Genomic DNA, 57,671 nt, shown 5'->3' on the forward strand with positions numbered 1-57,671 from the left:
TGCGCGTGCGGTCTCTACCTCAACGACCCCACCGCATGGATACGACCCCCGACGAATTAACGGCGCGGGGTACTTAGTCATCCGCGGCGAGGCCGGGATCGGCAAGTCGGCGCTCCTTGACCGGATCGCCGCGTCGGCGAGGGACATGTCGGTGCTACGCGGTGTGGGCATCGAGTCGGAGATCGAGGTGCCGTTCGCGGGTCTGCACCTGTTGTTCCACCCGTACCTGGACCGCGTCGAGGCGCTTCCCGGGCCGCAGGCGGCGGCGCTGCGGACCGCTTTCGGCCTGACCGCGGCCGGTGCCGGCGAGCGGTTCCTGGTCGGTGCGGCCACGCTGTCACTGCTGTCCGAGCTGGCCGGGGATCGGCCGCTGGTGTGCATCGTCGACGACGCGCAGTGGTTCGATCGGGCGTCCGCGGACGCGTTGCTGTTCGCGGCCCGGCGGCTGCGGCGCGAGCCCGTGGCCATGTTCTTCGCGGTACGCGACGAGGCCGGGCGCTTCACGGCCCCGAGTCTCGAGGTGCTGGCCTTGTCGGCGCTGGACCGGGCCAGCGCCGGTTCGCTTCTCGACCAGCAGGCGAACGTTCTGGCCCCGGCGACGCGGGCCCGCATCGTGGCCGAGGCGGGCGGCAACCCGCTGGCGATCCTCGAGTTCGCGGCCGCCCTCACTGACCGGAACGCCAGCGGGCGTCCGTGGTCGACGCCGGTCGAGCCGTTGCCGGTGACCGAACAGGTGCAGGAGGCGTTCCGGTCCCGCATCGGCGATCTCCCGGAGGCGACGCAGCGGCTGCTGGTGCTGGCGGCCGCGGACGACACGGCCGAGCTCGCCGTGGTGGCGCGGGCGGGCGAACGGCTCGGCCTGTCCGCGGCCGACCTGGAGCCGGCCGAGTGGGCCCGGCTGGTCCAGTTGACCGCTGAGTCGATCAGCTTCCGGCATCCGCTCATCCGGTCCGCGGCCTACCGGGGCGCGGCCCGCGGCTGGCTCGTCGCCGCGCACCGGGCGCTGGCCGAGACGCTGGACGGTGACGCGTCCGCCGACCGCCGCGCCTGGCACCGGGCCGCCGCGACCACCGGATGTGACGAGGCGGTGGCCGCCGAGCTCGAAGGCGTGGCGCGGCGGGCCGCCCAGCGGGGCGGATCGGCGGCCGTGGCGGCCGCGCTGGACCGCGCGGCCACCCTCAGCAGCGACCCGGGCCGCAAGGCCCGGCGGCTGGTCGGCGCGGCCCGCGCGGCGTACGACGCCGGCTGGCTCGACCGGGCGGCCGAATTCTCGGCGGCCGGCGTCGACCTCGCTACCGACCGGTCGACCCGCGCGGAGGCGGCCTGGATCCAGGCTCAGGTCGCCTACGAGCGCGACTCCCCCGCTGCGGCGGCGGCGCTGATGGTGCGGGGCGCCGCGCCCATCGTCGCATCCCATCCCGAGCAGGCGGTGTCGATCCTCACGGACGCCGTCGGGTGCGCCAAGGATGCCGGCGCGCCCGACGTGATCCGCAAGTCGGCGGACCTGCTGAGCACCGTGCCGCTGGAGCCCGGCTCCCCGCTGCGGCCGGTGGTCGCCGGGATTGTCGGATTCCGGAATCTCCTCGACGGCAGCACGAAGGAAGCCGTCACCGGAATGCGCGCCCTGGTGACCGCCGTGCGGTGCGGTCAGGTCACCGGGTTCGTGGAACGGGTGCTCGCCGGGTACCTGGCACTGATCGTCGGGGACGACGAGGCCGCGACCGAGGTGCTGGAGGTCCTCGCCGCCGACACGCGCCGGCAGGGCGCGTTGGGCTGGCTACCGTACGCCCAGGAGCCGCTGGCGATATCGCTGCTGCTGCGCGGCCGGTTCCGCGACGCCGAGACTGTCGTGGCCGAGGCGCTCGACGTGTCGACCGACCTCGGCCAGGACACGCAGACCACCATCCTCACCGCCATCCCGGCCTGGTTGGCCGCGATCGCCGGCGACGCGGTCGCGTGCGAGGCGATGGCGGGCCGGATGCTGCGCGCCGCGTCCCGGCATCCCACCAACGCCGCCCTCGCCACCTGGGCGCTGGGGCTGCTCGACCTCGGCCGTGGCCGCTTCGGCGCGGCATCCCGGCATCTCGACGCGGTGTGCGCCGGTCCGGCCCGACACGACTTTCCGGTGCGGATGGTCCCGGACCAGGTCGAGGCGGCCGTACGCGGCGGGGATTCCGCACGGGCGGCCCGGTTCCTGCCTGGACTGCGCGACTGGGCCGAGCACGTCGGTCAGCCGCACGCGGCCGCGCTGGTGCGGCGCTGCGATGCCCTGCGCGCGGTCGGCGGCGAGGCCGAGGCCCACTACGAGGCCGCACTCGCGCTATTGTCCGACGCCGGGCGGCCGTACGACCATGCGCGCACCGCGCTGCTCTTCGGCGAGTGGCTGCGCCGGCAGCGCCGCCGGACCGAAGCGCACATCCACCTGGCCGGCGCCCTGTCCGGCTTCGAGTCGCTGGGTGCCGAGCCGTGGGCGGCGCGGGCACGCTCCGAACTGACCGCGCTCGGCGACCGACCGGTGGCCCGGCCGCGCGACCGCGATCCGTTGGCCCGGCTGACCCCGCAGGAACGCCAGGTGGTGCTGCTAGCCGCGGCCGGGCTGAGCAACCGGGACATCGCCGCCCGGCTGTTCCTCAGCCCGCGCACCATCGGCTACCACCTCTACCGCGCCTATCCCAAGCTCGGCGTCACCAAGCGCACCGAGCTGGCGGACCTGGCGGCGCGCGCTACACCTTGACCATCGTCGACGCGTACCCGCCGCCCGGCCAGACCCAGCGGCCGGTGTTGACCGTGAAGTCGGCGTTGAATGCGCCTTCGAACTTGGCCGGGGAGCTGCGGTCGCCGAACCAGATCGTGAGCGTGTCGCCGGCCACCTCGTATGTGTACTCGAGGATCTCGCCGGACTGACCGAAGAAGTGCGACCGCAACGTGCCGGTGTCGGTGTCGAAGCCGATGTATTCGACACCTTTGGCGCCGTTGCCGTCTTCGGCGAGGTCGACCTCCTGGACCAGGAAGCGGCCGCCCTCCATCCACCGGTAGGTGACGCGGCCGCGTTCCCCGCCGTCGGTTCCAGACACCCGCCAGGTGCCGACCAGAACGGCCAGACTCCGGAGGGCCTGGTCCCGGTCGGCGCTCATCGCCGCCCCCGGATCTCGGACCGGCGTACGTACGCGACGGTGGCCGCCACCAGCAGCAGGACGAGCGGCAGCCAGGGCGCGACGCCGATCGCGACGTTGGTGATGGTCGCGCCGACCAGCAGCGCGGTCACGCCGAGCGCGGCGAGCCCGCACAACCGAGGAAGCAGCAGGCCGACCGCGCCGGCCAGCTCGACCAGGCCGACCGCGTAGCGGAACCACTGGCCGGCGCCGATCTCGGCGAACAGGTCGACCATGGCGGCGTCGCCGATCAGCTTCAGAACCCCGCCGGAGGCAAGCTGGAGCGCGAGAACGGCCTGCGCCACCCAGAGGGCGACGGCGACCGACCGGCGGCTGGCCGGCAGGACGACGGTACGACTGTTGCTCATGACGGATCTCCTCTGTGACGGTTGATCGATCGTCACGAGGACGGTATGACCGGGGCTATCAGTATCCGCATCCGTCGCCATACCTGACCGCGGCGGGTCAGCCGCGCCTCACTTCTCCACCTAAAGTTTGGTAACAGCGTTCCCACCAACACCGCCATCAACCTCGCTGCCATCCCCCGGGCCATCGTCGGTGCGATCACCGGTGGCGTGGCCGCCGCCGTCCACACCAGCCCCTTCCGCTGGTCAGCACACCCGCCGCCGATGCCCGGGACCTGCATGTCACCTGGTACGGACACTCGAGCGTGATGGTCGGGATGGAAGGACACCGCGTGATCAGCGTGCGGCGGTATCGGTCAGCTGAGCAAGTTCCGCATCGGCGATCCGGCGTACGGTCGGATCGGCGTCGCTGACGTACTGGTGAAGGATGTCGGGGGCAGCGTCGGGCACAAGGCGGCGTGCCGCAACTGCGACGCGCTGGCGGACCACGGGGTCTGGGTCGTTCGCCAGCCCTACCACGAGCGGCGCCCAGCGCGATCGCACGCTATGGGTACCGGTAAGTCCGCTGATGATGGCGGCGCGCACCGCCGGCTCGTCGTCTTGCGCCAGCGTCGTGAGCTGCGGCGGTATGCGCGGATCCGAGTCCACCGCCCTGCCGAGCGCCCGAGCGGCCTGGGCTCGCAGCAGCGGGTCCTCGTCAGCGGCGATCAGCAGCAATGCGTCGACCGCAGCCGCTCCGCCGACTGAGCCAAGGGCTTCGTGCGCGTCCTCGCGAACGTGCCGATCGGGGTCGTGCCGCAGCCGCAGCAGCGCCGGGGTTACCTCGACCTTGCGGAGCTGGCCGAGGGCGTACGCGACCATGGACCGTACCCGCGGCACGGGGTCTGCGGCGAGGGCGGCGAGTGGCGCAACCGCGTCGGCCCGGCCGGTGTGGCCGAGCCTGCTGATCGCCGAGATGCGTACCTGATCGTCGAGGTCACGCAGCGCCATGACGAGCACTTGGAATGCCCGGTCATCGCCAGCAGGGTTGGGAATCGAGCCGATCGCCACGGACCTGACCCGCGGGTCGGCGTCGGTCGCGGCTGCGGCCAACAGGTCGACATCCTGCGCTTCGACCACGAATCCGAGCGCCCACAGTCCTGCCCGGCGTAGTTCGGGGGTGCCACCAGTGGCCAGGGCCAGCACCGTGCGACGCGCGGCTGCCTTGTTCGTGTGCAATAGGTCGATGATCTCGCCAGTCAAGCTGTCCTGGTCGTCACCGAGATCGCGGGCCGATGCGCGCAGAAGCGACGGGAGCGCAGCCAGACCCTGGACGCCGGCCAGAATGCCGGCGATCAGGTCCCGACCGTAGAAGCTCTGCTCGTCGAGGAACCGGTCGAGCGCCTCGTGTAACCGGGGCACCAAGGTGATGTCCCCGCACGCCGCCAAAGCGGTGAGGATCGGCGCGAAGTCGTCGTAGTCGTCCTCAAGCTCCGTGGCATGCCGGACCACGGCCTCCAACGCTGCAGCACTGTCGATCATCCGGGTCACCATGCCACACGCCGCCGTCCATCCCAGTGCACGCTCCCCGAGACGGCGATGAACACTGCGGTCGAAGCCGCCACCGCCTGCGCTGATGCACACCCTCTAAACCGTCCTAGGACATCGACTCGAGGGGCTAGGGACCTGACCCGCTGGTGCCCTCGACCACGAGCGGCAACCAGTCGAGTCACTGTTCGGACACAACCCAGGACGAGCCTGCTTGGGTTCGAATCATCTCAGAGCCCAAGACCCCCGGAATCGGGCTTGACCTGGAGGGTTGGGCACGGGCTTGTATCGTGATCGACACGAACCGATCCTCAACGTGGCCCTTGATCCTGTGCTGCCATTCCATTCTCTTCACAGTTGAGGGGGTAATCGCTGGCTGGATGTTGGCTGGCGCGTCGGTCCCGGGGCAGCGATGCGCAAACGCAGCCGGAGGCCCGAACTTGTGTCACCGTTCGCAGTGGACTTCTTCGCGTACCCGCTCAGATCGGTCAACGGCGCACCCGATAGCGCAGGTGAAGCACCCGGTTGCCCTGAATCACTACGTCAGGATCCTCCAACAGGTGCTGCGCGTGGACCGACCCGAAGTAGCGCTTGCCGGACCCGAACACGACGGGTACGACGTCCATGCGCACCTCGTCGACCAGGCCTGCGGCAAGCACCTGGCCACCGACCTCGCCAGCGGCGACCTCGACTATGCGGTCACCCGCAAGCTCCTGCGCCTTGGCCACGGCTGCCTCGACGCCGTCGACGAAGTGGAACGGCGCCTCGGGGTCCCAGCCCTCGGGCTTCGGCCGGTGCGTCACGACGACCACGTGGTCGATCCCGCCCGGAGGCTTCCCGTCCCAGCCGTCCGTCATGTCGAAGACGTGGCGGCCGACGACTGTCGCCCCGACCTGGTCCCAGTACGGCCGGGTGTAGTCGTAAGACGTCTGCGACACCTTCAACTCGCCGCTCTCGTTCAACGGCACGTCACCGCTGGACAACCAGTCGAACAGCGGCCCGGGCTGGTCATTCTCGTCCGCGACGAAGCCGTCCACCGACACCGAGCTGTACATGACTACTTTGCCCATGGGGCGCTCCTCTGCTTTGGGATGCCCCCATATTGGCGTGTCGTGAGCTGTCGCTCTTGTAAGAAATCAATCGGCCGGCAGCGGCCAGCTGTCCAGCACGTGGCCGGGATGCTCGCGCAGGAACTGCCGCCGGACTTCGACGTACCGGGTCGGCGTAAGCCCGGTTAACGCCCGGAACTCGTGGCCGAAGTGGGCCTGGTCGAAGTAGCCTGCGCGACCGGCGAGGTCGCCCCAGTCGATCGGTCCGGCGGGGTTGATCGAGAACACGGTGGCGGCGAAGCGGTAGGTGCGGGCCAGCCGCTTTGGCGTGACGCCGATGAGCTCCTTGAACCGCTGTGCCAGATGAGTGCTGCTGACACCGGCTGCCACCCTCAGGTCGCCGATCGCCACCGCCCCGCTGGTCGCCGCGATGACGCTGCTCGTATGGCGGACCAATCCCAGGCCGGCGGTCTCGCACAGCCGTCGTGTTAGCTCTTCCTCGAGCAGCGTCAGCATCTCGTGCGGTCCGTCCGCCGTGGCCAGCCGGTCTCGCAGCTCAGCAATGGCGGGCCGACCCCAAACCTGCTCTACCGTCACCGGCCGGTCACACAGCTCGGCCGCGGGCATCGGCAGGAACGGCGCCAGCCCCCACGGCTTGAAGTGCACGCCGACGGACCGGGTCCGGAGTGGGTAGCCGAACTCCAACGCGCGGGTGGGCATGGTGACCACGCAGCCGTCGGCGTACTCGGCCGGCTCGATGTCCGTGCCGGCGCGGATGCGGAACGGCGCCCCGAGGTTGACGATGAGCAACGCCGCCGGCATCGGCGGCAGCGTCAGCCGGGCGTACGGCGACGCACCCTCCAGGTAGTAAAGGTCGTCGATCAGCCCGTCCAGCGGCGGTCGCGGCACTCTGGACACGTACTCCACGCCCACAGTATCGCCGACGCCCCGCCGGCATCGCCCTCGGCTTCCGCAACCTCACCCACTACATCGCCAGGGCACTCCTCGAAACCGGCGGATTCAGACCCCAACTACACCCCGCTTTGTGAAGAGCCCCATTCCATCGAACAGGCCCTCGCTCTCTGCGCATTTAGGACCTCCAGAATGGTCTAGAAGAGGGGCGGCGAGTCACCTTTCGGAAACCGCTGAAAGTCCATAAACCTCCAGCTCGCAACTAAGGCGTGTTTCAGAAGTCGTGGTGGCCGGTGAAGGTCACGGCGTGGCGGTGATCGATAGCTGAAGAGGTCTCCGGTAAACGGTTCAGCGACCAAGCTCGAACTTCATACCGGAGACCTCGTGGCCACCCTAGCGGTGACGAGGCGGCACGACCTCACCGACGCCCAGTGGCAGCGGCTCGCTGCACTGCTGCCTGCCGCGTCGGCGAAGGGCCGGCCGCCGAAGTGGGAGAAACGGCAGCTTATCGACGGGATCAGGTGGCGGATCCGGATCGGGTCGCCCTGGCGTGACGTCCCGGCCGAGTACGGACCCTGGCAGACGGTCTACGGCCTGTTCCGTCGCTGGCAGCGCGACGGCACCTGGGACAAGATCTTGACTGCGTCACAGGCGGCCGCCGATGCGGAAGGCCGGATCACCTGGACGGTCAGCGTGGACTCGATGACCAGCCGCGCACACCAACACGCCGCCGGCGCCCGCAAAGACGGCTACCTGCAGAAAGAGCCACCCGGCGGCGTGCACGACGAACCCGCCGATCACGCCCTCGGACGATCTCGCGGCGGTCTGACCACCAAGACGCATCTGGCCTGTGAGCAGGGACAAAAGGTCCTATCGATGGTCGTGACCGCCGGGCATCGTGGTGACAGCCCGCAGTTCATCCCGGTCCTGCGCCGTATCAGGGTGACCCGTCTCGGGGTGGGCCGGCCCCGCACCTGCCCCGACCTGGTCCTGGCGGACAAGGCGTACACCAGCCGCGGCAACCGCGCCTACCTGCGCAAGCGTGGGATCAAGGCGTGCATCCCGAGCAAGAAGGACCAGGACGCCCACCGCAAGGCCAAGGGCACCCGCGGCGGACGCCCGCCGAAGTTCGACCGAGACCTCTACCGGATGCGACACGCCGTCGAGAACGGCATCGCCCGACTCAAGCGCCACCGCGGCGTGGCCACCCGCTACGACAAGTTGGCCGTCCGGTTCCAGGCCGTCCTGACCATCACCATCATCTGCGAGTGGCTCTGACCGGCTTATGAAACACGCCTTAGGCCCACATGTGGTTGGTGTTAGGGGTAGCCGCCGACTCCGGGTCAGGGCTCGATCGGGCGGATCCGATCGCGGTACCGTTCCTCGAGGGCGGCATTGTGTGCGTCGCCGGAGGCGAGATTCGCCGAGATGTAAACGGGCGGGTGGAGGCCGCGTTCCAGCAGCCGGCGGCAGATCAGCTCGGTGAGGAGCTGCGCGATGAGCACACCGGTGAACGACGAGACCGCGCCTATGCGAACTCCTGGGATGATCTCCAGGGCGGCGTCCCCCTCGGGGGCATGGTTGTCGATCACCACGTCAGCCAGGTCGGCGAGATGCGGTCCTTGGGCCGTACGCGCCCTGGCAGAACGGGTGTGTGCGAGTGACGTGACGGCGATAATCGGATGCGCCCGGTCACGGGCCAGCGTCGCCATCTCGATGACTGCGGCGTTGATGCCGGAGTTGGAGACGATCAGGAAGCTGTCTTGCGCGGAGGGTGCGGCGAGGGTGTAGATCCGCTCGGCCAGGCCGGACTGGCGCTCGTATTTGGGGTCGAGGATCGGCCCCGGGTCGGCGCCGCCGAACATCACGAGATCCTTGACCGCCAGCATGCTGACGGCAGCGAGACCGCCGGCGCGCGCCGCGAGTTCGAGGGTGACGATCCGCGAGTGACCGGTCCCGAAGGTCTGCAGGACACCACCAGCGGCAATCGCGTCGGCAACGAGCTTGGCCGCCGACTCGATGGCGTCGAGCTGTGCGGCGAGGACTTGTTCGAGTGCGGTCCGGGCGATGTTGGCGTACGCCGGTTCAGGCACTGTTCCTCCTAGAGCGGTAACGGCCGCGGGCGGCCTCGACGGCAGCCTCGACGGCAGCCCTGACGACAATCTCGCCGCTTCCAGCGCTCACCGGGCTGGCATAGGTTTCGTAACAAGGTGGTGTGTCGCGGGTGGGTAGGTAGCCGACGTAGCCGTTCGTATAGCCGAGGACAAGGACGCATGCCTGGTCCGTCGCCGCAGAGCGAATCGCTTCACCCAACTCAAGGAACAACTCGCCGGGCACGCCCACGACTGTGATCCCGTCGAGGTCGACCGCCGCCACGTCGACCACGTACGGTTCGGTGCGCTGGCGGGCGGCCTGCTCCTCCGCGAGTCGCAGCCCCTGTTGCAGGACCCGGCGGATACGTTCGTCTTCGACCTGCGGGGTTGGGCGCAGGGAAGCGTCGAGTTCCGCCGGCTGTTTGGGCAGCAGTCCTACGCTCCGCGAGATCGGTGGGCGCACCGGTACCGGTGGGTTGTTGTCGGGATGTGGTTGCGGCAGTTCGACCCGACTGGCTACCCGGATGCCGAGCCGATCCACCTCGCGGAGTCCTCGCCCCTGCCGCGTGTGCCGGGTGCTGATGTCGCCGGCGGCACCGGTCGCGACGACGACCCATCTGTCGGGCGTGGACAGTGCTCGGCGGATGCCGCCGGACAGGTCCGCGCTTACATGGTTGTTGTCGGCGGAAAGGACGGTTGGGTGGACCGGGGAGATCACCACCAGGCCGACCACGTCGGTACCCGAGGTGACCACGATGGTGTCGACGGGAATGTCCATCGGTGGCGAATCCGCGACGTTGCGGCGACCTGCGAGCCCGGGGACCAGAGTGCGGGTGGCACCGAGCCTCGCCAGCCGCTCGGACACTATGGCATGGCGCGCGGCCTCGAGTGACGCGGCTTTGAGCCGGTCGGCGACGTGCCGCGGCGTGGTCCCACCGCCAGGGTTACAGCCTGCCTCGGGACTCGCATGGGTGTGGGTGGCGGCAACCCAGCAGGACGACACGCCGATGTCCCGCATGGCGCTCCGAATCCGCTCGACAACGTCGGCATTCACACAGATCAGGTCCGCGACCACCAACGCGAAGCGGTGACCGTCATCGGCGAAGGTCACCACGTGGACCTCCAGCGGGTCGAGCACGCCCTGCACGCCTTGGGGCCGGTCGGCGTACCCACCCATGGGTTCTCCTGACACGACCGCGAGGCGCGCCGTCCCGTGTCCGACCCTCATGCGTCGCCGCCCGGCTCGTGTGCCAGCAGGCGGGCGTAAGGGCCGGTACCGCGCAGCAGCACCGGGCCGCCGTCGAGCGGCTCCGCTCTGGGGCTGACCAGCGGCAGGCGCCTCGCGTCGAGTTCCGCTGACAGCGCCTGGTAGAGGACGTTCCCGGGTGCCAGTAGCCGTCCGCTATAGGACACCCGGCGTTCGGCCTCGCTGAGGCGAAGTCGCGCCGTCGCCGCCTCCGCCCCGTCGGCGAGATCGGCCGCCGCCGTGGCGCAGATGTGGCTCGCCACCCGGTCGTCCTGGGCGGCAGCGTCGAGAACCTCGCGAGCGAAGGCCGCGGTACGGGGGATTATCTCCGGGTCGCGGTAGTACCGCTGCAGCGACGCCAGGTTGTTGCCTCCGAGCGCCGCGACGAGGCGGTCGACCAACACGGTCTTCGGGCCGATCTGGTCGTACGACGTGGCCGCGGCGCGCATCCCGGCCAGCCCGATTGCGTACGCGCTACCGCGGTCGCCGAGATGGGGACCCCACCCGTCGAGCCGGGCATGGCGTCCGTCGGCGGCCACGGCCAGGACCGTTGTCCCGGTCCCGACGCACAGGACCACGCCGGCAGCGCCGAGCGCGCCCGCGTGGGCAAGGACGCTGTCCTCCACCACCACTGCCGGGCCGTTAAGGAGCCGCTCGATGGCGCGGGTGAGGCGCTGGCGCTCGGCATGATCACCGGGTACGCCGGTCAGACCGGCGACCACGCCCACGACCTCTGCGGGGAGGGAGATGGTCGCCGCGGCGCCGCGAATGGCCGCCAGGATCCGGTCGACACCGTTTTCGGCGGGCTGGTAGGAGAAGCCTGGCCCGACACCAAGTTGGCGGCCCGCCGGGGTGTGCAGCAGGAGCCGAAGCTCTGACTTTCCACCGTCGATGGTGATCGTGCTGGTCATCGCGACATTCCCGCGGTCAGGCCCGCGACGATCTGCTTGGTCGCCAGTGCGAACACGACCGCAAGCGGGACCAGGGCGATCACGAGGCCGGCGAACAGGGTGCCGCGGTCGGCGGCGAACTCGCCAAAGAACCGGGTTAGTCCGACGGGGATGGTGTACCTGTCGTCGCTGCGCAGCAACACCAGCGGGTAGAAGAAGTCGTTCCAGGTCGGTGCGAACTGGAACACCGTGACGACCGCGAGCGCCGGCCGCATGAGGGGCAGCACTATCGACACGAACAGGCGGCCCTCGTGTGCCCCGTCGATCCGCGCGGCCTCCTCCAGTTCGCCGGGCAACCCCCGCATGAAGCCCATGATCACGAAGACCGAGAAGGGAACCCCGCTCGCCGCGTACAGCAACACCAGACCGATCCGGGTGTCGATCAAACCCATCGACTGAAACATGTAGAACACCGGCAGCAGGCCGAGCTTCGCAGGAATCATCAGACCGGACAGGAAGAATGCCGCCAGCAGGGCCCGGCCGCGGAATCTCCAGCGGGACAGGGCATAGGCGGCCATCGCAGACACGCCCACACACAGCGCCACCGAAGCGCCGGTAATGACCAGGGAATTGATGAAATACGTCGAGATCGACGCGGTCTCCCAGGCGCGGGTGTAGTTGCCCAGGTCAAACGAGCTAGGCAAGCCGATCGGTGCCCGGAGGATGTCCGCGTTGGGGCGGAGCGAACCCATCAGCACCAGCAGCAGCGGGCCGAAGGCGATGCCGGCGTAACTCCACAGGATGACCTGGGTGCCGACACCGCGGGCAAGTGAGCGCTGGCGGCTGGCGTTCGGGTGGGCGGTGGCGCGGCTGGCTGCCGACGCGGTACGAGGGGTGCTCACGGCGGCGCTCAACTATCCGACCTCCCGGCGGCGCAACGCTCGCTCTAGGACGAGCGAGACACCGAAGATGAGTACGAAGATCAGCATGGCCAACGCCGAGGACTCTCCGATCGCGTTGCTGCCGCCTTGGAAGGCGGTCCGGTAGTAGAGCAGGCCCAGCACGTCCATCGCGCCGCCGGGTCCGCCGTCGGATCCGCCTAGCGCGTAGACGAGGTCGAAGATGTTGAAGCATCCGATGAAGGTCAGCACGGTGATCACTCCGGCCGCCGGCATCAGGAGCGGAAATCGGACGCTCCAGAAGGTCCGGGTGGCTGACGCTCCATCCATGGCCGCCGCCTCCTCCAGTTCCCGCGGGATACCGGCCAGGGCAGCACCAAAGATGAGCATCGGCCCGCCGATCCACTGCCAGGCGTTGACCAGGATCAGTACCGGCAACGCCGTGTCCGGCTCGCCGAGCCAGGGACGCGCCCACGAGTCCAGGCCGACCCCTCGGAGTACATAGTTGATCGGGCCAAAGGTGGGGCTCAGCAACAGCGACCAGATGTACCCGACGATCAGCGGGCTGATCAGGTAGGGAAGCGAGAAGAGGGTCTGGAACAACCGCTTGCCCCACGGATTGCGGTGCAGGACGACCGCCAGGCCCAGACCGATGGTGTTCTGGATCGCCATGGTGCCGAGGAAGAAGAGCACGTTGTGCCCCAGCGCGGCGGGGATCTCGTCACTCAGCGGATAGCGGGTGAAGATCTCCCGGTAGTTGCCGATCCCGACGAACTCCCCCTGCTGGATGCCTTCCCAGCGGAAGAACCCGTAGTAGAAGGCGGTGACGAGCGGTACCACGAGGAAGAGGCCGTAGAGCGCGAACGCCGGCACGCAGAATGCCGTGATCCACCCGGGCGAGACCCGTCCTGCCCGGCGGCGAGGCCGCCGGACAGGACGCATCGTCACTTCTTGGGCCGGAACCACTGATCGACCCCTCGCTGGATGTGTGCGGCTGCACCAGCAGCGTCGCTTCGCCCGAGGAGATAGTCGGAGAACGCCTTCGAGGCGAGGTCCCAGGCGGTGGGCGTGCCACCGGAGAAGTACGCGTAGGTGACGTACGGGCTCGGGTTCTCCTGGTACGCCCGCAATGCCTGCGCCAGGAGGTCGTCCTTTGGCTCGACACCCGGTACCGGGGAGATCTGGCGCAGCTCGCTGGAGAACGCTCGGCCGAATTCCGGCGTCGCCATCCAGCGCACCAGGTCCAGAGCCGCAGCCCGCTGGCGGGACTTCGCCGAGACCCCGAACGATCCGTCGACGTACCCTGGAACCAGCGTCTTGTCGACCGCCGCACCGGGCGCCGGCGGCACGTTGAAGATGCCCATCTCCAACTCTGGGTTGGCCTTTTCGAAGACCGCGAGTTCCCAGATCCCGCCTGGGAACATGGCGGCCCGGCCGGCGGTGAACAGCGCCTGCGCGTCGGCGTAGCTGATCCCGGACGACTGCGGTGGCCAGTACTTGTTCGTGCTCTTCCAGGTCTCGAGGGACTTCACCCAGGGCGCGTCCGGGAACTTCGCCTGACCGGCGAGCATCTTGGTGAGGTAGTCGGTGCCGCCGTAGGTCGTGGCCCCGAAGATCTCGTGCTGGATCGGCAGCATCCACGTGTCCGTGACGGTGCTCGCCAGCGGCACGACGTCGGCCTTGGCGAGCTTGTCGAAGGCCGCGATCATGTCCGCCCAGGTGGTAGGGGCGGTGACGCCGTTCTTGTCGAAGATCTTTTTGTTGTAGATGACGTGCAGGGTCTGGAGCGCGAACGGAACGCCGTAGACGCGCCTGTCACTGTCGCCCCTGGCGCCGTCGAGGACGGGCTGCGGGAAGGAACCCAGCTCCTTGATCTGGTCATCGAGGGGCACCAGGCTGCCGGCGGCGGCAAGCGGCTGGAGGAGGCCGTAGGAGCGCAGTTGCGCGACGTCTGGTCCGTTGGCGTCGGTCAGGCCGGTTCTCAGGATGGTGTCGTACTCGGTGTTCTTGTAGGGGACGTATTCCACGGTGACGCCGGGGTGCGCATCCTCATAAATCTGAAAGATCTTGTTGTATGCCGCGACATCCTCCTGCCGCCAGCCCCAGACCTTTAGGTTGACGGCCTTGTCGCCGCCTCCGCTGTCTGGGGCGCAAGCGGCAAGGGCGAGGGTGAGCAAGGCCACCACGCCCATCGCACCGCGCTTCCTGGGCATTACATCTCCGATCGTTGTGCCGCCCCCCACCGGACCCGGCGGAGAAGCCGAATCTAAACTGGTATAGACCGGTAGTCAACGAGTAGACCCGTCTCGATGTGCGGGACGGTGCCCGTACGATGACTCCATCAGCTAGGAAGGGAAGGGAGCCCGTGCCAAGGACCCGACACGAGCCGAGCGACGGGGCGCTTGAGTCGTTGCTGGCGGAGCAGACCCGCGCCAAAGGCAAGCACATCAGGGACGTCCTCACCGCGATGGTTTTGAACTCGCGAGATGGCGCGCTGCTCCCCTCCGAACGGGTCCTCGCCGAACGGTTCCGGGTAGCCCGGATGACCGTCCGAGGCTGCATCGACACGCTGGAGTCGGAGGGAATGGTCCGGCGGGTACCCGGACGCGGCACCTTCGTGCAGCACCCGACGCTGACCCACTCGGAGATCTTCCGCTCCTTCAGCGAGGACATGCGGGTGCGGGGCATGACGCCAGGCGCCAAGTCCTACCGCAGTCGCACCCGCCCGGCCACTCGCGCCATCGCCGCCAACCTCGACATCGCCCCGGGCGAGGCGACCCACTACATCGAGCGGGTCCGTACCGCGGACGGGATTCCGATGGCCCTGGAGCGGACCAACCTCGCCGCGACGCGGTTTCCCAACCTGCTGGAAATAATGGGGCGCGACGACTCGCTGTACGAAGTTCTGGGCCGCGCCTTCGGGGTGCGGCTGGAATCGGCACGCCAGACCGTCACCATCGCCCGCCTGACCGCCACCGAGGCGAAGCGACTCGAAGTCGCCGAGGACACCCCGGCGTTCCTGATAGAACGCATCTCTGTCGACAACATGGGCAACGTCGTGGAGTTCGGGCGGTCGCTCTACCGCGGGGATCGCTACGCCATCCAGATGCGCGTCAGCCCCCCTTCCCAGAACGGCTGACGCGCATCCAGATGTCCGGTCATCCGAGCCCGGCGAAGAAGTGCTCCTGCAGCTCGGCCGCGCTCAGCGCGCGAGCATAGACAGCCGCCTCGTCGAGGTCGCCCTGCAGCCGCTGGAAGGTGTCGTCTCCACGGCCACCAAGCTTGAGGCTTGCCGTACCGCTACCGGGGACCACCGCTGTCGCGATGCTGCCGTCCGCGACGCCGTCGAGGTACACGGTTAGCCGGGACCCGTCGAACACGGCTGCGACATGGTGCCACCTGTTCGGCACCAACCGGGTACGCCCGGAGACGACGCCGTATCCCTGGCCTGGCGTGCCCAGCGACCACGCCTGCAGCACCCCGTTGTCCACCCGCAGCACGTACCCATTGACCGCCGGTGTGTCGTAGCTCTCGATGATCGCCTGCCCTGGCGCCGGGGCGAGTTGGTCGAGCTTGACCCACGCCTCCAAGGTAAAGGCTCCCTTCAGGTTCGTTCCCGGGCTCCGCGGCACGTCGATGTAGCCGGCCGAGACATCGGCCGCGCCATCATCGGCAAGCACACCGTCGGCGCCCGGCCGCGCGCCGTCCCGATAGGTCCCGTCCTGTCCGCTGGCGGAGCTGTCGACGGCTGTCTCGGAGCCAGCCGCCTCGCCCAGCCGCCAGTAGCCAGTCGGGTTCGCCCCCGCCACGAACTCCGGATAGCTGCCCGCCCCGACCAGGATCGGGAGCGACAGGTTGACCGGTGCGATGCCGTCCATCTGCACGGTCACCGCGACCTCGTGCCGCCCAGGGGCAGCGTCCGCGGGGACCGTCACCTCTACCGGTACGCTCGTGACGATGGTCCGACCATCCGGCCGGGCGCGGAGGTTCTGCGTCGCCGGGTTGACGGTCCAGTCATCCGGGCCGCTCGCGGTGACGCGGCCACTCAAGCTACTCGCGGCGAACACATCGAGGGTGACCTGGAACCGCTTGGTTGCCCCCGGCTTGATGAGCGAGCCCGGCGGGTCGATCGACACGCTACCGCTGAGCACGTCGGAGTAGTGCGTAACGATCTCGTAGACGCGCGGTGCGACGGAACCCGGAGTCCACCGGATCCGCACCGCGCTGGCCGCCAGGTCCTGGGCCGGCACCTTGGTGAATCCATCGGCGAGCGGTCCAAGATCCACCCAGGTGCCCTCGACGAGCGCCTGGATCATGCCGTCCGCCGGAGCGGTCGCGTCCTGCACGACGGTCACCGCGGAGAGCCGGTGCGGCTTGGTGATCGGAACCTCGATCGCGTCACCGTCCGCTGGCTTTCCGGCGGCAACGTAGGCCGTGTCATCGCGCCGGTCGGTCAGGTTGCCCAGCGGAGAGCCATCGGCGGCAGCAGGTGCGCCGGTGGGGATACCGAGGTCGCCGAACCAGCGGTCACCGATGTAGCCGTCACTCTGGGACGCCGCGAAGTTGAGCAGTTCGTCGACCGGGCCGGGCGAAATCTGGTGCCAGGTACGGTCGAGAATGGCGCGCGCGCTCGCCTGGTCCCGTCGGGCCAGCCAGGCGTCTTCGCCAGCGTCCCGGTCCTGGGCGCGGAGGATGCGCAGCGCCGCCCGACCTGCCTTACCCGTCACCCCGACGCGGTCCAGCCACGGCCCGATCTGCTTCAGGAGCAGCGGGTTGTCGAGCTTTGCCCGCAGCGCGGCGGGAAGTTCCTCGAGGCGACGCAGCTCGTCGTCGAGCTGGGCGAGCTGGGCGTCCACGGATCGGCCCGCCCGGTAGTCGGCGATGAACTGCTTGATGAGCGCGGCGAACTCCGGCTGTGCGGTGTTGTCGAGCGCGCTACTCCGGTTGTTCTCGGCGAAGAGCCGCAGTTCCTGGTACGCGTCGCCGCCGAGGATCTGCAGGGTGCGCGTCCATGAGCGTTCCGGGTCGTAGGCCCCGGGGTTCCAGGAGTAGTCGGCCTGGGTACCGAGTGGGATCTGGGAGGCCTCCTGGTCGCCGACGAGCTCGTTGTAGGAGATGCCGATGACGTCGTCCGCCATACCGGCGTCCCGGTTTACCAGCGGGCCGAGCAGCAGCCGGTTGCGGGCGTAGTCGTTGACCGGGTAGTTGTCCCAGATCATGATCCGGTGCCGTGGCCACACCTCCTGTGCGGCCCGGAGGTCTTCCTCGGTGATGCTCGGGGAGACCACTGACCGGCCCGTCCAGTACAGGTCGACGTCGGTGCTCAGCAACTCGTCGAAGCGGTCTTTGTAGGGGGTTTTCGCCATGGCCGAGTACTCGGTCGGCACGGTCACCATGCGGCTGGCGCCGGCGTGCTTCGCGATGAAATTCTCTTGCATGAAGTTCGTGACACCGGCCTGGGCAGCCGCGAGCGGCGACGGGTCGGCACCGTAGGCGTCCCGGTCCTCCTGGCACGCGAAATTGCCCGACACGTCGTCCCAGGCGATGACGTAGCTCTTGATCCCGATGTCCCACAACTGCTCGAAGCGGTTCAGCAGCTGGGCCCGATCGTCGTCGCGTACGTGACACATTCCCTGGCTGGGCGCCATCGGCGCCTCCGGCGAGATCCGGTACACGAAGTCGACGTGACGGGCCTTCGCCAGGTCGACGATCTCCTTCATCAGGGCCAGCTCAGCCTCGTCGTACAAGGAGTCCCAGTTAGACCCGGTACGCAGGTCGTCCGCCGGTCCGTAGAAAAACATGTTCATCTTGTGCCGCGCCAGGAACTCGATCTGCGAGCGCCGATCCTCCTGCGACCACACCGGTCCGTAGAAGGATTCCATGCCGCCACGGATCTTGTAGCCCGGCCAGTCGCGAATCTGCACACCGTTGACGGCTGCTCGGGGGCCCGCCGATACGAGCAGCTGGCGGAGTGACTGGACGGCGTAGAAGGTGCCGGCACCATCAACGCCGGAGAGGACGACTCGCGGCCGGTCGCGCGCGTCGAGGCCGGCCGCCAGCACGTAGCCCTCACCGGGCAGTGCTTCCGGGCCCTCGACGCCGAGGGCACTCAGCGCACCCGCGCTCGCCGGAGTCTCAGTCGGCCCACCCAGGACAATCACAGGAAGCGGCGACGACATATCTCCGTCGCGGACAATCCGGGCGGTGACGTCATGCTCGGCAAGCAGATCCACGAGCGATGTCTGCGCTGCCGGATCGGCGGCCTCGCCCGCGACAACATCGATGATGTCGGGCAAGACCACGACTCCCGGACGCGAGTCGACCTGCTGCGGCGCCGGAAGAACCTGCCTCGCGCGCGCCTGCCCGGGAGCCTGTTGTTCGGCTCGGGCCGGCGGCGCGTGCAACACGCCGACGACAAGCATGACCGATGCGGCGAATGCGACAGGGCGGTGATACGCGCGAGAAATGGGCGAAAGTAACATGCGACCTCCACTTGTGCCGGTCTAGGTGGGCGAACCCTGCCGGTGTCTGCCGGCTCCGAGCGCGGTGGGCCGGCCACCGCAGGTGGTAACCCGCACGAAATCCGCCAGGCCGGTCGGGCCAGCAAGAGCGAGGATCGGCCATCGGCCTGCGGTGCTCGCCCGGGATGGTGGGGTTGGATCGGGATCGATGGATTGGTCTATGCCAGTAACCAGAATTCCTTCCGTGCCTGGCAACGTCAAGCCCCTGCCGGTTGAGCGGAGGCTTCTGTGGCCACCGGTCGCACCGTCGCCGACACGTGCTTGCCACTCGTCTCTCCTGGTCAGACCCCGTTGCATACTGCGATCAGATTGTCGACATACTGGTCTAGGCCCGCTACCACGTCCGGTTGCGTCAGGTAGTGTCGGGCCGGCTGATCCTCGGCCCGGTGCACCCTGCAATCCCGCCTGTTGGCCGCTCCCCCCGGGCACAGCAGCGTCGCCGGGTCGAACCGGCAGGCCCGCGGGTCGTCGACGACACCGTCCTTGACCACACCGTCGCAGGCCGTTTGCACGCCCTGGTTGGCCACCGCCGCGGCGGCCGCGTCGACGATCTGGCGGTCGTCGGCGTCCCGGTTTTGCTGCTCGCGCACGCCCTGGGACAGGGGGGCGAGGTAGTTCTGCCGGTTGGCCGGCGTGCCGGCGACGAGCCCGTCGAAGTCGCCGGGCCAGCGCTGCGCCTCGACCAGGGCCTGCCTGCCACCGGTCGAGCAACCCACGAAGTAGGCGTACGCGGGGGCGTGGTTGATCATTCCCTTGAGGAGCGCCCTGGCCGCGAGCGCGGTCAGGTGCTCCGAGAGGTAGCCCCAGGTGTTCTGCGCGGCGGTGTTGTCGAGCGCGAACGAGGCGTCCGAGCCGCCGCCGACGTGACTGGTGTCCGTCGGAGGCGACAGCGTAGCCGAGGTCGACAGTGCCGTCGCCGGACGTGCCGGCGGTCGGGATGCTGCCGCAGAAGCCGCCGCCGCCGCCCAGTTGGACGTAGCGGCGGTTCCAGTCGGCCGGCACCTGCAGAAGATGCAGCTGGATGACAGAGGTGCTGCCGCCGTCGGCGCCGACCGTGATGCTGGCCCGCACGTCGCAGTAGGACGTGGCGGCCGCCGTGGCGCTGGTGGCGGCGGAGGTGACCGTCGTCGGGTAGCCGACGGCGCGGCTGAGCTTTCCGGCGGCGGCGGTGGTGGAGCAGTCGAGTCGTGGCTTGGCGTGGGCGATGCCGGGCGACCTGGCGACGGTGAGACCGGCGGCGACGAGCAAGCCGGCGAGGGAACGGAACCTGTGGAGCACAATGGCCCCCAGTGTTTCGCTGAGCGGAACGTGGCTACACCACCACGATCCGGAGGATGACGCTAGAGCTGGGCGGATGCCGTGTCAATATCCATGTATGTCGTTCCGACGGGCGGGACCTAGCCCAGCACGCCACGCTCCCGGAGAGCCGCCAGCTCCTCCGCCGACAGGCCCAGCTCGTCGCCGAGCACCGCGTCCGTGTCGGCGCCCAGCGCCCGCCCGGTGAACCGGATCCGGCCCGGCGTGCGGCTCATCCGCCAGAGGAGGTTCTGCATCCGAATCGGACCCAGGTCCGGGTCGTCCACCGTGGTCACCAGCTCCAACGCCCGCACCTGCGGGTCGTCGAGCAGCTCGCTCGGCTTGTAGACCGGGCCCACCGCGGCCCCTGCCTCCTCGAACGCGCGCAGCACCTCGTCGCGGGTCCGCGCCCCGATCCACTCCCCCACGTAGCCGTCGAGCAGGTCGGCGTGCTGCGCCCGCTGGCGGCCGGTGGCGAACCACGGCTCGTCGATCACCTCGGGGTGGCCGACCAGGGTCAGCACCCGCCGGGCGATGCTGTCGGCGCTGGTGGAAATGGCCACCCAGTGCCCGTCGGACGTGCGGTAGGTGTTGCGCGGCGCGTTGTTGACCGACCGGTTGCCGGTGCGCTGCTGGTCGACGCCGAGCTGGTCGGCGTAGATCACGCCGGGCCCGACCGCGGTCATGATGGGGGTGAGCAGGTCGAGGTCGATCTCCTGACCCCGGCCGTCCTTCTCCCGTTGGAACAGCGCCATCGAGACCGCTGCCGCGCCCGCCATGCCGGCGATCGAGTCGGCCAGGCCGAACGCCGGCAGCGTCGGAGGGCCGTCCGGCTCGCCGGTCAGGTGGGCGAAGCCGCTCATCGACTCGACCAGCGTGCCGAAGGCCGGCCGCGACGCGTACGGGCCGGACTGGCCGAAGCCGGTGACCCGCAGCAGGATCAGCCCCGAGTTGTCGGCGGAGAGCACGTCGTAGCCGAGCCCCCAGCGCTCCAGCGTGCCGGGCCGGAAGTTCTCGATCACGACGTCGGCAGTGGCGGCGAGCTTGCGGAAGATCTCCGCGCCGGCCGGGTCACCGAGATAGAGCCCGACCGTTCGTTTGTTGCGGGCCACCATCTTCCACCACAGCGGCTGGTCACCCTTGGCCAACCCGTGCCCGCGCATGCCGTCGCCGCGGCCCGGGTGCTCGATTTTGATGACCTCGGCGCCGAAGTCGCCGAGCATCTGCGCCACCAGCGGGCCGGCCAGGATGGTCGACACGTCGAGCACCCGCAGGCCGGCCAGCGGTCCGTCGTTCGCAGCGGACATGCTCACCCCTGGTACGGACGGTGTACGTAGCGGCCGCTCGGGGTGCCGACGATGTTGCCGGCGTCGAGCACGTGCTGCCCACGGACCCAGGTGTCGGTGACCCGGGCGCCGAGTTCGAAGCCCTCGAACGGCGTGTATTCCTGGGTTGACTCGGAGTCGGCAGCGTGCACGGTCCAGCTGGCGTTCTCCACGAGGCACAGGTCGGCGTCGAAGCCGACACCGATGGTGCCCTTGCCGGGCAGGCCGTATCGGCGGGCCGGGTTCCAGGCGACCAGCTGCGCGATGCGCTGGTGCGACAGGCCGCGCTTGCGCCCCTCGGAGACCAGGCCGGGCAGCAGGTATTCGGCGCCGCCGAAGCCCGACTTCGCGGCGAAGATGTCGTCGCGCGGGTCGCCGAACTTCATCTCGTCCTTGCAGCACGCGTGGTCACTGACCACCCAGTCGACGCTGCCGTCGAGCACGTACTCCCAGAGCGCCTCCACATCCTCCTGCGGGCGCAACGGCGGGTTGACCTTGCCGCCCAGGCCGTGCGCCGTGTCCACACTGGCCAACAGGTGGCCGATGGTGACCTCGCGGCGGAAGTCGACATGCGGGAACGTCCTGGCCATCAGCATCGCTGCCCGCAGGGCCTTGCGCGAGGAGAGGTGCAGCAGGTTGATGTTGGGCAGCCCGGTCTCGTCGGCCAGGAACGCCGCGATCGTCACCGCGAGCCCTTCCGAGTGCGGCGGCCGCGACGCGCTGTAGGCGGCCAGACCGGACAGCGACCGATCCTGCTCGACCAGCTTCGTGTAGGCGGTCATGATCTCGGCGGTCTCGCAGTGCAGCGACAGCGACACGTGCGGTGCGGCCTCGGTCAGCTTCTCCCGGGCCGCCTGCACGCCGCGCATCACGAACTCGAAGTGGGCGAGGTCGTAGCGCTCGTTCGGTGGGATCATCAGGAACGAGCTCTGGTCGGCGGATCGCCCGTGCAGGCCGTGGCTGCCGTAGAACATGAAGATCTTGAAGGAGGTGACGCCGAAGTTCTCGACGATCGAGGGGATCTCGTCGATGTGCTCCTTCATCATCGGTGCGAGGTGGAATCCGTAGTCGATGAACGAGCGCCCTTCCGAGGCGGACAGCACGTGCGGGAAGAACTCGGCGTACGAGCCGCCCCGGTTGAGGTAATACTGCCCCGTGCGCATGTAGGTCAGCCCGGTGGTCACGCCGCCCTGCGCGCTGGCGCGGCTCTCGGTGGTGGTGTCCTCGGCCAGCGGGTTGTAGATGCCCCAGTGCTGGTGCGCATCGACCGCGCCCGGGTACGCGAACCGGCCACGGCCGTCCACAACGGTCTGTGCCTCGTCGGCCGGGATGTCGGCCTCCAGCCGCACCACCTTGCCACCGGCGATGCCGATGTCGAGCCGGTCGCCGTCGGGCGAGCCGGCGTCGGGCCGGACCACGGTTACGTTCTTGATCAGGGTTTCCAGCGGTTTCATGCGTTTCCTCCCGTGGTTCGAGCGACGTCGTTCGCCGCGAGGTAGGCGAGGCCGAGGGCGGGCAGAAGGCCGTTGCCGGCGAGGTAACCGGCCGCGCCATGACCGGAGATGCCGGCCGCGGCGCCGCCCGAGGCGTAGAGGCCGGGGATCGGCGCGCCGCCCGGGCGCAACACCCGGGCATGCTCGTCGACCACCAGGCCGCCCTGGGTGTGGAAGAGCGCCGGCACCACCCGGGCGGTGAGGTACGGCGGCTCCAGTGGTGCTTCGAAGAAGGTGCGGCCGAACCGGTCGGCGCGCTCGCCACGTGCCACCGCGGCCGTCTCGGCGAGTTCCGCGGCCACGGCCTCGGCCGGCAACCCGGTGACCGACGACAGGGCGGCGGCGTCGGGCGCGTGCAGCAGCGCGCCCGACTCCACGCTCTGGCGGAAGTCGGTGAACGTCAGGCAGGCATCGTGGATCCGGCGGTCCAGCACGAGCCAACCGGACGCGTCCGGGCGGGCCGCGAGCGCGGCGGCGTACTCGGAGTAGCCGGTCGTCTCGTCGCCGAACCGCCGTCCGGTGGTGTCCAGCAGGAAGCCGCCGTGCATCACGGTCGCCCAGCCGACCAGCGTCGTGGAGCGGGCCGAAAGGGCGGCGTGCCCCTGGTACGCGTCGAGGAACGCGCTTTGCGCGCCGAGCGCGGTGCCGATCCGCAGCGCGTCGCCGCGGGACATCTCACTGCCGTGGTAGACCGCCTTGGCGATCTCCGGCAGGTGCTCGCCGACCAGGGTCCGGTCGGCGCCGTAGCCGTTGGTGGCCAGCAGCACCGCGCCGGTCGGGATCTCCTCGCGCGTGCCGTCCGGCCGCTCGACCACCGCGGCCCGCATCCCGCCAGCGTCGATCACCACGTCGACCAGGCGGGCCGGCACCAGCAGGTCGATACCGGCCCTGGCCAGCCGCTGGACCAGATGGTCGAGCAGCACGGTGCCGTGCCGGCCCTCGACGGTGTGGCAGCGGTCGACCGAGTGGCCCGGGTAGTGGAAGTCGGTGACCAGGGACAGCTCCAGCCCGACGCTGTCGGCCAGCCACCCCACCAGCTCGGCGCTCACCGCGCCGAGGGCGCGGGCGAGCCTCTGGTCGCCCTGCCCCTTGGTCTTGCGCGCGACGTCCGCCGCGAACAGCTCGGCCGAGTCGTCGATGCCGGCGGCCCGCTGCCACCGCGAGCCGGCGCCCGGGATCATCGCAGTCGACATCGAGGTGTTGTTGCCCCGGCGGAAGTGCTTGCTGGCCTCGACCACCAACACGTCGAGGCCGAGCTGCGCGGCGCGCAGGGCGGCGACCAGGCCCCCGCCGGCGCCGGCGACCACGAGGTCCGGTCCGGTCACGCGCCCACCTCCCCCGCGCCGATCAGCCGCAGCGCCAGCGCGGTCGGGTCCACGACCCGGGCCGGCAGGCTGACGCCGGACGGCAGGTCGACGGCCGAGCAGCCGTTAATCACCGCACGCGCGCCGCCCGCGGCGAGCGTGCCGACGGCAGCGCCGAGTGTGCCGGCCCAGCGGGAGGTGTCGGCGATCGCGTGCACGTCGAGGTCGAGCACCTCGACGCCGAGCAGGTCGGCCGACCAGCCGTAGACCCCGGCCCGGGCCACGATCTCGTCGGCGATCGCCTTGTTGCGGGCCACCGCCGCGCACCTGCGCCCGGTCAGCACGGCCCAGCCGAGGCTGAGCCGGAGCAGTCCGAAGACCGGCACCGGCAGGGCGCCGGCGAGGTCCGCGACGCCGGGGTCGAGGACGCAGTCCGGTAGCAGCGCGTCGAAGCCGGCCGGCGCGCCGCGCAGCGCCGCGGCGACCAGCGCCTCGCTCTCCCGCACCTGCGCGTCGGTGTCCAGGGCGCGGGGTGCGTCCGGTCCGATGTCGTGCAGCACGACCTCGACGCTCGGCGGCGAGAGCGCGGCGTAGCGCGCCTGCCGGCGGGCCAGTTCCTCGGCATCGACGTGGATCGGGGTCACGGCATAGATCCGCAAGGTCTTGCTCCTAGATCTCGGCGAGCCGGCGCAGGTCGGGTCCGACGTCGGCGCTGGCGGCCAGGCCGGCGGCGACCTCGTGCACGGCCCGGACGGTGTCGGCGTGGAGCAGGCGTTCGAGCAGCGCGAGCACGTCGCCCTCGGCCATCGGGTGGTGGGCTGCGTCGCCGATCGGGTTGGGCACCTCGAGCACCCGGGGTGGCGCGCCGGAGGCTCGGACGGTGACCCGGGCCGCACGCTCGTCGGGCAGTCGGGCGTCGAGGTCCGGAGCCACCCGCAGCACCACCTTGGCGGCCAGCGCGCGCACCCGCGGGTCGTCGCGCCGGTCGTCGGCGGAGACGGCGGGGTCGACGGTGCCGTGGACCAGCGCGGCGGCCACCACGAACGGCGTCGAGAACAGCGCGGCCAGCCGGCTGTCCCAGCTCGTGCGGCCCAGCCCGCCGGCCAGCGAGTGGGTCTCGACCAGGACCTCCTCCACGGCGTCGAGCGTCAGCCCGTCGGCCCGCATCAGCAGGGCCGCGTCGGCGGCCGGGTGGGTGAATGAGCAGGACGCGTGCCGCTTGAAATAGCCGAGCTGCACCTCCCACCGCGTGCCGAGCCCGTCGGTGAGCGGCGCGGGGTCGAACCGGCCGAGCACGTCGCCGAGCGACACCGCGGGCGTACCGGTGTTGCGGGCGACGCCGGCCGCGGCCATCCGCGCCGCCGCCAACCCGGACACGTTGGAGGCTCCCAGCCAGGCGTCGCGGACCGGGTTGCCGTCGAGCGCGCTGGCGAAGTGTCCGGCCACCGGCAGGCCGGCGCCCGCGTCGATCGCTGCGGCGACGCCCCCGCCGGGCAGGCCGAGCAGCCGTGAACAGCCGGCCGCCGCGCCCGCGACGCCCCAGCTGCCGTGTGGATGCATGCCGGCCCGCAGGGTGGTGGCCCGGCCGAATCGCGCCGCCACCTCGTAGGCCGCGAGCAGCGCCGCCATCGTCTCCGGCCCGGAAGCGCGGAGGTCGGCGGCGAGCGCAAGCACCGCAGGTAGCCCGTGCGCCGCCGGATGACCCCTGGCGTACTTGTGCCCCTCGTCGAGCTCGAGTCGTGCCATCGCGGTCGCGTTGAGCCAGGCTGCCGCCTCGACGGTGGTGGTCGTGCCGCCGCCGACCAGCGGCGCGGGCCCCGGCCCGGGGCGCCAGGCGGCGACCAGGGCCCGCTGCTCGGCCTGCCGGGCGCCGACCACGGTCACGCCGAGCGAGTCGAGCAGCACCAGCCCGAGCCGGCCGCGGACGGCGTCCGGGACGTCGGCCCAGCGTAGCCCGGCGGCCCAGGCGCCGAGCCGAGCCACGGCTTCCACGGTGGAGGTCATGCTAGAGCCCCAGGTACGCGGCTCGGACCCGATCGTCGCGGGCGAGCTCGGGCCCCGGGCCCTCGAGGACCAGGCTGCCGCTCTCCAGCACGTACGCCCGGTCGGCCAGATTGAGCGCGTGCGCGGCGTTCTGCTCGACCAGCAGCACCGAGACGCCCCGGTCGCGGATCGCCTTGACCGCGTCGAGCACGGTCCAGGTCAGCTTCGGTGACAGTCCGGTGGACGGCTCGTCGAGCAGCAGTAGCCGCGGACCGGCCATCAACGCCCTGCCGATCGCGAGCATCTGCTGCTGCCCGCCGCTGAGCGTCTCGGCGGCCTGGGCGCGCCGCTCGGCGAGGATCGGGAACAGATCGAAGACCCCACGCAGCGGCTCGTCGAGCGGCTTGCGACCGCGGGTCCAGCCGCCCATCCGCAGGTTCTCCTCGACGCTGAGCGGTCCGAACAGCGCCCGCCCCTCCGGCACGTGCAGCAGGCCGCGGGCGACCAGTTCGCTCGGGCGTACGCCGTCGGCCCGTCTGCCGTCGAACGTGATCGTGCCCGCGGTCGGCTTGACGAGCCCGGAGATCGTCTTGAGCGTGGTGGTCTTGCCGGCGCCGTTGGCGCCGACGATCGCCACGATCTCGCCCTCCTCGACCCGCAGGTCGAGCTCGTGCAGGATCTGCAGGCCGTGGTAGCCGGCGCTGACTCCCTCAAGCGTGAGCATGCGGGTCCTCCCCGAGGTAGGCCTCGATGACCCGCGGATCGCGGGTCACCTCCTCCGGTGCGCCCGAGGTGAGCACCCGGCCCAGGTCGAGCACGAGCACCGAGTCCGACAGCCGCATGACGGCGGCCATGATGTGCTCGACGAAGACGAGCGTCACGCCGTCTTCGGTGCGCAGCCGTTCCAGCAGCTCCATCACCGGCGCACGCTCGGCGGGTACCAGGCCGGCCAGCACCTCGTCGAGCAGCAGCACGCGGGGTCTGCTGGCCAGCGCCCGGGCCAGCTCCAGCCGCTTGAGGGCCGCGGTGGGCAGGCCCTCGGTCGCCGCGTCGCGCCACCGGCCGAGGCCGACCCGCTCGATGAGTTCGGCGGCGTCGGTCCGGGCCGTGCGCCTGGCGGCGCCGCCGGCCAGCACCGCAGTGGTGACGTTCTCCAGCACGGTCATCGAATAGAACGGCCGCATCAGCTGGAACGTGCGGGTCATGCCCGCGGCGGTCACCTTGTGCGGCGCGTGCCCCGTGATCTCCTTGCCGTCCAGGTGCACCCGGCCGGAGTCCGGCCGCAACGCGCCCGCGATGAGGTTGAACATGGTGGTCTTGCCGGCGCCGTTGGGCCCGATGACGCCGAGGATGCTGCCCTCAGCGACCTCGAAGCTCACCTCGTCGACCGCGCGCAGCCCCTTGAACGACTTGGAAATGCCGTCGACCCGAAGCAGCGTCATCGCCGGGACCACCTTTGACGGATCGTTCCGTAGATGCCTTTCGGCAGGAGCAGCACGATGATGATCAGCAGGGTGCCGTAGACGATCACGTCCAGGCCGCTGCGCCCCTGCAGGAACTCCAGCGCGGGCGGCGGGTTGCGTAGCATCGTCGCCGTCACGTCGTTGAGCGGGCCCATCACCACGGAGCCGATCACCGGACCCCAGATGGTCGCCACGCCGCCGATCACCGCGGGCAGGATCGCCTGGATCGACACGCTCGACCCGAACGCCAGGTCGGGGTCGATGAACAGGAAGTACTGCACGTAGAAGGCGCCGGCGACCGCGGTGATCGCGGCGGAGAGCGCCATCGTCAGCAGCTTGTAGCGCATCACCGGGATGCCGACCGCAGCCGCCGCGTCCTCGTCGTCGCGGGCCGCCTTGGTGAACTGCCCGGCGCGCGAGCGGACGAACAGCACGCTGATCACCAGCGCGACGACGGTGAGCCCGAGCGCGATCCAGAAGTAGTTCGGCGAGGTCGGCTCGAACTGGATCCACCACCACGATGTGTCGGGGCGCAGCGGCACGTGGTAGCCGACCGCGCGGTTGACGAAGTCGCTGTTGGTCGCCCAGAGCCGGAGCATCTCCGCGAACGCGAAGGTGGCCAGCGCGAAGTAGGCGCCACGCAACTTGTAGCGCAGTGCGAGGAAGCCGATCAGCGTGGCGAACGCCGCGGCGATCACCATGCCGGCGAGCATCCCGATCCACGGCGACACCCGGTGCTCGACCAGGAGCCAGGCGCTGGCGTACGCGCCGATCCCGAAGTAGGCCGCGTGCCCGAAGCTGAACATGCCGCCGAAGCCACTCATCATGTTCCAGCCGATGCTCATCAGGGCGAAGATGAGCACCCGCACCGCGACCGACGCCTGCGCCGGCGGGAGGATCAGCGGCAGCGGCACCAGCAGCACGGCGAGTACCGCGATGGCCACGAGGTGCCGGTTCCACGGCAGGCGGGGCAGCGGCTTGCCCGCCGCTGTCTCCGGCGCCGGCGTGTCGGTGGTGGTCGTCATGCCGACCTCCCGAAGAGTCCCTGCGGGCGCAGGAAGAGCACGAGCACGAAGACGATGAACACCGACAGCAAGGGCGACTGTCCGGGCAGGTAGATGCCGCCAAGCTGCTCGGCCAGGCCGATGACCAGACCACCGACCAGCGCGCCGACCACGTTGCCCATGCCACCCAGCACGACCACCACGAAGGCCACAATGTTGAACAGCGAACCGGTGGTGGGCTCGATGGTGACCAGCGGCGCGACCAGCGTGCCGGCGGCGCCGGCGCAGGCGGTGCCGAGCGCGAAGGTCACCGCGTAGATCACCCGGGTGTCGATGCCGACCAGCTGCGCGCCGGTGTCGTTGGCGGCCACCGCGCGGATCGCGGTGCCCAGCCGGGTGCGCTGCAGCAGCAGGTAGAGCAGTCCGGCCAGGATCAGCGCGCCGACGAAGGCGAGGATCCGGGACAGGTTCGCCACCGCGTCGAAGATCGGCACGCCGCGGTCGCCGGGCAGCGCCACGGAGCGCGGGTTGGCGCCGAAGAACAGCAGCAGCGCGTTCTCGATGATCAGGGAGATGCCCAGCGTGATCAGCAGCTGGTTCTCCAGCGGCTTGCCCATCGCGCCGGCCAGGACGCCGCGCTGCACCAGCACGCCGAGCAGGAACATCGCCGGCACGCTGGCGGCGAGCGCGAGGTAGGGATGCAGCCCGGCCTGGGTCAGCCCGAACGTGAGGAACAGGGCCAGCGCCAGGAAGCTGCCGTGCGCGAAGTTGACGATGTCGAGGACGCCGAAGATCAGGGTGAGGCCCATGGCGATCAGGCCGTAGACCCCGCCGATCAGGACGCCGGTGGCCACCGCCTGGACGACGACCACCCCGCTGCCGGAGCGGACGTAGGCGAGCACGACCGCGAGCACGATCAGCGCGGCGATCACCGCGATCCGCAGCCACGGCACGGCGCGGGCGGTGGGCGTGCGTACCGCGTCGGGATCCAGGGTCGCCACGTCGCCGCCGGTGGCGGCGGCGACGTGGCCCTGGTCTGCTGGCGAGGTCACTGGCTCTTGAAGGCGGGGTAGACGGGCTTCGCCTCCGCCTTGTCGGCCGGGAACACCTGCTTGACCACGCCGCCCTGGACCTGCATGAGAATGGGCGTGGCGTTCTCGTTCTCCCCGGTCGAGCCGAACCTGATCGGGCCGTTGCCGGCGATCAGGGTCGGCACCGAGCCGCTGGCGATCGCGTCGCGCACCTTGGCCGCTTCGGCGCTGCCGGCCCGCTCCAGCGCGTCGGCGATCACCTTGACCGAGTCGTAGGCGAGCACCGCGCCGGTGCGGATCTGGTCGTTGTGGCGCTCCTGGTAGAGCTTGGCCAGCGCCTGCATCTCGGGGTTGGTCATGTCGGGGTGGTAGTTGGCGTCGAAGAAGCCCTCGGCCGCGGCGCCCGCCTCCTTGGGGAACTGCGGGAGGTCGAACGCGCCGTTGGCGACGCCGTAGACGGCCTTCAGGGCCGGCGGCTTGACGGTGGCGACGGCCTTGGCCGCCAGCACGCCGTCGCGGTAGTAGCCGGCCACCATCAGCACGTCGGCGCCGCTGGCCTTGACCTGGGTTACCTGGGTGGTCAGGTCGGAGACGTTGGCGGCGTCGTAGGCGATCGCCGGGCCGACCTTGATGCCGGCCGTCTCGGCCTCGGCCTTGAAGGCGTCCCGGATCGCGGTGCCGAACGGGCCCTGCTCGTGCAGCACCGCCACGGTCTTGACCGGCTGGTTGGCCGCCTTGGCCACCTGGTCGAGGAACTGTGCTCCGGCGGTGCCGAGCACGGTGGAGCTGGGCTGCACCCGGAACGTGTACTTGTAGCCCTGGGAGAGGATCGAGTCGGCGCTGGACACGTCGATCAGCAGCGGCACCTTGTTGCGTTCGGCCACCGTGGACACGTTGGCGGTGACCGCGCTCTGGTAGGTGCCGACCAGGCCGACCACGCCGTCCTGGATGAGGCGCTGCGCCTCGCTCTGGCCGACCTCGGGCTTGCCCTGGGTGTCGGCGCTGACCAGCTCCAGCTTCTTGCCGCCCTGCGACTTGATGCCGCCGGCGTTGTTGATGGCCTCGACGGCCAGCTTGGCTCCGTTGTCCATCTGCTGCCCGTCGGCCGCGGCGGCGCCGCTCAGCGGGTGCAGGGAACCGATCTTTATCGTGCCACCGGACTGCGCGCCACCGCCGTTGCTCGTGCCGGCGGGCGCGGACCCGCCGCACGCGGCGAGGGCCAGCGGCAGGGCTAAGGCGAGGCTCAGGGTCCAGGTCTTCCTCATGTCAGCTCCTGGGGGTGACCGTGTTCCGCCGCACGGAACATCGCATGGGGCATGATGCTGGCACTGCCCGTTCACCTGGTCAAGGGTTCGTCGCAGAATCTTCTTCAACCCTGCACAGAGCCACTTTGGGGGGTTGACCCCGCTGCCGGTCGGTGCTGGAATCGTGTTCCGCTAGCGGAAACACCGCACTGGGAGATGACGACGTGGCAGAAAGTCAGGGCACCGAGGCGGCGAGCCGCGTGGCCGACGTCCTTCTCCTGTTCACCGACGGGCCGGACTTCCTCGGGGTCACCGCGATCGCGCGCAGCCTCGACCTGTCCAAGGCGGTGGTGCACCGGATCCTGCAGACGCTGGTCGAGCGCCGGCTGCTCGTCAGCGATCCGGCGAGCCGCGGCTACCAGCTCGGCCCGGCGGCCGCGGCACTCGGCGCCCGCGCGCTGCGCGAATCACCGCTACGTACGGTCGCGATGCCGGTCCTGCGCGAGCTGCAACTGACCACCGGCGAGACGACGACCGTGTCGGCGCGGGTGCACAGCGGCCGGGTCTACCTCGACCAGGTCGAGTCCACCCGGGAAATCAAGATGACGGTCGAGGTGGGCCGCCGTTTCCCCCTGCACGCCGGCAGCTCCAGCACGTGCATCCTGGCCTTTCTGCCGGACACCGAGCGGGAGGCCGTGTTCGCCGCCGAACTGCCGTCGCTGACCAGCCGCACAGTGACCGACCGCGACCTGCTCCGGACGCGGCTCACCGGGATCCGCGAGACCGGGGTCGCCAACTCCGACGGCGAACGGCAGGAGGGCGCAGGCTCGGTCGCCTCGCCGGTCTTCGGCATCGACGGCACGGTCGTCGGCGCCATCTCGGTCTGCGGCCCGGCGCACCGGGTCGACGCGGCCGCCCGGGAACGTTTCGGTCCGCTGGTGCGGGAGGCGGCCGACCGCATCTCGCGGGCGCTGGGCTGGTCCGGCGGACTACCCAAGTGACCCCGCGATCCTGGCTCTACGTACCCGGGCACCGCGCCGACCGGGTGGCGAAGGCCCTCGCCGCCGGCGCCGACGCGGTGGTCGTCGACCTTGAGGACGCGGTGCCGCCGGACCAGAAGGCGGCCGCCCGGGAAACCGCGCTGCGGCTGGCCGCCGAGGGCCCCCACGACCGACCGTTGTGGGTACGCGTGAACGACCCGACCGGCCCGTGGGGCGAGGGCGACGTCGACGCGCTGGCCGGGTCGGGTCTGGCCGGGTTGCGGCTGCCGCGGTGCGAGGACCCGGACGTGGTCCGCGAAGTCGCCACCCGCGCCGAGCTGCCGCTGCAACTGCTGTTGGAAAGCGCCGCCGGGCTGGCCCGGGCGGCCGAGTTGGCCACCGCGCACCCGCTGGTCGCCGGGCTCGGGCTGGGTGAGGCCGACCTGTCGGCTGACCTGCGGGTGACCGGCGACGACGGGCTGGCCTGGGCGCGCGGCTGGGTGGTGGTCGCGGCCCGGGCCGCCGGGCTTCCCTCGCCCGTGCAGAGCGTCTACACCGACGTCGCCGACCTCGACGGCCTGCGCGCCAGCACCGAGCGGGCCCGGGCCACCGGCTTCGTCGGCCGGTCGGTGGTGCATCCCCGACAGATCCCGGTCGTGCACGAGGTCTTCACTCCGACCGCCGCCGAGGTTGCGGCCGCGCGGGCCGTCCTGTCCGCCGCGGCACGCGCGGAAGAAGCCGGCGAGGTGGCCGTGCTCGACGCCGACGGCCGGTTCGTCGATCCCGCGGTGGTGCGCCGGGCCCGACTCGTCCTCGACCTGACCGAACCGTCCGAACCACCACCAGGAGGAACGAGTTGACCACCGAGCCGCAGGCCCGCCCGGCGCGCACGGACGACGCCCTACTCGCCGCGGTGACCGCGGGGGTACGGCTCGTCGAGCTCGGGCACCCGCATTTCACGGGCATGCCGTGCTCGCCGAACCACCCCGGTTTCCGAATGAGCCTGATCCGCCGGCACGGCGACATGGTCCGCCCGGACGGCGGCTCGGCGGCCAACGAGATGATCGTGACCGGCGGGCACGTGGGTACCCACGTCGACGCGCTCTCCCATGTCAGCCACGACGGCAGGCTGCACGGCGGCGTGGACGCCGCGGCGGCGCAGACCGGCGGCCGGTTCACCGAGCTCGGCGCCGAGCACACTCCCGCGCTGCTCACCCGCGGTGTGCTGCTCGATGTGGCCGCCGTACACGGAGTCGACGTGCTGCCCCCGGGCTACGGCGTGACCGCGGCCGACCTGGCCGCCGCCGCCGAACGGGCCGGTGTCGAGCCCCGCCCCGGCGACGTCGCGCTGGTGCGCACGGGCTGGGCGCGGCACTTCGACGACGCGACGACCTATCTCGGGCAGACCGCCGGCGTGCCAGGCGCCACCACCGACGCCGCCGAGTGGCTGGCCGCGCGTCGGGTGGTCGCCACCGGTTCGGACACCACGGCGTACGAGCAGATCCGGCCGGGCGCCGGGCACAGCGTGCTGCCCGTGCATCGGGTGCTGCTGGTCGACGCCGGCGTCTACATCATCGAGCACCTCAACCTGGAGCAGGCGGCCGCTGAAGGGCTGACCGCGTTCGTCTTCGCGATGGCGCCGCTGCGGATCGTCGGCGGCACCGGCTCGCCGATCCGGCCGTTCGCGGCGGTGGCGGCATGAGCACCCCGACGGTCGTTCAGCGGCTCGCAGCGGTCGCCGAGGAGGTGCGGCGCGGCGGGCTCCCCGGCGACATGCGGCAGGACGTGGCCCGCCGGGTGCTCGACCTGATCGGCAACAGCCTCGCCGCCACCGGGCTGCCGCCCGCGCGGGCGGTCACCGCGTACGTCCAGGCGGCGGGCGGCTCGCCGGAGGCGGTCGCGATCGGTACCGGGCTGCGCGTCCCGGCCGCGAACGCGGCACTGGTCAACGGCACGCTGGCGCACTCGCTCGACTTCGACGACACCCACCTGCCGTCGGTTCTGCACCCTTCCTCGCCGGTGGTGCCGGCGGCGTTGGCGGTGGCCGAGGCGCGCGGCGCATCCGGCGCCGCACTGCTCGACGCGGCCGGGATGGGCATCGAGGTCGCGGTCCGACTCGGCATGGGCGGCTACGACCGGGCGCTGGGCAATTCCGAGTTCTTCGAGCGCGGCCAACACGCGACCTCGATCTGCGGCGCGGTCGGGGCGGCCGTGGCGGCCGCGATGGTCGGCGGCGCCGACGCCGAGGGCATCGCGCACGCGGCCGGGATCGCCGCGAGCATGGGTGCCGGCCTGCTGGAGGCCAACCGGACCGGCGGCACCGTAAAGCGGGTGCACTGCGGCTGGGCCGCGCACTCCGGCGTGGTGGCCGCCGAGCTGGCCCGGCACGGGCTCACCGGACCGCCGACCGTGGTCGAAGGGCGGTTCGGCTTCCTGCACGCGTTCTGCGGCGAGCGGGCCGATGTCGACGCGGTGGTCGACCGGCTCGGCACGCACTGGGAGTTGCCCGGGATCTTCTTCAAGCCGTACCCGTGCAACCACTTCACGCACGCCGGCATCGACGCGGCGCTGACCCTGCGCGCGCGGGGCATCGACCCGGCCTCGATCGAGTCGATCGAGCTGGGCGTGCCGTCGCCGGTGCTGCGCACGATCGCCCAACCGCCGGAAGACAAGGCGCGGCCGAAGTCCGGCTACCACGCGGCGTTCAGCGGCCCCTACACCGTGGCGGCCGCGCTGCTCGGCGGCGGCGGCCTGGGCTTGGGTCATGACGACTTCACCGACGCGGCGGCGGCGGACCAGGCGCGGCTGGCGCTGGCGGCGAAGGTGCGGTGCGTAACGGACGCCCGCTGCGACGAGATCTTCCCGAACCAGTTCCCGGCAGTGCTACGGGTCGTGCTGCACGACGGCACCCGGCACGAGGTGCGGGTCGACGTCAATCGCGGCGGGCCGGACAACCCACTCAGCTCGGCCGAGCTGGCCGCCAAGTTCGCGTTCAACGCCGCGCGGATGCCCGATCGCGACGACATCGCTGCGGCCGTGCTCGACCTGGCCGCCGCGCCGGACGTGGCCGGCCTGATGGCCAGGGTACGGGGATGATCGAGCGGCTCGCCGCGACCGCCGCGACCACCGACTGGGCGTCGGCACCCACCGCCGTCCAGAACCGGGTGGTCGAACTGGTCGCCGACACGGTCGCGGTCGCCGCGCTGGGCAGCGGGCGGGCCGAGCTACGGGCGCTGGCCGCCGGATCTTGCGGCTCGGGCGAGTCGACCGTGGTGGGCTCGCGGCGCGGCTGCCCCGCCGCCGACGCCCAGTTCCTCAATGGCAGCGCGATCGCGGCGGACCAGCTGCAGGACGGGCACCGACCGGCCCGCGGGCACCCGGCATCGCACGTGGTGCCGGCCGTGCTGGCGCTCGCCGAGGAACGGGACCTACCGGGCGCGGAGCTGCTGTCGGCGGTGCTGGCCGGCTACGAGGTCGGCGTCCGGGTCGGCCGGGCGATGGGGGGCACGCCGGACGGCGTGCACGACATTGGCACCTGGGGCCAGGTCGGCGCGGCCGCCGGAGTGGCCCGGCTGCTGGCACCCGGCGACGCCGCCGCCATGCGACGCGCCGTCGAGCTGGCCGGCTCGGCCGTGCTGCTCAGCGACGCGGCGACCATCTTCACCGGGCGTACCGGCGGGCACGCGTTCCTGGGCGCCTCGGTGCAGCTGGGCGCGAGCCTCGGCGCGGCCGCCGTGGCCGGTCTGGAACCGCTGCCCGGCGCCCTGGAGCGGCATTTCGCGGCGGTCGCCGCCCGCGACTGGTCAGGTGTCGGGCCGGACCACGGCCACGAGGTGCTGCATGGCTACACCAAGGCGCACCCCACCTGCGCCCACCTGCACGGCGTCAACGACGCGGTGGCGGACATCGTCGCCGCGACCGGCCCGCTGTCGGATGTGGAACGCGTCGAGGTGTGCACGTTCGCGCACGCGGCCCGGTTCGGCGCGGTCGCCGGCAGCGAGCTGGCCGCCCGGTTCAGCGTGCCCACCTCGGTCGCGGTCGCGCTGCTCACCGGCACGCTCGACGAGACCACGCTGACCGCGGAGACGGTCTCCTCGGCGCCGGTGCGCGACCTGGCCGCGCGGGTCGAGGTCTGGCACGACCCCGAGCTGGACGTCGGCTATCCAGCCGGCCGCCCGGCCCGGGTGCGGGTCGTCCGCACCGACGGCAGCGTGCTGACCGGCGCGGCCGACCTGCCGCGCGGCGACGGCACCCGGGCCTTCGACCGGGACGCGTTGCGGACCAAGGCCCGGCGGTTGCTCGACCACCGCTTCCCCGGGCACGCCGATGCCGTGCTCGCCGCGATCGACGGGCTGGCCGCCGGCGGCGCCGCCCGTTCGCTCGGCGCCGCGCTGCGGGCGGCGGCCGCGTGATCGTCACCCGGCGCGACGGCGCGCTGCACCTGGTCGAGCAGGTCGAACACGGCCGGGTCGCCGGCGAGCTGGCGGCCGCGTGGGGCAACGACCGGTTCGAGACGCCGACGCCGGGTTCGCCGGTGCGCACCGCGGCCGCGCGGCACGACGAGGGCTGGCGGGCCTGGGACGCCAGAGTGCTCTTCCACGAGCTGGAACGGCGGCCGCTGCATTTCCTGGAGATTGACGCGACCGAACACGTGCGGCTCTACCGCCAGGGCATCGAGCGGGTGGCGCTCGGCGACGTGTACGCCGGGGTGCTGGTCGGCATGCACTGGACCGGCCTCTACCGGGGCCGGTGGTCGGCGCCGGGTGCCCGGGGCCGGCTGGACCTCGGCGCCGACGGCCGGGCGGCGCAGGACGCGGCGGTCGACGCCGAGGAGCGGCGGTGGATCACGGCGAAGCGGCTGGCCTGGACGGCGGCCGAGCCGCGGGCCGCGTTCGAGACCCGGCTCTGGCACAACTACGAACTGCTGCAGCTCTGGGACCTGCTCTCGCTCTACCTGTGCGTGATGCCGCCACAGTCGGCCGCTGTGCCCGGCCCGGCTCGGCCCTGGGGCCCACAGCTGGCGGCCCTCGAGCACTCGGCCGAGGACGTGCTGTTGCCGCCCGTGCGCACGCACCCGTTCGGCCCGGTCGAGCGGATCACCGTGGGCGCCCGCAGGCCGGGCGTGCTCTGGTTCGACCCGTACCCGTTCGACCGGCCGGGCGTCACGGTCGACGTGGTCTGCGCGGTCGTGCCGGACCGGGCGTACAGCCACGCCGAACTCGCCGCCCGGGTCGGGCGGACGCCGGCCACCGTGACGACCTGGCGCCTCGCCCCGTGGAGCCGTTGATGGACCTCGCCGCCGCCCGCGCCGCCGCGCACGCCTTCGTGCTCGGCGAGGCCGGTTTCGCCCAGGTGACCACCATCGACACCGACGGCTTCCCGGTGAGCCGCACGATGACCGCGTTCCTGGAGCCGGACTGGTCGGTCAGCCTGGTGCAGCGGGCCGGCCACCGGCGGCTCGAGCAGTGGCGGCGCGACCCGCACACCCTGGTCACCTGGGTCGGCACGCCCGCGCCGGGCGCCACCAACGAGCGGCCGCACGTCTTCGACATCGGCCTGCTTCCGCCCCGGACGGTGGCCGTGCGCGGGACGGCGTCGGCCATGCCCGCGGAGTGGACGATCGCGGTCTACCGGCGGGAGGTGGCGCGGCAACGGGCGTCCGGATTCACCAAGGCTCCCGTGCGCACTGACGACGAGGTGGCCGCCGAGCTGGCCGGGGTGCGGATCGAGCCGGTGCGGGTGCGGCTGGAGGGGTTCGGCGTGGGCGCCGAGTCACATCTGTGGACGGTAAGGAGAGCAACTACATGATCAAGACCATTCTCGGTTACGAGATCGAGGAGGGCGTCAGCCCCGAGGAGTACGAGCGCTGGCTCTTCGACGTGCACGCGCCGGACCTGCTGGCCAATCCCTATCTCGACCGGATCGTCTTCAACAAGGTGCTGCGCCCAGTGCGGCAGGCCTCCGGCGGCACGGCGTCGGTGCCGGAGGGCTACACGTTCTACCGGATCGCCGAGATGTACTACGCCGACGAGGAGGCGTACGCGAACTACCTGCGCTGGTTCGAGGAGCACCCGTTGCCGGCGGAGCGCGGCCCGGCCGGCCGCACGAAGTTCAAGTTCTATCTGGTGACCGACAGCACCGAGGTGAACCGGGAATGAGCGTCGCAGCCCTGCTGGCCGGGTTCACCGCGCTCCCGGCGCCGGAGGGATCCCTGGCTGCGTGGGCGGCCCGGGTCGGCACACCGGACGGCGAGTTCCCGCTGATCGGCGCCGGCACCCGGGCGGAGACCTACGTCGCGCTGCAATGGAACGGCGAGCGGTGCGCGTCGCTCGGTCCGGCGGTCGGGCCGACGCTGGTCGGTCTCGCGGTCGGCGCGGCCCGGCGCCGGTCGACGGCGGAGCTGTCTGCGGCCGTCGACGCCGGGCTGGCCGCCGCGGCCGAGGTGTCGGCGCCCACGGTGCCGGTGAGCACCGGTGTGCTGGCCGCCACCGTGTGTGCGGCGCGGCTGGCCGAGGTGCCGGAGAACGAACTGCCGGCGCTGCTGGACCTCGCGGCGAGCCTGATGGTGATCGGCCCGCCCGGTGTCGCGCCCGGGCACGACCCGGCCGCCGCCTGGCTCGCCCTGCGGGCCTGGGATGCCGGCATCACCGGCATGCCCGGCGGGCTGGCCCACACCCTGTCCGTGGTGTCCGACGGGATTCCCGACCGCGCTTCGGCTGACCTGAACGTCGCCGACCTCGTTGAGGCGCTGCCATGATCGTGCTCAACGTGGCCCGGCCGGCCGGCCAGGTCGACCCGGTCGAGCTGGCCGGCGCCGCGCTCGCGGCGGGGCTCGACGGTGTCGCCCTGGCCGACAGCCCACGGCTGTTTCCCGACTGCCTGGTGGAGACCGAGCGGGTGCTGAGCGCCACCCCGGCCCGGCTCGCCGGGCCGTGCGTGCTCAGCCTCGGGCTGCGGCACCCGGCCGCGGTGGCCGGCGCCGTGCGTACCCTCGACGCACACCATCCCGGCCGGGTGCTCACGGTGGTCGGGCGGGGCGAGAGCTCGGTGCGCAACGAAGGGCTGGCGCCGCCGTCGCTGCGTGCGTACGAGGCGGCGCTCGACACGCTGCGCGAGCTGGTGCCGGTGTCGGCGCTGCTGCTCGGCGCCGCGTCCGGGCCGCGCACCATCGCGGCCACCGCCGCGCGGCTCGGCGGCGTGCTGATCGACGCGGGCGCGGACCCCACAATCGTCGGCAAGGCGGTGGCGTTGGCCCGGTCGGCGCGGGCGGACGTGCCGGTCTGGATGTTCGTCCGCGCGGCGGTGACCAACGACGAAACCGACGCTGAAGCCGCCGCCGCGCCCGTGCTCGGGTCGTGCGCGGCCCGGCTGGTGCGGGCGCCAGACTGGTTCGACGTGCCGGCCACGCTGCGGCCCGGGGTCGCCGCCGTGGCCGAGGCGCACGACTACCGGCGGCACGGCACGGCCGATGCTCGCGTCGGCGGCGATGTGCCCGCCGGGGCCGACCGGTTCGTCCGCGAACGCTTCGTGGTGACCGGCGACCGGCGCGCGGTCGCGCAACGGTTCGCCGCGTTCAGCGCGGTCGGCGTCGACGGGGTGGTGTTGGCCGGCGCTCTCGGCGGGGTGCTGGACCGGCTCGACGACCTGGGCCGGGCAGTCCGCGATGGCCTGACGAAGGACTGACGATGACAGGAATCGACACCGCGCGGATCGCCGCGTTCGCACACGACACCAGCCTCGAGGACCCGCCCGAGGACGTCGTCGGTTTCACCCGCGCGCTGCTGCTCGACACCCTGGGCGCGCTGCTGGGTGGCCTGCAGTACCCGGCCGTGCGGGCACTGGGCGAAAGGCTACGCCCGTCGGCCACCACCGACCTCCCGTTCGGCCGGCTGCTCACCCTCGGCACGGCCGCGACCTGGCTGGACGCCGACTCCGGCGGGTCCTTCCATCCGCAAGGGCACCGGCTGCCACCGGTGCCGACGGCGCACCCCGCACCGCACTCGCTGCCCGTGCTGCTGCACGCCGCCACGAACGGGGTCGACGACCGACGGCTCGTCGAGATGTTCCTGATCGCCAACGAGATCGGCATGCGCTTCGGCGTCGGCACCACCCTGCGGCCCGGGCTGCACCCCCACGGCATCCACGGTCCGATCGCCGCGGCGGTTGCCACCGCGCTGCTGGACGACCTCTCCCCCGCCACCACCGCGACCGCCATCGAGCTGGCCGGCTCGGTGCCGCTGGCCGCGACCCTGGCCGTGCCGATGCGCGGCGGCACCGTCCGCAACCTGTGGACAGGGCTGGGTGCCTACTACGGCGCCGCCGCGGCCCGCCGCGCGGCCGACGGCGCGACCGGGTCGATGGCTCTGCTCGGCGAGCTGCTCGACGGTCTGGTCTGCACCGATTTGTCCCCCGTTGAACTGACCGCGGGCCTGGGCACCCGATGGCGGCTGGCCGACAGCTATCTCAAGCCGTACGCCTGCGCGCGCTGGTTGCACCCCGCACTGGACGCGTTCCGCGCCGCCGTCGCCGGCGTACCGGACCCGGTGCGCGACCGCGGCGGGCTGGCCGCGATCGAGGTCGACACCTTCGCCTTCGCCGCGTCGCTGTCCACCGCCGAGGTCTCCTCGGACCTGCACGCGCGGTTCTCGGTGCCCGTCAGCCTGGCCACCCTGGCCCTCGACGGCGAATTGGCCGCGGCCGGCTTCCTGCCCGACGGGCTGGCCCGGCCCGAGGTGGGCGCGCTCGCCGCGCTAGTTCGGCTGCGCGAGGAACCGGCCTTCACCGCCGCCCTCCCGCACGAGCGGCCGACGAGAGTCACGGTCCATTGGCGGGATGGGTCGACGGCGTCGGCAACGGTGCGCAACGCCCGCGGCAACCCGGATGACCCGCTGACCACCGACGAGGTGGCCGCCAAATTTCGTCGCAACGCCGAGGACGTACTCACCCCGGCGACCGCCGACGCGGTGGTGGCCGGGCTCCTCGACGGTGCCTGCGGCGACACCCTGGCGCGCGCGGCCGCCGAGGTGGTCGGCCGGATCTGCCCCTAGACAGGGTCTCGAAGCGCGTGTAGCACCGAAACCAATCGAAGCTGGGATCCGACTCGATCATGTACATCGAGTACATCTCTGGGGCGACACCGACCACGAATCCATGATCGTCGTTCGTGGCGAACTACAACTCACGCCCAGGTAGCCGCGACGAGGTTCGCTGCGGCAGGATCTCCTAATCAGCTGATTGCTGGCGCCGCTGTCCCGGCTAGTGTTCGAGGGGGGAGTTGAACCCCACGCTCCGCACCTATGCGCACTTTGAGTGCGCATGCGCTGATGCTACAGCCTCACCGCAGCAACGGAGTGCGAGGCCGCGGCGAAGGCGAAGGCCGCCAGTCAAAGGATTCCCGCGCTGCTTTCCGCCCGCTTTCCAGGCATGGGCACGTACTGGACCTGATCGGACCAGATCAGTGAGCTTGTCGGCGCGGCCGTCAGCCATCGCGGCCCGCTTGCGTCAGAGGCACCGCCGCATCCTTCGCGGCACCGAGCGGGACCATTCGGCGGCGAGCCTGGCCCGCGGCGCCCAACCCAGCAGCACGATCGAGGCGATCGCCAGCAGCGGCTGCAACGGAGCCCACAGACACAGCGCACAGGAGGCGCCCACCAACATTACGACCAGCTTGTTACAGGCGTGGCAGCCGATCGCGAGCAGCGACAGCAGGCCGCCACCGGCGGACTTGCCGGTTAGGTCCCGGTCGGCCCGCGAACCCACATACGTCGCCACGAGGTCTTTGCGGGGCGAGGAGCGCCGCCTTGCATCCAAGGGATGCACTCCGGTCGGGGCCCTGCTCATCCCCGGCCTCTCCCGGACCTGCCCACCTCTGTACAAGGGCCCCTTCCTAACGCCCGTCGGCGCCGTCGGTGGGGCTGAGGGTGAAGTAGTCCTCCTCTTCCTTGGCTAGGTGCAGCCGGAGGACGGCGTCCAGCCCGTACAGGGCGGCAAGCAGATCGGGCACCTCGTCCGGGCGCAGCCGCCCGTCGGTGTCCTGGGCCAGGTGACCGCCGATCCGGTCCACCAGCCGGCTGATCTCCACGTGCTCCCGGCTCATCGTCGAGGTCGCCTCCGCGCTGCCGAGCGGACCGGCGAGTGCCGGATAGAGCTGCCGTTCCTCGGCCGCCTCGTGCGGTAGCACCTCGTCGACCAGCCGGCGATGCACCTCGCGCAACGCCGGTACGCACTCCGCCGCGTCGGGGCGGGTCGCCACCAGGTCGGCGGTGTCGCGCAGCCGGTCCAGCACGTCCCAGACGCCGGCGTGCTCGCCGGCGTACCGGTCGAGCAGTTCCCGGGTCTCCGGGGGGACGTCCCGGCGGCGCAGGCCGCCCCCGAGGGCGCGCAACGCGTTGACGATCACCAGCACGTCGATGCCCTCCTGGAGGAACGCGCCGGCGACCGGGGGCAGCCGGCCGGCGGCGGCGACTAGCATCGCGAGGACGGCCAGGGCCATCCCGGCGGTGGCGCTTTGCACCGCGATGCGGCGCGCGTACCGGGCGATCTCGACGGCGTCGGCGAGCCGGTCCAGCCGGTCCACGGTGAGCACCGCGTCGGCCACGTCGGCGGAGGCGGTCGCTCCGGTGGCGCCCATCGCGACGCCGACGTGCGCCTCGGCCAGGGCCGGGGCGTCGTTGACGCCGTCGCCGACCATCACCGTGATCGCCTTGCCGGACTCTGTCCGGACCCGGGCCACCTTCTCCTGCGGCGGGCACTGGGCGATCACGTCGTCGACGCCGACGGTTTGCGCCACCTGCCGGGCGGTACGCGGCCGGTCGCCGGTGACCATGATCAGCCGGCTGAGCCCGGCCTCCCGCAGCCGCCGCACGGTGCGGCGGGCGTCGGGGCGCACCGGGTCCTCCAACAGGATCGCCCCCAACGGCCCCCGGTCGTCGCTGACCCAGACCGTGGAGCGGCCGGCCAGCTCGGCGCGCTCGCGGGTCCGGTGCGCCCACTCGGGCGGCTCGTCGGCGAGCTGGCCGACCCGGATCAGGCGCCCGTCCACCCGGCCGGTCACTCCGCGCCCCGGCTCCTCGGTGACGTCGGTCGGCTCGGCCAGTGGCAGCCCCCGCTCGCGGGCCTGCCGGACCAGGGCGGCGGCCAGCACGTGCGGGGAGAGCTGCTCGACGGAGGCGGCCAGGCGCAGCACCTCGTCCCGGTCGCCGCCGGGTGCGACCACCGTCTCGGCGGCGCGGGGGCGGCCGGCGGTGAGTGTGCCGGTCTTGTCTAGCAGCAGGGTGCGGGCGCGGCCCAGCAGCTCCAGCGACCCGCCATCGCGGACCAGCACGCCGCGCCGGGCTACCCGGGACAGCCCGGAGACGATGGCGATTGGGGTGGCCAGCAGCAGCGGGCAGGGGGTGGCCACCACCAGCACCGCCACCGCCCGCAGGAACTGGCCGGTGAGCAGCCAGGCGAGCCCGGCCAGCAGCAGGGTGAAGGGCACGAACGCGGCGGCGTACCGGTCGGCGAGCCGGACCATTGGGGCCTTGTGCGCGGTGGCCTCCTCGGCCAGCCGGACGATCCCGGCGTACGTGCTCTCCGCCGCGCTCTTGCCGGCCCGCAGCCCGAACCCGGCGCCGGCGTTGACCACGCCGCTGGCCACCTGTTCGCCTGGGGCGCGGGTGACCAGCTGGGACTCGCCGGTGACCACCGACTCGTCCAGCGTCGCGGTCTCCTCGACGGTGCCGTCCACCGGCACCGCGTCGCCGGGGCCGACCACCAGCCGGTCCCCCACCGCGACCTTGTCCAGCGGCACCACCTCGATCCGGCCGTCCGGGGTACGTCGCCGGGCCTGCCGGGGGGCGCGTTCCAGCAGCGCGCGCAGGTCGCGGGTGGCTCGGCGCTGCGCGTAGTCCTCCAGTGCCTGCCCGGTGGCGACCATCACGGCGATCACCGCGCCGGCCACGTACTCGCGGACCAGCAGCGTGCCGACCAGCGCCAGGACGGCGATCACGTCCACCCCGAACTGCCGGCGCCACAGCTGTCGCAGGGTTGACCAGGTGGCCGGCAGCAGCGCCACCAGGGTCACCGCCGCCCAGATCAGCTGGGCCGCGCCGCGCAGCCCGGCGAACCACAACCCGGCGCCGAGCAGCACGGCCAGGGTGAGCAGGGTCAGCGGTGCCCACTGCCGCCAGTCCACCCGGCGCCGTCGCACCGGCCGCTCCGGTGCGCACTCGCGCGGTTCCGCTCCCACCTGCGGATCGTCTCAGCGGTACGGGTGGCCGGACCGGGCAACCGGGGTAACCGGGCGCGGGTCGAAGGGCCTGGGCCCGGGTCTGCGTACCGTGCGACCGGCCGTCGGCGCCGGAGGATGGAGCGGCAAACGCCGCCCGGCCGCGCCCCGGGGTGGGGCACGATGGGGGAAACGGAAAGGTCGTGACGATGAGCCACGAGACGCCGGCTTCGGACGGGCCACTGACCCGCGCGCTCACGGAGGCCGCCGCGACGGCCGGTCGCGCTCCCTCGGTGCACAACGCCCAGCCGTGGCGCTGGAAGGTCCTGCCCGACGCGCTGGAACTGCGGATGGTGCGGGACCCGCGGCTCGCCGCCACCGATCCGGAGGGCCAGCTGCTGACGTTGAGCTGCGGCGCGGCGCTGCACCACGCTCGCGTGGCGCTGGCTGCCGGGGGCTGGACCGCGCTGGTGGAGCGGCTGCCCGACCCGGACCAACCGGAGCTGCTCGCCCGGCTCGCCGGGTTCCGGCACGCCGGGGCGGATCCGGACGCGGTGGGCCTCGTGCAGTGCCTGCAGTTCCGGCACACCGACCGGCGGCCGGTGAGCGACGAGCCGGTGCCGGACGCGGCCCTCGACGAGATCGCCAAGGCGGCCGGCGCGGAGGGTGCGCGGCTCCAGGTCCTCAACTCGGATCAGGTGATGGAGCTGGCCGCCGCGGCCTCGCGGGCCGCCACGGTCGCGGCGGAGGACTCGCAGCAGCGCGAGGAGCTGGAGTACTGGACGAGTCGGGCCGGCACCGGTGCCGGGCTGCCCCCCGAGGTGCTGCCCGAGCAGGCCCCGCAGACCACCGTGCCGGCCCGGGACTTCGGCCGTCCCGGCACCCTGCAGGTCGGACCCGGGCACGACCGTGCCGCGCGGTACGCCATCCTCTTCGGCGACGAGGACGAGCCGGACAGCTGGCTGCGCGCCGGCGAGGGACTCTCCGCTGCCTGGCTGACCGCCACCCGGCTCGGGGTCTCCGCGGTGCCGCTGAGCGGCGTGGTGGAGGTGGACGGCACCCGGCAGACCCTGCGCCGGCTGCTGGCCGGCCTCGGCTTCCCGTACCTGGCGCTGCGATTGGGGATCGCGGACCCGGCGCACGCGGGGCCACCACACACCCCGCGCCTCCCCACCGAGCAGGTCGTCGACACCTCCGCGGTAGCCGCCGGCAGCGCTTAGCGGGCTCGTCCCCGACGCTCCGAGCGGCCGGCGGCTGATGATCGGGGGATGTGGGACCGGGTCGACGCGCCGTGCGTCGGGGGTTCGGTTGACGGCCGGAACCTTCTGGTGCCGGTCGACGAGACCGGGCTGCCGCCCGAGACCATCGACCACAACTGGCTGTGGGTGGAGTACGGCGAAGAGCTGCTCGACGCTGATGTCGACGGTGTGTACGAGCTCGAATCGGTGGCCGGTCCGGGCCCGCCTTGGGTGTACGTGTGGGCGCCAAACCAGACCCGGTAATTGGCCGGCTTCAGCGGGCCGGAGCAACCACGGCTACTCACCCTCGCCGTTTTGCGCCGGCTTGCATCGATCGAGCGCAGCGGACCGCTGCGCGGCCTCCCACAGGTCGAGCCCCCGCCACGTGTACCGCCTGGCGAGTTGGGCACGTTGACCCGTACGCCGAGACCCGTCGCCGTTTCGGCGCCCTGCGGGAAGCTGGTCGGGCCGGATTACCTGCGAGGGCCATCGACGCGGTTTGGAGGTGGGTCGGCGTCTACCTCGGTGACGGGAGCACCGTTGGCCAGTAGCGACGCACGATGCTTCCGAGGGCCGTCGCGGCTCCTTCTGCTTCACGCTGACGGCGAGGGGAAGGCGAACGATTAGCCGCGAGGTGGACCTGCATGGCCGTATGGTTGCTGCCGGGGGAAAGTCAGCGTTGTTCGGGGGTAGGTGCGGTGGGTGAGCCGCGCGAGGCGTTCGTCGAGTTGCAGGAGCGCCTGGACAGGCCGGGGACGCTGATGCTCAGCCGGCTTCGGCGAGCGCAGTCCGAGGACGGGCGTCTCGACGTCGAGGACCTGGAGCGGATCGCTGGCCAGTTCGGCTGGCCGGTGGCCGCCGTGACGGGGTCGGCGTCCTACTACGCCGACTTTGCCCAGGGGCGCCGGGGCCGGCGGCATGTTCGGGTTTGCGAGGGGACCTCGTGTTTCGTGAGCACCCAGGGCCGGCACATCGGGCGTCTTGAGCGCGTGCTGGGCGTGCGTCTGGGTGAATGCGCTGCTGACGGGTCGGTGTCGCTGCAGGGCGTGCGGTGTCTCGGGTATTGCTACGACTCCCCCGCCGTGCTCGACGGGGAGGAACCAGGCAGTGGTGAGCTGCTCGGCGGGTTGTTCGGCGATCCGCACGCCGCCGAGCGGCAGACTAGGCCGCGTTGGGCCGAGCCGTTGAAGATGCGGGCGGCCCGGATCCCGTACGTGAGCGCGGTCGATCGTCCGGTCGTGCTGGCTGGGTTGGTCGGCGGTGAGCAGCCGTGGGAGGTGTGGCCGGGCATCGTAGCTTCCGGTTCACCCGATCGGGTCATGGCCGAGGTTGCCGAGTCGGGCCTGCGGGGGCGGGGTGGGGCGGGGTTCCCGGTGGCGAAGAAGTGGTCCGCGACCGCGCGGGAGCCTGGACCGCGGTACGTGGTGGCCAACGGCGACGAAGGCGATCCCGGCTCCTATTGTGATCGCCTGCTCATGGAGAGCGATCCGCACCGGATCCTGGAGGGCCTGGCGCTGGCTGCCTTTGCGGTAGGCGCGAGGCGCGGACTGATCCTCGTCCGGTCGGAGTACCCGATGGCCTTTGCGCGGTTGCGGACGGCGGTGGCGCAGGCCCGGGAGAGCGGTCACCTGGGTAGGCGGGTACACGGCTCGGACGTCGACTTCGACGTGGAGGTCGTGCGGGGTGCCGGCTCCTACGTCGCCGGCGAGGAGACGGCGTTGCTGCACGCCCTGGCTGGCTTGCGGGCCGACGCCCGGGCCCGCCCCCCTTACCCCACCAGCCACGGTTACCTTGGCCGGCCGACTGCGGTCAACAACGTGGAGACGCTGTCGGCCGTACCGTGGATCGTCCGGCACGGCGGGGCGGCGTACGCCAGGCTCGGGCACCCGGACGAGCCGGGCACCAAGCTGGTCTGCCTGAGCCAGCTCTTCTGTCGCCCTGGGGTGTATGAGGTCGAGTACGGTGTGCCGCTGCGCCATCTGGTCGAGGATCTCGGTGGCGGGCTGCGCGAGCCGTACACGCTGCGGGCGGTGCAGGTCGGCGGTCCGCTCGGCGGATTCCTCGCCCCTGATCAACTGGATCTTCCGCTGCTGTCCCGGCCGCTTGCGCAGGCGGGCGTCGCGTTGGGACACGGCAGTCTGGTCGCAGTGGATGCGACGATGCCTGCCGCCGCGATCCTGCGGCACGCATGGGCGTTCGGGGCGGCGGAGAGCTGCGGGGCCTGTACGCCATGCCGGGTGGGGGCCCGTCGTGGCCTCGAACTCGCCGAACGGGTCCAGGATTCCGCCCTGGCCGAGGCGGCGCTGGCCGCCCATGAACCGCTGCTCGAGGTCCTGACGGTGGCGAGCCTGTGCGCCTTCGGACGCGGAGTGTCCTGTGCAGTCCGCAGCCTGCTGCACGTCTATGCCGACGAGCTGCGCCGGACGGGCGAGTAGATGAAGCGGTTGTCCGTCGACGGCCTCACCGTTGAGGTAGCCGATGCGGCCAGCGTGCTGGATGCCGTCAGGGCAGCCGGGGCAGTGGTGCCGACCCTCTGCTACGACGAGCGGCTCTCTCCTCAGGGGTCCTGCCGGGTGTGCCTGGTCGGCGTGAAAGGCCGGGCGGTGCCGGCGTGCATGACACCGGCCACCCACGGCATGGTGGTGCGTACGGACGACCCGGCCGCCCGTCGGTCGGCGCAGCTCGCGCTCGAACTGCTCGTCTCCCAACTGCCGGCCCGGGCGCTCGACGTGCCCGCAGACCGCAGCGAGCTGGTCCGCGCCTGCCAGCACTTCGGCGTGACTGGGAGCCGGTTCGACGGGGCCATCCGAACGCGGGGGGTGGACCACTCGCACCCGTACGTCAAGCTTGATCGGGACCTGTGTATTGCCTGCAACCGCTGCGTGAAGATGTGCGCCGAGGTGCAGGGCACGTTCGCGCTCTCGCTGAGCGAGCGGGGTTTCGACACCGTCGTGGTGGCCGGCACGGGCGGTCCGTGGGTGTCGTCTCCGTGCGTGGCCTGCGGCGGCTGCGTTGACAGCTGCCCGAGCGGTGCGCTGTCCGAACCAGGACTGCTCGATCCACGTCCAATCGCCCGGACGACCACCACGACCTGCGGGTACTGCGGTGTGGGATGCAGCCTGCGCGTGCACGTACGCGACGAGGAGGTCGCCGCGATCGCGCCCGTGCACGGCGCGCCCGTCAACCGTGGCCATGCCTGCGTCAAGGGTCGCTTCGCGCACGCCTTCACCCGGTCCCGCGACCGGCTGACCACACCACTGATGCGTCGCGGCGGGCGGGACTCGCCGCTGGAGCCCGCATCCTGGGCTGAGGCGCTCACGGTCGTGGCGACCCGGCTGGCCGCGATCCGGCAGCGGCACGGGCCGGATGCGATCGGGATGATCTCGTCGGCCAGGGCGACGAACGAGGAGAACTATCTGGCCCAGAAGTTCGCCCGGGTCGTTCTCGGCACGAACAACGTCGACAACTGCTCCCGGCTCTGCCACGCCCCGTCCGCCGTCGGGCTGACCGCCTCCTTCGGCCACGCCGGCGGTACCAACTCCTTCGACGACCTCGACCACACCGACTGCCTTCTCATCGCGGGAGCGAACCCGACCGAGTCCCATCCGGTGGTCGGCGCCCGGATCAAGCAGCTGGTGCTACGCGGTGCCCGGCTCGTTGTCATCGATCCACGACGCATCGACCTCGCCGAGATGGCCGACGTGCACGTGCAGGCCAGGCCCGGGTCCAATGTCGCCGTTTTCAATGGCATCGCCCGCGTGCTACTTGACGAGGGGTACGCCGACCAGGAGTTCCTCCGTACGCGGGCCAGCGGTCTGGCGGAGCTCACCGAGGTGCTGCGCGGCTACCCGGTGGAGCAGGCGGCGCGGCTGGCCGGAATCCAGCCGGGGAAACTCCTCAAGGCAGCTCGCCTGTACGGGAGCGCGCGACGCCCCGCCATCGTCTACGGGCTCGGCATCACCGAGCACGCCCACGGCACCGACGGGGTCCGGACGCTGGCGAACCTGGCCATCCTCAAGGGCGCGGTCGGCACGCCGGGCTGCTGCGGCGTGCTGTCCATGCGCGGGCAGAACAACGTCCAAGGGGCCTCGGACATGGGCGCCCTGCCGGACATGCTCCCCGGCTACCAGCCCGTCACCGACGCTGACGTCCGTGCCCGCTTCGCCCGGTCCTGGGGCGTAACGGTGCCCGAGCGGCGCGGGCTGCGCATTCTGGAGATGTTCGAGGCGGCCATCGCCGGCCGGGTCCGAGCCATGTACGTCATCGGCGAGGACATCGCGCAGACCGACCCCGACAGCGGCAACGTCCGCCGGGCCCTGGCCGCCTGCGACCTCGTCGTCAACCACGACCTGTTCTTCTCCCGCACCGCGGAACTGGCCGACGTGGTGTTCCCGGCCGTGTCCTTCCTCGAGAAGGACGGAACATTTGTCAACTTCGATCGGCGGGTGCAGCGGGTCCGCCCCGCGCTGGCACCACCCGGACAGGCCAAGCCCGACTTCGACACCCTGCACCTGCTCGCCCGGGCCATGGACGCCGACCTCGGCTGCCCGACCCCGGCAGACGCGATGGCCGAATGCGCCACGCTGACCCCGACCTTCGCCGGCATCTCCCACGCCCGGCTCGACCGGGACGGGCCGCTGCACTGGCCGTGCCGCGCCGCGGACCAACCCGGGGAGGGGAGCCTCTACCTCGACTCCTTCGCCACCCCCGATGGCCGGGCAGCACTGGCAGCGCGATCGTACCTGCCGCCGGGCGAACAACCCGACGCCGCCTTCCCGTACGTCCTGATCACCGGTCGCCGGCTGGAGCACTACAACAGCGGCTCCATGAGCCGCCGCACCCCCAATCTGGAGCTCCGCCCGCGCGAGGTGCTCGACCTCAACCCGGACGACGCCGCCCGGCTCCGGCTCACCGACGGAGACCTCGTCGAGGTGACCAGCCGCCGCGCAGCCGTGACCTTCTCCGTCCACCTGACCGACACGGTCCCACCCGGCCAACTGTTCACCGCATTCAACTTCCCTGACACTCCCACCAACGCCCTCACATCCGACGTCGCGGACACAGTGACGGGATGCCCCGAGTACAAGGTGACCGCGGTGTCGCTACACTCCGTCTGATCTGATAGCCGGGTGCACGCGCGGCACGCTGAGCCGCCCCGCCGGTCGCACTCGGCGGCTCCGCCATCCGTCGGTACCCGTGGTGACAGGAGGCTCGCATGCGGAAGGGCCACAGCCGAGGGCAGGTGCCAGCCGAGGGCAGGTGAAGGCCCAGAAGCTGCGGTGGGATCGGGTGCTGCTGGTCGCCGTCACGGCGGCGGTGCTGGCCGGGGCAGCGCTGCGGTTCGCCGGATGTGGTCGGGGTCGATCCAGCAGATACGGCTCTTGGCCTCGGGCAGCGTAGAGCCGTCCTTTGTCGAAGGCGCGGCGACCCAGGTCGTGCTCCCGCACCACGACCGCGTCGCTGCCACCTCGGCACAGGCTGATCAGGCAGCGCTGGTAACCGGGCCGCAGCACCGTCACGTCCTGCCAGACCCAGTTCTCGCCCTCCTCGGCAGCCAGCGCGTCGACGTCTAGCAGCACGTCCCACTCGAGATCGGGCCGGCGGTACTGGTCCAGGGTGGTCCGCCGCCACACCCCGCGCGGGTGCGTCGCGTCCTTCCAGAAGTTGTAGTAGAACGGGTCCCCGCGCCATCCCGGCCAGGGGATGCGGTCCTCGGCGTCGAGCACCTGCCGGATCTCGGCCTGCAGGCCGGCGAACGCCTCGCTGCCGGTCAGTGCGGCGACAGTCTCCGCGTTGCAGTCCCGCGCCCACCCGGCGGCGTCCGCTCCGTCAAGGTCCTCCAACCACAGGTACGGGTCATCGCCCTCGTCGACCAGCCTCGCCACGCTCGCAACTATCCCGACAAGGGACCCGAATCCATGTCCCGGTGTCGGCATGGCGACTCGGAGCAGTGGTCAAACGAGGGACCGAGCCGGACCCGCACCCCTCGCGGGAGGCTGCGGTCACCGGTCAGACGGTGCAGCAACCGCTCAGGAATCCAGGCTGCTCGCGGTTGGCGGTGGCTCGGGGATGTCCTTCACGAACCATCTGCCCCGCGGCTCGTCCCACGCCACGAGGAGCCAGCCGGCGCGGTCGACCGGCAGGCGTACGTTCTCCAGCCGTGCCGCCATGGTGGGGGTGATCCGTTCCGGCACCTGCAGCACGATGCGGGGACCGGGTGCGGTGAGGGTGACCGTGCCGGCCGCCCGGATCTCAGCCTTTGCGTTCCGGCGACCCTTGCGGGAGAGCTTGTCGCGGACGAGTTGGTAGACGTCCTCCCCCGCCTTCGTCGCGACTGCCTGGATGAAGGGAAGCAGGGTGGAGCCCGCCAGCGCGCCGAGGAGGAGTTCGGTGGCACCGCGGTCGGAGTCGTTCAGGCGGTCGGTCACGTCGGCCATGGTGTCACGGCCCCACATGGACGTAGGGGGCCCACAGCATGGGCCGGTCCGGGTACGCGGCGCGGAGCTTGCGCGCGGCGTGGTGCAGGGCGTGCGCGGCGGAGTCCACGGTGTCGAGCCGGGCGTAAAAGTCGTCCGCCACGGTGGGAGCGACGGCGTCGTTGATGGCCCACGAGGTGCCGATGACGTGCCGGAATCCGGCGATGTGGCAGGCGCCCGCGACGTGCATGGCCTCGTCGCCCAGGTCCTCGTGGGACACCCCGGTGTCGCACGCCGACAGATAGGCGATCTCGGCGTGTTCCAGGCGCAGCCGGGCGATGTCCGCGACGGTGAGCGGTCGGGCGGTATGGTCGTGCAGCACGAGATGCCCGTCGGCGGCTCCGTCCGCGGCGCTGATGGCGTGGCCGGCGAAGTGGAGCCACGGATGTCGGCGCAGGGCGTCGAGCACCCGCGGCCGTACCGCCCGCTCGCCGGCGATCAGGGTGCAGTTGGGGAAGCGGCTGGTCAGCATAGCCGTCTCCCGGTCCACGTTCGGCAGGTCCGGCATACCGGGCGTGGTGGGCAGTGCGACCACGAGTGGCGCCGGTGCCCGGCCGGCGGGGCGCGTACGCCACGCGGTGACGAGGCTGCGCACCGTTGGCGCGTACGACGACACCACGCGGTCCAGGACGCCCGGCCCGTCCGGCGGGCCCGCCGCGTGCAGGGGGAAAGTGGTCAGCGGCCCGGTCGGCACCCACCACAGCCGGGTGCCCGGTGCCGGCTCCAGCGCGTCGAGCACCGGTTCGGCCACCGCGGTCCACAGCCATGCCAGCGCTTCGGTCACCGCCGCGCGGGCGTCGTCGCGTACCGAGGTGGCCAGGCCAGCGTGCGCGGTCCGGGCGACGGCCGAGCGGAGTCGCTGGGCGCGGTTGACGACGTCGGTGAAGTCCAGCCGCAGCGGCAGGGCCCGGACCCGTCCGTCGGCGAGTAGCAGTGCGTCGCAACGCAGCCCGCTGACGTTCACCACGACGACCGGGCCGCGGCCGGCGATCGCGGCGAGCAGGTCGTCGACCGGGGGCGGGCGAAGGAAATTGGCGAACCCGGGAAGGGCGCGGATCTCGTCGAGCAGTTGGTCCCAGTCCCTGGTCAGCGCATGCCGGTCCTCGCCGGGCAGCGCGACATCGTCCGGGTAGGAGCTGAAGCCGACGCCCTCAGGGCGGTCGAGTGCCGTGCGCAGCGCCTCGAACCGCTCCGCTAGGTCGGGGCGCCGCTCCCGCAACCCGGTCAGCTCGGTGCGCGAGTCCAACGCGTGGCTCAGCAGCACACCTCGGCCGTGTTCCAGCAGCCGCAGCGCGCCCTCCGCGTCGCCGGACTCGATGGCGCAGGCGGCGGCGTCCCTGGCCAGACCGGAGAACGCAGCCAGTTGTCGTTCCCGGTCGGCGTGCGTCACCCGCCTCGGCGCCGTACGCGGTAACAGCGCGACCGCGAGGTCGAAGGCCTCCCGCGCCGCGGCGAGGTCTCGGCCCTGGGTACGCGCCAACGCCGTGCCCGCCCACTGCCAGGCGGCGCGCACCCGGGCCCGTACCGGGGCCGTCGGTTCGAGCGCCACCCGCCGGAAGATGGCGCCGGCCTCGTCGTACGCCTGCGCGTCGCCGGACACGGCCCGCAGCGCCACGGCGGTCCCCTCGTTGATCAGGGCATCGGCGCGCAGGTAATGCCCGTCGGGCACGGCGGTCGAAGCGTCGCGGGCCAGCCGGGCCACCCGGCGTGCCGCCCACCGCCTCCGTAGACCCGAGGCGCGGGTCAGTTCCATCCGCCGGATGCCCGACAGAATGAGCATCCGCTCGGCGCGGTTGGGGTGACCCGCCGGGGTGGCGTCCACCGCCTTCTGGGCGAGAGTCGCCGCCTCCGCGAGGTCTGCCGGCCGGCGAGCGGCGACGTAGCGGTCGAACAGGACGAGCGCCAGATTGGACTGGAATCGCGGCCGTAGCGGGTGACCCGCTGCCGCCGCCACCGCCTGCCGCGCCTGCTCCGCGGCCTGGTCCAGCAGCGCCCGTTCCCGGCCACCCGTGGACCGGTAGCGCACCCGCAGCGCCTCGGCGAGGTTGGAGCGCATACCGGCGATGTCGTCGCCGGGGCGGGCAGCGGCCACGGCCTGCCGGAACAGCTCTACCGCCTCGACGAGAGCGGACGAGTCGTCATGGCGCACCGACAGCGTCAACAGCCCGTCGGCGAGGTTAGTCAGCCGCGCCGCCCGACGCGGATTCGTGGACGGGGTTGCCGCCACCGCCGCGCGCACCTCGGCCACCGATTCGACGAGATCGTCCTCGGCACCGATCCGCCGCCATCTCAGTCGCAGGACGCCGCCAAGGTTGGCGTGAAAGGACGGGGTGGCGGGAGTCTGCTCGTCCGGGTACATCGCCAGGGCGTCGCGGAACAGCCCGACGGCGGCTTCCAGGTCGGACAGCTCACCGAACCGCTCGTAGCGCGACCACCGGGCCACCCCGAGGCCGTTGCTGGCGGCGCTGCGGATGTCGACGTTGTGCGCCAGCTGCAGCACCTCGGAGAACCGGGAGATGGCGAATTGCAGGTCGGGCAGCGATCCGGTCCGCTCGTACGCGTCGTGGTGCTCCTCGGCGCGTTGGCAGACCGCGGCCAACAGGGCGAACAGCGGCGAGCCCCAGGCGTCGGGGATGCCGCTCAACGGTCCCGCGGGGCGTCGGGCAACTCCGACAGTCGCTGCGCGAGGGCCTCACCCAGCGGGCCGCCGGCCCGTCGGAACCACTCGGCGGCCTCGGAGTTGCGACCGCGGGCCATCAGGTAGGTGGCGAGGTTGGCCATGGCGTCATTGTTTCCCGCCTCGGCGGCCTTGCGGAACCACTCCGCGGCCTCGTCGTCCCGGCCTTCGAGCTTGAGCCTCGTCCCGAGCCGATTCATGTCGGTCGGCGATCCACCCGCGGCGGCCTGCCGGGCGGCGGTCTGGGAGGGTAGTGCGCTGATAGACACCTGCGGGCCGCCCGTCTCCCGCTGCTGCTCTTTTCGTTTGCGCCGACGACCGAACACGCTGGCACCCCCGCAACCACCTCGATTCGAGGACCAGTGTGGCACGGTGACCGCGGAGGCCACGGTTGTCAATCACGAAGCCGACACCCGACTTCCCTCATCCTTCCCAGAAGATGACGTACCGGGCCAGCCAGGTGTCGGCACTGGTGTCTACCGCCAGCCGTTCATCCGTCGACCGCACCGAGTGCACCCGGACCGGGCGGCGAACCGGAAGGTCATAGCGCTGCTCGTAGGCGCGCAGGTAGTCAACGACGTGCCCTGCGGTGGGGAACTCCTCGCCGTCCTGCCGCGGCATGCCCCATCCCGGTAGCGGGCTGTACTCGGCTGGAGAAAACAGGCGCAGAGCGTCCCAGCCGTGCCGCCACCCCCCACCAGGCGCGGACTGGGCGTCAAGGATGACGTAGTCCAGTCCGGCGCGGCGCAGGTAGTAGCCCGCCGCCAGGCCGGCCTGACCGCCACCGACCACGACCACGACCACGACCACGACGACGTCACACGACTCGGCCATGCGCGGCACCTCCTTTTGTCCGCTGATCATCATGCCGAGCGCACCGAGGGCTCGAGGACACAGGACAGGTGTCGCTATGAGCAAGTTGCCGGTTAGCTCCCGGGTACTGCCCACATCGCTGGAATCGGACAGCGGAACTCGAGGCGCGGGCACAAATCAGGCGCAGCGAATGCGTCGGGTCGGTCAAGCGACCTCGCGGAGTCGTCGGAGCGTTGCGGTGTGACCACCGGGCTGAGTAGTTTCCCAGCGGCGTTGCAGCGCGTCGACGAGTTGCTGCTGCATCGTTTCGGTGACGTGGCTGTAGATGCCGCGGACTCCGCCGAGCGGTGACCGAGGCGACGGGCCTGGGCGATCTCGTGGACCCCGTTCGATGAGCCAGGTCTTGTGGGTGTGCCGCAGGTCGTGGAAGTGCATGCCGGCGAGGATCGGCGGGATACCGCGTCCAGGACTGCCGCGGCTCGCAACAGCACGCCAGCGGCCAGCGTGGTCTCGTCGAATCCGACAGGAGCTTGACCTCCCGGGCCGGCCGTCCAGTTCGCCACCGGCAGGTCGGGCGCCACCCTCAGCGACAGACGCACACTCGCGAGCACTCGTCGACCCGTCCGGGTTCGTAGCACCCGACCAAAAATTGCTCGGTCTTTACACGAGTGTCCGCCACCTGTCATCCTGGCGACACCGAATCCCGAAGACATCTTCGGTATGTTGGAGACCTGCGTTTGGCGCCCTCCCGCCGGAGCCGAGGCGTGGTTGACCTTCCACAAGGGCCAGAGCGGGATGGGTAACCGGCACGGAAGGGAGAGAGGGCTTGAGAAGCGACGACCCGAACTCGGAAAGACCCTCCGCGGAGAACCTGTTGGCGGCACGGTGGGCGCGGAGGCGGTTCCTGACGGTAACGGGTGCGGCGGCGGGCCTGGCGCTGACCGCCGGGCTGCCCCTGGCCGCGCGGGCCACCGCCCGACGTACCCCCGACTACCCGTTCACCCTCGGAGTGGCCTCCGGCGACCCGCTGCCCGACGGGGTAGTGATCTGGACCCGGCTCGCCCCGCAACCGCTCGAGCCGTTCGGCGGCATGGGGCACGACACGAGGTTCCCGGTGCGGTGGGAGGTGGCCGAGGACGAGGCGTTCCGCCGCGTCGTACGACAGGGGACCACCTTCGCGCGTGCAGAGTACGGGCATTCGGTCCACATCGACGTGCGGGGTCTGCGGCCGTCGGCCGAGTACTACTACCGGTTCATGGCCGGCTCGGACGTTTCCCCGGTGGGGCGTACCAAGACCGCGCCGGCGGTCGGGGCGGCGGTCTCGGCGATGAACTTCGCCTTCGCCTCGTGCCAGCACCGCGTGGTCGGCTACTACACCGCTTACCAGCACATGGTGCAGGAGGATCTCGACGTCGTCTTCTTCCTCGGCGACTACATCTACGAGGGTGGCGACCAGGGCACCCTCGGCCGGGGCCACTCCCCGCTCGTCACCCCCACAACGGAGACGCTGGACGACTACCGGATCCGGTTCGCCCAGTACAAGACCGACCCCGACCTGCAGGCCGCCCACGCCGCGTTCCCGTGGATCGTGACCCTCGACGACCACGAGGTGCTCAGCAACTGGGTGTCCAAGTACTCCTTCTACCCGGAGGAGACCTTCGACCAGTTCCTGGTGCGCCGGGCGAACGCCTTCCGCGCCTACTGGGAGCACATGCCGCTGCGGCTCTCGCAACTGCCTAACGGGCCGGACATGCCGCTGTACCGCCGGTTCACCTACGGCAACCTGGCCGAGTTCAGCGTGCTCGACACCCGCCAGTACCGCGACGACCAGCTCTACAACGACGGCACCGCCCCGCCGGACGAGTTCACCCGCGATCCCAACCGGCAGATGATCGGCGCCCAGCAGGAACGGTGGCTCTTCGACGGGCTCGCCGCCTCCGGCGCCACCTGGAACGTCCTGGCCCAACAGGTCTTCTTCTCCCAGCTGGACCTCGACCCCGTCGACGGCAGGGAGCGCTACGTGATGGACGCGTGGGACGGGTACGAGGCGCAACGAAACCGGATCGTCGACTTCATGCACGACCGGAACATCGCCAACCCGGTGGTGCTCACCGGCGACGTGCACGCGAACAACGCATGCGAGATCAAGAAGAACTTCGACGACACGAACTCCGCCACCGTCGGCGTCGAGCTCGTGGGCACCTCCATCAGCAGCTCGGGTGACGGCGCCGACACCGATCCGGCCAGGGATGCCCTGGCCTCCCAACTCCCGCACATCAAGTACGCCAAGAACCGGCGCGGGTACGTCCGCTGCTCCTTGACGCCCGACCTGTGGCGCACCGAGTTCAAGGTGATGCCCTACGTCAGCCGTCCCGGGGCACCCATCCGGACCGACGCCGCCTTCATCACGGAGAACGGACACCCGGGGCTGCAGGCCGGATGACGGCCGTGCAGTGCCTTGCTGCCCTTCGACAACGCAAGG

The 57,671-nt window shown here is 71.4% G+C and carries 49 protein-coding genes; 19 read left to right on the top strand and 30 right to left on the bottom strand.

The window, feature by feature from the left end; all coding sequences use genetic code 11:
* Positions 1-55: 55 nt before the first annotated feature.
* Complete coding sequence (locus ACVCAH_RS25685; protein WP_447138855.1) at positions 56-2,734, top strand: ATP-binding protein; 2,679 nt, start codon at positions 56-58, stop codon at positions 2,732-2,734.
* Here ACVCAH_RS25685 and ACVCAH_RS25690 read toward each other — a convergent pair.
* The 5 genes from ACVCAH_RS25690 to ACVCAH_RS25710 all read right to left on the bottom strand — a co-directional run bounded on the left by ACVCAH_RS25690 (position 2,724) and on the right by ACVCAH_RS25710 (position 7,020).
* Positions 2,724-3,134, bottom strand: a complete 411-nt coding sequence (locus ACVCAH_RS25690) for a hypothetical protein (RefSeq protein WP_447138772.1) — start codon at positions 3,132-3,134, stop codon at positions 2,724-2,726. The genes ACVCAH_RS25685 and ACVCAH_RS25690 overlap by 11 nt on opposite strands.
* Positions 3,131-3,520, bottom strand: coding sequence for a DoxX family protein (locus ACVCAH_RS25695; protein WP_447138773.1), 390 nt, complete (start codon positions 3,518-3,520; stop codon positions 3,131-3,133). The genes ACVCAH_RS25690 and ACVCAH_RS25695 overlap by 4 nt, the downstream gene beginning before the upstream one ends.
* A gap of 333 nt (positions 3,521-3,853) precedes the next feature.
* On the bottom strand, positions 3,854-5,038 hold the full coding sequence (locus ACVCAH_RS25700; protein WP_447138774.1) for a HEAT repeat domain-containing protein: 1,185 nt from the start codon (positions 5,036-5,038) through the stop codon (positions 3,854-3,856).
* 494 nt (positions 5,039-5,532) lie between these two features.
* Positions 5,533-6,114 (bottom strand): dihydrofolate reductase family protein, encoded by a 582-nt coding sequence (locus ACVCAH_RS25705; protein ID WP_447138775.1) that lies wholly within the window; start codon positions 6,112-6,114, stop codon positions 5,533-5,535.
* A 66-nt stretch (positions 6,115-6,180) separates the two neighbouring features.
* Positions 6,181-7,020 carry a helix-turn-helix domain-containing protein gene (locus ACVCAH_RS25710; RefSeq protein ID WP_447138776.1) on the bottom strand — a complete coding sequence of 280 codons (840 nt, stop codon included), beginning with the start codon at positions 7,018-7,020 and terminating at the stop codon, positions 6,181-6,183.
* Positions 7,021-7,404: 384 nt separating this feature from the next.
* Here ACVCAH_RS25710 and ACVCAH_RS25715 point away from each other — a divergent pair, with 384 nt between their 5' ends.
* Positions 7,405-8,283, top strand: a complete 879-nt coding sequence (locus ACVCAH_RS25715) for an IS5 family transposase (RefSeq protein WP_447138777.1) — start codon at positions 7,405-7,407, stop codon at positions 8,281-8,283.
* Positions 8,284-8,348: 65 nt separating this feature from the next.
* Here ACVCAH_RS25715 and ACVCAH_RS25720 read toward each other — a convergent pair whose 3' ends face one another.
* The 6 genes from ACVCAH_RS25720 to ACVCAH_RS25745 all read right to left on the bottom strand — a co-directional run bounded on the left by ACVCAH_RS25720 (position 8,349) and on the right by ACVCAH_RS25745 (position 14,325).
* On the bottom strand, positions 8,349-9,098 hold the full coding sequence (locus ACVCAH_RS25720; RefSeq protein ID WP_447138778.1) for a sugar isomerase domain-containing protein: 750 nt from the start codon (positions 9,096-9,098) through the stop codon (positions 8,349-8,351).
* Positions 9,091-10,275: a hypothetical protein gene (locus ACVCAH_RS25725; protein WP_447138779.1), complete on the bottom strand. Its 1,185-nt coding sequence runs from the start codon at positions 10,273-10,275 to the stop codon at positions 9,091-9,093. The genes ACVCAH_RS25720 and ACVCAH_RS25725 overlap by 8 nt, the downstream gene beginning before the upstream one ends.
* 47 nt (positions 10,276-10,322) lie before the next feature.
* Positions 10,323-11,255 (bottom strand): N-acetylglucosamine kinase, encoded by a 933-nt coding sequence (locus ACVCAH_RS25730; RefSeq protein ID WP_447138780.1) that lies wholly within the window; start codon positions 11,253-11,255, stop codon positions 10,323-10,325.
* Positions 11,252-12,148, bottom strand: a complete 897-nt coding sequence (locus ACVCAH_RS25735; RefSeq protein ID WP_447138781.1) for a carbohydrate ABC transporter permease — start codon at positions 12,146-12,148, stop codon at positions 11,252-11,254. Before ACVCAH_RS25735 ends, ACVCAH_RS25730 begins: the two co-directional genes overlap by 4 nt.
* Positions 12,149-13,006 (bottom strand): carbohydrate ABC transporter permease, encoded by an 858-nt coding sequence (locus ACVCAH_RS25740; RefSeq protein ID WP_447138782.1) that lies wholly within the window; start codon positions 13,004-13,006, stop codon positions 12,149-12,151. It lies immediately after the preceding gene.
* 71 nt (positions 13,007-13,077) lie between these two features.
* On the bottom strand, positions 13,078-14,325 hold the full coding sequence (locus ACVCAH_RS25745; protein WP_447138783.1) for an ABC transporter substrate-binding protein: 1,248 nt from the start codon (positions 14,323-14,325) through the stop codon (positions 13,078-13,080).
* 218 nt (positions 14,326-14,543) lie between these two features.
* Here ACVCAH_RS25745 and ACVCAH_RS25750 point away from each other — a divergent pair, with 218 nt between their 5' ends.
* The gene (locus tag ACVCAH_RS25750; protein ID WP_447138784.1) at positions 14,544-15,272 is read left to right on the top strand and encodes a GntR family transcriptional regulator; all 729 of its coding nucleotides are present in this window, start codon (positions 14,544-14,546) and stop codon (positions 15,270-15,272) included.
* 19 nt (positions 15,273-15,291) lie between these two features.
* Here the strand turns inward: ACVCAH_RS25750 and ACVCAH_RS25755 are convergent, their stop codons facing one another.
* From ACVCAH_RS25755 to ACVCAH_RS25810, 12 genes are all read right to left on the bottom strand, one after another.
* Entirely contained in the window at positions 15,292-18,615 is a 3,324-nt protein-coding gene (locus tag ACVCAH_RS25755) for a beta-N-acetylglucosaminidase domain-containing protein (RefSeq protein WP_447138785.1), read from the bottom strand.
* Positions 18,616-18,935: 320 nt separating this feature from the next.
* Complete coding sequence (locus ACVCAH_RS25760; protein WP_447138786.1) at positions 18,936-19,934, bottom strand: tannase/feruloyl esterase family alpha/beta hydrolase; 999 nt, start codon at positions 19,932-19,934, stop codon at positions 18,936-18,938.
* 117 nt (positions 19,935-20,051) lie between these two features.
* Entirely contained in the window at positions 20,052-21,257 is a 1,206-nt protein-coding gene (locus ACVCAH_RS25765) for a CaiB/BaiF CoA transferase family protein (RefSeq protein WP_447138787.1), read from the bottom strand.
* Positions 21,258-21,259: 2 nt separating this feature from the next.
* Entirely contained in the window at positions 21,260-22,729 is a 1,470-nt protein-coding gene (locus ACVCAH_RS25770) for a dihydroorotase (protein ID WP_447138788.1), read from the bottom strand.
* Positions 22,726-24,093 carry an FAD-dependent oxidoreductase gene (locus tag ACVCAH_RS25775; RefSeq protein ID WP_447138789.1) on the bottom strand — a complete coding sequence of 456 codons (1,368 nt, stop codon included), beginning with the start codon at positions 24,091-24,093 and terminating at the stop codon, positions 22,726-22,728. The genes ACVCAH_RS25770 and ACVCAH_RS25775 overlap by 4 nt, the downstream gene beginning before the upstream one ends.
* The gene (locus ACVCAH_RS25780; protein ID WP_447138790.1) at positions 24,090-24,731 is read right to left on the bottom strand and encodes an aspartate/glutamate racemase family protein; all 642 of its coding nucleotides are present in this window, start codon (positions 24,729-24,731) and stop codon (positions 24,090-24,092) included. Before ACVCAH_RS25780 ends, ACVCAH_RS25775 begins: the two co-directional genes overlap by 4 nt.
* A gap of 10 nt (positions 24,732-24,741) precedes the next feature.
* Positions 24,742-26,064 (bottom strand): MmgE/PrpD family protein, encoded by a 1,323-nt coding sequence (locus ACVCAH_RS25785; protein WP_447138791.1) that lies wholly within the window; start codon positions 26,062-26,064, stop codon positions 24,742-24,744.
* A 13-nt stretch (positions 26,065-26,077) separates the two neighbouring features.
* Positions 26,078-26,779 (bottom strand): ABC transporter ATP-binding protein, encoded by a 702-nt coding sequence (locus ACVCAH_RS25790; protein WP_447138792.1) that lies wholly within the window; start codon positions 26,777-26,779, stop codon positions 26,078-26,080.
* On the bottom strand, positions 26,766-27,497 hold the full coding sequence (locus ACVCAH_RS25795; protein ID WP_447138793.1) for an ABC transporter ATP-binding protein: 732 nt from the start codon (positions 27,495-27,497) through the stop codon (positions 26,766-26,768). The genes ACVCAH_RS25790 and ACVCAH_RS25795 overlap by 14 nt, the downstream gene beginning before the upstream one ends.
* A complete protein-coding gene (locus ACVCAH_RS25800) occupies positions 27,494-28,543 on the bottom strand; it encodes a branched-chain amino acid ABC transporter permease (protein WP_447138794.1) in 1,050 nt (349 codons plus the stop codon). The genes ACVCAH_RS25795 and ACVCAH_RS25800 overlap by 4 nt, the downstream gene beginning before the upstream one ends.
* Complete coding sequence (locus tag ACVCAH_RS25805) at positions 28,540-29,574, bottom strand: branched-chain amino acid ABC transporter permease (protein WP_447138795.1); 1,035 nt, start codon at positions 29,572-29,574, stop codon at positions 28,540-28,542. Before ACVCAH_RS25805 ends, ACVCAH_RS25800 begins: the two co-directional genes overlap by 4 nt.
* On the bottom strand, positions 29,571-30,818 hold the full coding sequence (locus ACVCAH_RS25810; RefSeq protein WP_447138796.1) for an ABC transporter substrate-binding protein: 1,248 nt from the start codon (positions 30,816-30,818) through the stop codon (positions 29,571-29,573). The genes ACVCAH_RS25805 and ACVCAH_RS25810 overlap by 4 nt, the downstream gene beginning before the upstream one ends.
* Before the next feature lie 203 nt (positions 30,819-31,021).
* Here ACVCAH_RS25810 and ACVCAH_RS25815 point away from each other — a divergent pair, with 203 nt between their 5' ends.
* Genes ACVCAH_RS25815 through ACVCAH_RS25865 form a run of 11 tightly spaced genes read left to right on the top strand, consistent with a single transcriptional unit; the run spans position 31,022 to position 40,824 of the window.
* Positions 31,022-31,798, top strand: a complete 777-nt coding sequence (locus ACVCAH_RS25815; RefSeq protein WP_447138797.1) for an IclR family transcriptional regulator — start codon at positions 31,022-31,024, stop codon at positions 31,796-31,798.
* Positions 31,795-32,637 carry an HpcH/HpaI aldolase/citrate lyase family protein gene (locus ACVCAH_RS25820; RefSeq protein ID WP_447138798.1) on the top strand — a complete coding sequence of 281 codons (843 nt, stop codon included), beginning with the start codon at positions 31,795-31,797 and terminating at the stop codon, positions 32,635-32,637. The genes ACVCAH_RS25815 and ACVCAH_RS25820 overlap by 4 nt, the downstream gene beginning before the upstream one ends.
* Complete coding sequence (locus ACVCAH_RS25825; protein ID WP_447138799.1) at positions 32,634-33,479, top strand: cyclase family protein; 846 nt, start codon at positions 32,634-32,636, stop codon at positions 33,477-33,479. Before ACVCAH_RS25820 ends, ACVCAH_RS25825 begins: the two co-directional genes overlap by 4 nt.
* The gene (locus ACVCAH_RS25830; protein ID WP_447138800.1) at positions 33,476-34,873 is read left to right on the top strand and encodes an MmgE/PrpD family protein; all 1,398 of its coding nucleotides are present in this window, start codon (positions 33,476-33,478) and stop codon (positions 34,871-34,873) included. Before ACVCAH_RS25825 ends, ACVCAH_RS25830 begins: the two co-directional genes overlap by 4 nt.
* Positions 34,870-36,189 (top strand): MmgE/PrpD family protein, encoded by a 1,320-nt coding sequence (locus ACVCAH_RS25835; protein WP_447138801.1) that lies wholly within the window; start codon positions 34,870-34,872, stop codon positions 36,187-36,189. Before ACVCAH_RS25830 ends, ACVCAH_RS25835 begins: the two co-directional genes overlap by 4 nt.
* A complete protein-coding gene (locus ACVCAH_RS25840; RefSeq protein WP_447138802.1) occupies positions 36,186-37,064 on the top strand; it encodes a DUF3891 family protein in 879 nt (292 codons plus the stop codon). The genes ACVCAH_RS25835 and ACVCAH_RS25840 overlap by 4 nt, the downstream gene beginning before the upstream one ends.
* Positions 37,064-37,585, top strand: coding sequence for a hypothetical protein (locus ACVCAH_RS25845; protein ID WP_447138803.1), 522 nt, complete (start codon positions 37,064-37,066; stop codon positions 37,583-37,585). Before ACVCAH_RS25840 ends, ACVCAH_RS25845 begins: the two co-directional genes overlap by 1 nt.
* On the top strand, positions 37,582-37,935 hold the full coding sequence (locus ACVCAH_RS25850) for an EthD domain-containing protein (RefSeq protein WP_447138804.1): 354 nt from the start codon (positions 37,582-37,584) through the stop codon (positions 37,933-37,935). The genes ACVCAH_RS25845 and ACVCAH_RS25850 overlap by 4 nt, the downstream gene beginning before the upstream one ends.
* Positions 37,932-38,534 carry a hypothetical protein gene (locus tag ACVCAH_RS25855; RefSeq protein ID WP_447138805.1) on the top strand — a complete coding sequence of 201 codons (603 nt, stop codon included), beginning with the start codon at positions 37,932-37,934 and terminating at the stop codon, positions 38,532-38,534. The genes ACVCAH_RS25850 and ACVCAH_RS25855 overlap by 4 nt, the downstream gene beginning before the upstream one ends.
* Positions 38,531-39,460 (top strand): LLM class flavin-dependent oxidoreductase, encoded by a 930-nt coding sequence (locus tag ACVCAH_RS25860; RefSeq protein WP_447138806.1) that lies wholly within the window; start codon positions 38,531-38,533, stop codon positions 39,458-39,460. Before ACVCAH_RS25855 ends, ACVCAH_RS25860 begins: the two co-directional genes overlap by 4 nt.
* Positions 39,461-39,462: 2 nt before the next feature.
* Positions 39,463-40,824: an MmgE/PrpD family protein gene (locus ACVCAH_RS25865; RefSeq protein WP_447138807.1), complete on the top strand. Its 1,362-nt coding sequence runs from the start codon at positions 39,463-39,465 to the stop codon at positions 40,822-40,824.
* Positions 40,825-41,278: 454 nt separating this feature from the next.
* Here ACVCAH_RS25865 and ACVCAH_RS25870 read toward each other — a convergent pair whose 3' ends face one another.
* Together ACVCAH_RS25870 and ACVCAH_RS25875 are read right to left on the bottom strand one after the other, a co-directional pair.
* On the bottom strand, positions 41,279-41,548 hold the full coding sequence (locus tag ACVCAH_RS25870; protein ID WP_447138808.1) for a hypothetical protein: 270 nt from the start codon (positions 41,546-41,548) through the stop codon (positions 41,279-41,281).
* A gap of 115 nt (positions 41,549-41,663) precedes the next feature.
* Positions 41,664-44,006 carry a heavy metal translocating P-type ATPase gene (locus tag ACVCAH_RS25875; protein WP_447138809.1) on the bottom strand — a complete coding sequence of 781 codons (2,343 nt, stop codon included), beginning with the start codon at positions 44,004-44,006 and terminating at the stop codon, positions 41,664-41,666.
* 188 nt (positions 44,007-44,194) lie between these two features.
* On the opposite strand from ACVCAH_RS25875, the gene ACVCAH_RS25880 reads away from it, so the two are divergent.
* The 4 genes from ACVCAH_RS25880 to fdhF all read left to right on the top strand — a co-directional run bounded on the left by ACVCAH_RS25880 (position 44,195) and on the right by fdhF (position 50,340).
* Positions 44,195-45,205, top strand: coding sequence for an Acg family FMN-binding oxidoreductase (locus ACVCAH_RS25880; protein ID WP_447138810.1), 1,011 nt, complete (start codon positions 44,195-44,197; stop codon positions 45,203-45,205).
* 48 nt (positions 45,206-45,253) lie between these two features.
* Positions 45,254-45,487: a hypothetical protein gene (locus tag ACVCAH_RS25885; protein ID WP_447138811.1), complete on the top strand. Its 234-nt coding sequence runs from the start codon at positions 45,254-45,256 to the stop codon at positions 45,485-45,487.
* Between the two features lie 380 nt (positions 45,488-45,867).
* Positions 45,868-47,658, top strand: a complete 1,791-nt coding sequence (locus tag ACVCAH_RS25890; protein WP_447138812.1) for an NAD(P)H-dependent oxidoreductase subunit E — start codon at positions 45,868-45,870, stop codon at positions 47,656-47,658.
* Complete coding sequence (gene fdhF / locus ACVCAH_RS25895) at positions 47,659-50,340, top strand: formate dehydrogenase subunit alpha (RefSeq protein ID WP_447138813.1); 2,682 nt, start codon at positions 47,659-47,661, stop codon at positions 50,338-50,340.
* Here fdhF and ACVCAH_RS25900 read toward each other — a convergent pair.
* From ACVCAH_RS25900 to ACVCAH_RS25920, 5 genes are all read right to left on the bottom strand, one after another.
* Positions 50,326-51,108, bottom strand: coding sequence for a hypothetical protein (locus ACVCAH_RS25900; protein ID WP_447138814.1), 783 nt, complete (start codon positions 51,106-51,108; stop codon positions 50,326-50,328). The genes fdhF and ACVCAH_RS25900 overlap by 15 nt on opposite strands.
* 144 nt (positions 51,109-51,252) lie before the next feature.
* Entirely contained in the window at positions 51,253-51,651 is a 399-nt protein-coding gene (locus ACVCAH_RS25905) for a hypothetical protein (protein ID WP_447138815.1), read from the bottom strand.
* A gap of 13 nt (positions 51,652-51,664) precedes the next feature.
* Positions 51,665-54,343 (bottom strand): CHAT domain-containing protein, encoded by a 2,679-nt coding sequence (locus tag ACVCAH_RS25910; RefSeq protein WP_447138816.1) that lies wholly within the window; start codon positions 54,341-54,343, stop codon positions 51,665-51,667.
* A complete protein-coding gene (locus ACVCAH_RS25915; RefSeq protein WP_447138817.1) occupies positions 54,340-54,576 on the bottom strand; it encodes a tetratricopeptide repeat protein in 237 nt (78 codons plus the stop codon). Before ACVCAH_RS25915 ends, ACVCAH_RS25910 begins: the two co-directional genes overlap by 4 nt.
* A gap of 223 nt (positions 54,577-54,799) precedes the next feature.
* On the bottom strand, positions 54,800-55,210 hold the full coding sequence (locus tag ACVCAH_RS25920) for an FAD-dependent oxidoreductase (protein ID WP_447138818.1): 411 nt from the start codon (positions 55,208-55,210) through the stop codon (positions 54,800-54,802).
* Positions 55,211-56,015: 805 nt separating this feature from the next.
* Between ACVCAH_RS25920 and ACVCAH_RS25925 the strand changes: the two genes are divergently transcribed.
* Entirely contained in the window at positions 56,016-57,632 is a 1,617-nt protein-coding gene (locus ACVCAH_RS25925; RefSeq protein ID WP_447138819.1) for an alkaline phosphatase D family protein, read from the top strand.
* Positions 57,633-57,671 lie beyond the last annotated feature (39 nt).

Source organism: Micromonospora sp. LZ34 (assembly GCF_052981855.1).

What these genes read in the sequence shown, in the direction of transcription:
- ACVCAH_RS25800 (WP_447138794.1), bottom strand. Translation starts at nt 28,543, where the DNA reads ATGACGACCACCACCGACACGCCGGCGCCGGAGACAGCGGCGGGCAAG.
- ACVCAH_RS25745 (WP_447138783.1), bottom strand. Translation starts at nt 14,325, where the DNA reads ATGGGCGTGGTGGCCTTGCTCACCCTCGCCCTTGCCGCTTGCGCCCCA.
- ACVCAH_RS25880 (WP_447138810.1), top strand. Translation starts at nt 44,195, where the DNA reads ATGAGCCACGAGACGCCGGCTTCGGACGGGCCACTGACCCGCGCGCTC.
- ACVCAH_RS25790 (WP_447138792.1), bottom strand. Translation starts at nt 26,779, where the DNA reads ATGCTCACGCTTGAGGGAGTCAGCGCCGGCTACCACGGCCTGCAGATC.
- ACVCAH_RS25705 (WP_447138775.1), bottom strand. Translation starts at nt 6,114, where the DNA reads ATGGGCAAAGTAGTCATGTACAGCTCGGTGTCGGTGGACGGCTTCGTC.
- ACVCAH_RS25860 (WP_447138806.1), top strand. Translation starts at nt 38,531, where the DNA reads ATGATCGTGCTCAACGTGGCCCGGCCGGCCGGCCAGGTCGACCCGGTC.
- ACVCAH_RS25830 (WP_447138800.1), top strand. Translation starts at nt 33,476, where the DNA reads ATGAGCACCCCGACGGTCGTTCAGCGGCTCGCAGCGGTCGCCGAGGAG.
- ACVCAH_RS25850 (WP_447138804.1), top strand. Translation starts at nt 37,582, where the DNA reads ATGATCAAGACCATTCTCGGTTACGAGATCGAGGAGGGCGTCAGCCCC.
- ACVCAH_RS25725 (WP_447138779.1), bottom strand. Translation starts at nt 10,275, where the DNA reads ATGGGTGGGTACGCCGACCGGCCCCAAGGCGTGCAGGGCGTGCTCGAC.
- ACVCAH_RS25855 (WP_447138805.1), top strand. Translation starts at nt 37,932, where the DNA reads ATGAGCGTCGCAGCCCTGCTGGCCGGGTTCACCGCGCTCCCGGCGCCG.
- ACVCAH_RS25795 (WP_447138793.1), bottom strand. Translation starts at nt 27,497, where the DNA reads ATGACGCTGCTTCGGGTCGACGGCATTTCCAAGTCGTTCAAGGGGCTG.
- ACVCAH_RS25885 (WP_447138811.1), top strand. Translation starts at nt 45,254, where the DNA reads ATGTGGGACCGGGTCGACGCGCCGTGCGTCGGGGGTTCGGTTGACGGC.
- ACVCAH_RS25865 (WP_447138807.1), top strand. Translation starts at nt 39,463, where the DNA reads ATGACAGGAATCGACACCGCGCGGATCGCCGCGTTCGCACACGACACC.
- ACVCAH_RS25755 (WP_447138785.1), bottom strand. Translation starts at nt 18,615, where the DNA reads ATGTTACTTTCGCCCATTTCTCGCGCGTATCACCGCCCTGTCGCATTC.
- fdhF (WP_447138813.1), top strand. Translation starts at nt 47,659, where the DNA reads ATGAAGCGGTTGTCCGTCGACGGCCTCACCGTTGAGGTAGCCGATGCG.
- ACVCAH_RS25770 (WP_447138788.1), bottom strand. Translation starts at nt 22,729, where the DNA reads ATGAAACCGCTGGAAACCCTGATCAAGAACGTAACCGTGGTCCGGCCC.
- ACVCAH_RS25835 (WP_447138801.1), top strand. Translation starts at nt 34,870, where the DNA reads ATGATCGAGCGGCTCGCCGCGACCGCCGCGACCACCGACTGGGCGTCG.
- ACVCAH_RS25845 (WP_447138803.1), top strand. Translation starts at nt 37,064, where the DNA reads ATGGACCTCGCCGCCGCCCGCGCCGCCGCGCACGCCTTCGTGCTCGGC.
- ACVCAH_RS25890 (WP_447138812.1), top strand. Translation starts at nt 45,868, where the DNA reads ATGGCCGTATGGTTGCTGCCGGGGGAAAGTCAGCGTTGTTCGGGGGTA.
- ACVCAH_RS25700 (WP_447138774.1), bottom strand. Translation starts at nt 5,038, where the DNA reads ATGATCGACAGTGCTGCAGCGTTGGAGGCCGTGGTCCGGCATGCCACG.
- ACVCAH_RS25915 (WP_447138817.1), bottom strand. Translation starts at nt 54,576, where the DNA reads ATGAATCGGCTCGGGACGAGGCTCAAGCTCGAAGGCCGGGACGACGAG.
- ACVCAH_RS25920 (WP_447138818.1), bottom strand. Translation starts at nt 55,210, where the DNA reads ATGGCCGAGTCGTGTGACGTCGTCGTGGTCGTGGTCGTGGTCGTGGTC.
- ACVCAH_RS25765 (WP_447138787.1), bottom strand. Translation starts at nt 21,257, where the DNA reads ATGTCCGCTGCGAACGACGGACCGCTGGCCGGCCTGCGGGTGCTCGAC.
- ACVCAH_RS25695 (WP_447138773.1), bottom strand. Translation starts at nt 3,520, where the DNA reads ATGAGCAACAGTCGTACCGTCGTCCTGCCGGCCAGCCGCCGGTCGGTC.
- ACVCAH_RS25730 (WP_447138780.1), bottom strand. Translation starts at nt 11,255, where the DNA reads ATGACCAGCACGATCACCATCGACGGTGGAAAGTCAGAGCTTCGGCTC.
- ACVCAH_RS25690 (WP_447138772.1), bottom strand. Translation starts at nt 3,134, where the DNA reads ATGAGCGCCGACCGGGACCAGGCCCTCCGGAGTCTGGCCGTTCTGGTC.
- ACVCAH_RS25810 (WP_447138796.1), bottom strand. Translation starts at nt 30,818, where the DNA reads ATGAGGAAGACCTGGACCCTGAGCCTCGCCTTAGCCCTGCCGCTGGCC.